The organism is Amycolatopsis sp. NPDC051716, from assembly GCF_040681595.1.
Classification (GTDB): Bacteria; Actinomycetota; Actinomycetes; order Mycobacteriales; family Pseudonocardiaceae; genus Amycolatopsis.
Map to the genome: position 1 here is coordinate 1 of NZ_JBFAZA010000018.1, position 55,639 is coordinate 55,639.

Here is a 55,639-nt window from a genome sequence, read left to right on the forward strand (position 1 = left end):
GGCGCAGCACCCCGCGACCCCGCTGCGTCGCTAATTAATCTTTGGGGACACTGGAGGTCCCGAATGAGTCATTCGCGACACTTGTCAGCGCACGCCGAGCAGGTGCTCCAGGGCGAGCTGGTTCAGCCGGGTGAAGTGGTAGCCGCGGGCCGCAGCCGCCTCCAGGTCGAACTCGTCGTTCAGGACGTCGTCGAACGTCTCGCCCGGGGCCAGCGTCGGCGTCGAAAGGTCCGGAACCCGCGACGCCGCCAGTGCCTCGGCGACCTCCGGGTCGGCCCGGAACGCCGCCGCCTTCTCCTTGAGGATCAGGTACGTCCGCATGTTCGCCGCCGCCGACACCCACACGTCTTCGGTGTCCTCGGTGCGCAGCGGCTTGTAGTCGAAGTGCCGCGGGCCGTCGTAGCCGGCGTTCTCCAGCAGGTCGACCAGGAAGAACGCGCTCTTCAGGTCGCCGTGGCCGAAGATCAGGTCCTGGTCGTACTTCGGGCCGTGCTGGCCGTTGAGGTCGATGTGGAACAGCTTGCCCTGCCACAGCGCCTGCGAGATGCCGTGCACGAAGTTCAGCCCGGCCATCTGCTCGTGCCCGACCTCGGGGTTCAGCCCGAACATCTCCGGCCGCGCGAGCTGCGAGATGAAGCCCAGCGCGTGCCCGATCGTCGGCAGCAGGATGTCGCCACGCGGCTCGTTCGGCTTCGGCTCCAGCGCGAACCGTAGCGAGTAACCCTTCTCGACGACGTAGTCGGCGAGCAGGTCCAGGCCCTCCTTGTAGCGGTCCAGCGCCGCGCGGACGTCCTTCGCGGCGTCGGACTCGGCGCCTTCGCGGCCGCCCCAGACGACGTAGGTCTGCGCGCCCAGCTCGGCCGCCAGGTCGAGGTTGCGGCGCACCTTCCGCAGCGCGTACCGGCGGACGTCGCGGTCGTTGCTGGTCAGGCCGCCGTCCTTGAACACCGGGTGGGTGAACAGGTTCGTCGTCGCCATCGGGACCTTGAGGCCGGTCTCGGCGAGCGCCTTGCGGAAGCGCTCGATCGCCTTGTCGCGGTCCGGTTCGGTGGCCAGCAGGTCGTCGTCGTGGAAGGTCACGCCGTAGGCGCCCAGCTCCGCCAGCCGGTGCACGCTCTCCACCGGGTCCAGCGGCGGCCGCGTGGCGACCCCGAACGGGTCGGCGGCGGGCCAGCCCACGGTCCAGAGGCCGAAGGTGAACTTGTCGGCCGGCTGGGGAGCGAAGTCGCTCATGACTGTCCCTTCATTTAGTTCACGTTGTAGACTAAATATGCGCCGCGGGGGTCCCCGGCGTCAAGGGGCCGGGTTACAGTGCTTCGCGGGAGGACACGATGACGCAGGCCGTGCGGCACGAGGAGATGCGCGCCCGCAACCTCGAGGTCGTGCTGGGCGCCGTCAGCCGCGGCGGCCCGCTCACCCGGGCCGCGCTCGCCGAGGTCACCGGCCTGACCAAGTCGACCGTGAGCAAGCTCGTCGGCGACCTGGTGGAGGCGGGCCTGCTCGCCGAGACCGGCCCCGCCCGGGCGGGCGAACGCGGCCGGCCGGGGGTGGACGTCGTGCTCAGCGGGGCGCGGATGGCGTCGCTGGGGCTGGAGATCAACGTCGACTACCTCGCGGTGCGCGTGCTCGACCTGACCGGCGAAGTCCGGTTCGCCGCCCGCCGCGAACGCGACAACCGCGGCTCGCGGCCGAAGAAGGTCCTGGGCGAGCTGCAGGACCTGGCCACCGACGCGCTCGCCGAGGCCCACCGGCTGGGGCTGGAGGCGGCGGGCGCGGTGCTGGCGGTGTCCGGCCCGGTGGGCGACGGCGTGCTGTTCAGCGCCCCCAACCTCGGCTGGCAGGACGTCCGCCCGGCCGAGCTGCTGCGGCTGCCGGTCCCGGTCGAGCTGGACAACGAAGCGAACCTCGCCGCGCTCGGCGAGCTCTGGTACGGCGACGGCGAGCGCGACTTCCTCTACGTGTCCGGCGAAATCGGCATCGGCGCCGGCCTGGTCGTGAACGGCGTGCTGTACTCCGGCGCGACGGGCCTGGCCGGCGAGCTGGGGCACGTGGTCGTGGCCCCGGAGGGGGCGCCGTGCCGCTGCGGGGGCAGCGGCTGCCTGGAGACCTACGCCGGGCAGGAAGCGTTGCTGGCGGCGGGGAACACCGCATCGGTGCCGGCCTTGCTGAGCGCCCTCGAGCGGGGTGACGAGACGGCGCTGGCGGCGTGCGCGGCGGCCGGGCGTGCCCTCGGCATCGCCCTGACGTCGGCGGTGAACTTGCTGGACCTGGACCGCATCGTGCTGGGCGGGGTGTTCACGCAGCTGTACCCGTGGTTGTCCGGGCCGGTGTCGGAGGTGCTGACCACCCGCCTCGGCGGCCTGCGCGGCGCGCCCCCGGTGTTGAGCGCTTCCCGCTTGGGTGGCGACGCGGCGACCCTCGGCGCGGCCGGCCGGGTCATCCACCGCGTCCTGGCCGACCCGGCGCCGTTCCTGACCCGGGCCCAGGAAGCGTGAAGGCCGCCTCGAGGGATGCTCCTCGAGGCGGCCTTCACGGACTGACGAACTAGCTCACCGAGTTGATCTGCACCAGCGAGGAGCCGACCGTGACACCGGTGTCGGTCTGCACGGTCAGCTGACCGCGCAGGGTCCGGCCCGCGGCCGGGGCGGCGGTGGCCGTCACCGTCGCCGGCACGGTCCACGAGCTGCCCGACGCGCGCAGGGCGTTGGCGTCGTTCACCGCGATCGAACCGAACGCCGGGTTGGTGAACACGTCGAGGTAGTCGTAGGCGGTGGTGCCGCCCGGGACCGCGTACCCGTCGACGAGCGCGACCCACACCCCGGGCGCCGGGTTGGGCACGGTCACCGACTCCTCGGAGTCACCGTCCGCGCTGACGCCCGCCTGCACGCAGGTTCCGGTCGTGCAGTTGTACAGCACCAGGTCGAGGTCCGTGCCCACGACGGCGGGGTTGCCGATCGTGGCGGTCAGCGACGTCGAACCCGGCGTCACCGCGATCTGGTACTGCTGCTGCGTGCCTTCGGTGATCGTCGGCCGCTGCGTCTTCGCGCTGCCCAGCGTGGCGCCGGTCAGCTTGCCGGTGAACGCGCCGAGCGTGTTCTGCACGGTGTACGTCCGCGCGATCGGCGTGCCCAGCGTGGCCGAAGCGATCGTGTCCGGGTTCGGCGAGATCGCCGTGCCCAGCACCGAAGCCGACAGCTTGTACGGCGCTTCGTCCACATCGGACGTCCGCCGCGCTTCGACGGTGATCTCCCAGACACCCGGCAGCGGGTTGGCGATGGTCCGGCTGGTCGGCGTGCCGCCGGCGCAGCCCGCACCCGCGTCGGGCAGGTAGCACGCGGTCGTCGCGGTGCTGGCCTCGGCCGGGACACCGGTCGGGTCGTACCGCAGGAACCGCACCTGGCCCTTGCCCGGAGCGCCGGCGCCGGCGTCCAGGTCCACCTTCAGCGCGCTGGCGCCCTGCGGCACCCGCACGAAGTAGCTGGTCGCCTGGTTGCGGGCGGCCTTGCCCGAGTTGTCCACCTGGAAACCCTTGCCGGCGACGAACTCCTGCGGCGCGAAGACCGTGTTGAGGGTCTGCACGTCGATGCCGATGGTCAGCGGGTTGTCCAGGTAGAGCAGGGCCGAGTGGACCCCGGCGCTCTTCGGGTTGACCTTGACCTCGAACTTCACCGGCGTGTTCAGCGGCAGCACCACGGTGCCACCGGAGTTGAACGTGCCGTCGTTGCCGACCCACCGCACGAAGTACGGCACCGGGTGCGCCGAGCCCGTGGTGCGGGTGATCGTGTAGGTGCGGGTGTACGCCTTGCCCGTGGTCACGCCCTCGCGGTCGTGGATGCCCACGCCCGTGTTCGGCGTGGCCAGCAGCCCGGACTGGACGGTGTGCACCTCGACCGACGTCGAAACCGCGTCCGGCTTCGGGTTGAGCGAAAGCGCGACGAACGCGGCGGGGACGTTGAACAGGCCCGCGCCCTGGGCGTACGCGCCGATGCCCGGCACGAACCGCGCGGTCGACTTGATCGCCGCGCGCAGCTGCGCCACCGGCGGCCGCTGGCCGTTGTGCGTCGCCTTGTACGCGCTCACCAGCAGTGCCGCCGCGCCGGTCGCCTGCGGCGCCGCCATCGACGTGCCCTGCAGCATCGCGTAACCGGCCGGCAGGGAGTACGTGCCGGCCACCGGGCTCGGGGCTTCCCACCGCGGGGTGGTGGAGATCGCCGCGCCCGGCGCGATGATGTCCGGCTTGAAACCGCCGTCTTCACGCGGGCCGCGCGAGGAGAACGGGTGCATCGACTCGGGGTTCTTGGTGACCGAGCCGTAGTTCGACAGCCAGGTCTCCTTGGTGATGTACGAGCCGACCGAGATCGCGTCCGTGGCCACCGACGGGTCGCCGACGGTGTTCGCCCCGGCGCCGCTGTTGCCCGCCGAGATGAAGATCTGGACGTTGTACTCGGCGATCGTGCGGTTGTAGAGCTCCGCGCGGGCGTTGTTGCCGTCGTTGAGCGCCGGCAGGCCACCGATCGAGATGTTGATGACGTCGGCGCCGTGGCTGGCCGCGTAGACGACGCCGTCGACCAGACCGGACGAGGTGCAGCCGGCACTGGTGAGGCAGACCTTGACGGCCAGGACCTTCGCGCCCGGGGCCGCGCCGTCCATCTTGCCGCCGAACAGGTCGTTGCCGGTGGCGATGCCCGCGACGTGCGAGCCGTGCTCCGCGCCGGCGATGCCGATGCCGACGTAGCCCGGCTTGTCGGTCTGGACCACGAAGGCCATCCGCTCGGCGATGTCGGTCGCCGGGTTGTCGGTGCCGAAGAAGCCGACGTCGTACTTCTTGTTGTAGTCGGTCATCGGCTTCTCGTCGGTGAAGTCGCCGTTGCCGTTGAGGTCGACCCGGACCTCCTTGGTCACCGGGTCGAGCAGCACGCCCCACGAGTCGGCGCGGTCGCCGTCGCGGTTGACGTCACCGCCGGTCTCGCTGTCCGCGGCGCCCAGGTCGCCCGCGGTCTCGCCGAAGACGCCGAACGTGTACGGGCCACCGGTCGCCGGGGCCGTCCAGGTCTTGCCGTTGGCGGTGAAGACGCCGGTGTAGGTCTGGGTCGACTGCTTGACCCAGGTGCCGTCGCCGGAGTTGGTGGCGTTGGCGTTGTACCAGTCGACGATCTTGCGTTCGCCGTGGCTGGTGGTGGCCAGCGCGGGGGAGTCGAGGTCGACGCCGGAGTCGAGCACCGCGACCGTGGTGTCCTTGCCGTCCCAGCCGGGCAGGACCTGGCCGAACTGCGCCGCGTAGGTGTCGCCGGTCGGCAGGTACGGGTTGACGCGCGGGGTGTTCTTGCCCGGGGCCGGCTGCGGCAGCGGGGTGGTCGCACCGTCGGGCTTCGGGTCGTCGCGGACGATGAGCCCGTCGACGTCGACGGCGTTGACCGACTTGAGCTTCGCGGCTTTTTCGGCCTTGGCGGTCGGGATGCTGACCTTGATGTAGTCGAGCTTCGTGTCGGTGGACTGGACGACGCCGCCGAGGGCCTTGAGCTCGTTCACGGCGGTGCCGGTCTGGCCCTTTTCCGCGGCGATCAGCAGCGTGACATCGGGCTTCCCGGACTTCTCGGCTTCGGCGACGAGCGCGCGATCGTGCTCGTCGAGGGTCTTGCCGTCGGCCGCGCCGTTGGTCGGCGGGGCCTGCTGGGCGGAGGCCACCGGGACCGCGACGCCGAGGACGGAGGCGCCGAGTGCGGTGGCGAGGATGGTGATCCCGGCCCGCCGTCTCCAGCGCGATCTGTGCTGTTCCACTGAAACGACCCTTCGTGAAGATGTGCGTCCGAGCAGTACACAGGGTGGGATCTACGTCAGCAATCAGACAGTTAGCCCATAGACCGCAATTGGTTGCGAGCCAAATGGCCTAATCGGCTGCCCGGTTGGGCGGTCACCGGAAGAGCCGAAAGGTGGCCAGATCTCGCCATTGCTACACGTGCGTATAGCAGGCTATATTCATATGTAGTCGACTACACGCACGTATAGGACGTCTGATGAGCACCGAAGACCTCACCGCACGGGCCCGGATCCGCGACGCCGCCATCAAGCTCTTCACCGAGCGCGGCATGGAAAAGACGTCGATCCTCGACATCGCCGAGGAAGCCGGGGTCTCCGGCGGCCTGATCCGCCATCACTTCGGCTCCAAGGACGGCCTGCGCGAGGCCTGCGACACGTACGTCTTCGACGAACTGGTGAAGTTCAAGGAGGAGGTGCTGGCGAAGGGCGCCGCGAACCCGGGATTCCTGCCTGCGTTCGACGCCCGGCAGCTGCTCTACCGCCGGTACCTGGGCCGCGCCATGGTCGACGGCTCCGAGGCCGCCGAGGTGCAGTTCACCGGGATCGTCGACGAAACCGAGCGTTACTTCCGCGAGCAAGGCATGGAGATGCCGGACCCGCGGGGCGTCGCCGCCGCGCTCGCCGCGATGACCGGCGGGCTGATGATCCTGCAGGACCACGTCGCCCGCGCGCTCGGCGAGGAGCCGGGCACGAACGAGGCGATGCTGCGGATGTCGGCGGCCGCCGGGCACCTGTTCCTGAACCCCCTCGCCACCACCGAAGTCCTCGAAAAGGCCCGCGAAGCGCTGGCCGCCTACCAACGGAAGGAATGACGATGGCCGCAGCGATCACCGCCGACGGCCTCACCAAGGCGTTCGGCCGGACACGGGCCCTCGACGGGCTCGACCTGACCGTCCACACCGGCGAGGTGCACGGGTTCCTCGGACCCAACGGCGCCGGCAAGACCACCACGATCCGCGTCCTGCTGGGGCTGATGCGCGCCGACGGTGGCCGCGCCACGCTGCTCGGCGGCGACCCCTGGACCGACGCCACCGAGCTGCACCGGCGGCTCGCGTACGTCCCGGGCGACGTCACCCTCTGGCCGAACCTCACCGGCGGCGAGGTCATCGACCTGCTCGGCCGGCTGCGCGGCGGCCTCGACACCGCCCGCCGCGCCGAGCTGATCGAGCGCTTCGACCTCGACCCGCGCAAGAAGGGCCGGACGTACTCGAAGGGCAACCGGCAGAAGGTCGCGCTCGTCGCCGCGCTGGCGTCCGATGTGGAGCTGCTGGTCCTCGACGAGCCGACGTCCGGGCTCGACCCGCTGATGGAGGAGGTGTTCCGGGAGGTCGTCGGGGAGGAGCGCGAGCGCGGCGACCGGACGGTGCTGCTGTCCTCGCACATCCTCTCCGAGGTCGAGGCGCTGTGCGACCGCGTCACGATCATCCGGGCCGGCCGCACGGTCGAGTCGGGCACCCTGGACGAGCTGCGGCACCTGGGCCGGATCACCATCGACGCCTCGCTCGCGCACGTGCCCGAGGATCTGGGGTCGCTGCCGGGCGTGCACGACCTGAGTTCGTACGGCTCGCACGTCCACCTGTCCGTGGACCAGACGTCGCTGGACGACGTGATGCGGCACCTCGCCGGGGCCGGGTTGCGGAGCCTGGTGAGCCGCCCGCCGACGCTCGAGGAGCTGTTCCTGCGGCACTACCGGCAGGACGAGCCGGTCGGAGCGGCGCGATGACGGGGACCTGGGCGTTGCTGCGGCTGGTGCTGCGCCGCGACCGGCTGCTCATGCCGCTCTGGATCCTCGGTCTCACGCTGGCGCCCGTCGGCTACCTGTCGTCGATCAAGGCGGCGTACCCGGATGCCGCGGCCCGGCAGCACTTCTACGAGATCAACGCTTCGAGCGCGACGTTCGTCGTGCGCAACGGCCCGTTGTACGGCTCGTCGGTGGGGAACCTCCTGGCCTGGCAGTGCGGGTTCGTCCCGGTCGTCGCCGGGCTGATCGCGCTGCTCACGGTGGTCCGCCACACCCGGACCGAGGAGGAGGCCGGCCGCCGCGAGCTCACCGGCGCCACCGTCGTCGGCCGGCATGCGGAGCTGCTCGCGGCGGTGCTCGCCGCCTGCGGTGCGTGCCTGGTGTTCGGTCTGCTGGCCGCGTTCGGCATCGCCGCGCAGGGCGAGCCTCTCGCCGGTGCCTTGGCGCTCGGTGCGGGCTTCGCCTTGGTCGGCTGGGTGTTCGCTGGAGCCGGCGCGATCGCCGCTCAGCTCACCTGGGGTGCGGGTGGCGCGCGGGGCATCGGCATCGGGGCGCTGGTGCTGGCGTTCCTGCTGCGCGCGGCCGGGGACAGCAGCGGTTCGGCGGGCTGGCTCGCGTGGTTGTCGCCGATCGGCTGGGCGCACCGGCTGCGGCCGTTCGCGGGCGAGCGGTGGTGGGTGCTCACGCTGGCTGTTGTCTTCACCGTCTTGCTCGTGGCGGCGGCGGTCGCCCTGTCGGCGCGCCGGGACCTCGGCGCGGCGCTGCTGCCGGCGCGGCCGGGCCGGGCGACGGCGAAGGCGTCGCTGCGCTCGCCGCTGGCGCTGGCCTGGCGGCTGCAACGGGGGACGCTGCTGGTCTGGACCGTGTGCCTCGGGCTCGTCGGGCTGCTGATGGGCGGGGTCGCGCGGAACGTCGCCGAAATGATGCGGGACAACCGGGCGGTCGCGGACGTGTTCTCCCGCCTGGGCGGCGGCGGCGCGGTGACGGACGCGTACCTGGCGGGGACGATGACGTTGTTCGGCCTGGCGGCGGCGGGTCACGCGGTCCAGGCGACGCTGAAGCTGCGCTCGGAGGAGGCGGCGGGCCGCGCGGAACCGGTGCTGGCGACGGCGGTCGGCCGGGCCGGCTGGGCCTTGGCCCACTTGACGTTCGCGTTCTTCGGGCCGGCGTTCGTGCTGGCGGTGACGGGCTGGGCAACGGGCGCGGCGTACGGCTCGGGCTTCGGGCTCGTCCCGGCGGCGCTGGCCCAGCTCCCGGCGGTGTGGGTCCTGGCGGGCCTGGCAGCGTTGCTGATCGGCGTCTTCCCGCGCTTCGCGGCGGGGGCTTGGGGCCTGCTGGCGGCGTTCCTGCTGCTGTCGCTGGTGGGGGCGGCGTTGCGGTGGAACGAGGTGGTGCTGGGGATTTCGCCGTTCCAGCACCTGCCACGCCTGCCGGGCGGACCGTTCTCGCCGACACCGGCGCTCTGGCTGGTTTTGATCGCGGCCGTGGCGGGAGCGGGCGGCCTGCTTGCGTTGCGGCGGCGGGACATGCCGGTGGGCTGACCACCCGACGAGACCGCGGCCGGGGGTCCAGGGGCTCGCCCCCTGGCGGGGGTCTGGGGGTTCGACCCCCAGGAGACACCGCGAGGCGAGGCCGGTGCGCGCTTTCCGCGCACCGGCCTCGCCCCGAGAATCGCGTGGCAACCGAGGGAGTCGAACCCTGCGCGGCTTGTGAAGGCGGCGCCCATGGACCGGCCCTGACCCTTCGGCGGGCGACGGCTGCCATCTGTTCCAACGGTAACTGATACCCGGATATTTCCCTTCTCAAGCCGTGCTTCACCCGGACGGGCGGGGCTGGCATGGTGGTCCGCATGGATGATCTCCTGCTGCGCCGCGTCCGGCCGGGCCTCGGCGGGGACCTCGCCGACGTCCGGGTCAACGACGGCCGGGTCGCCTCGATCACCGAACCGGGCTCCACGGGGTTCGCCGCGCGGGTGGTCGACGGCCATGGCGGGACGCTGCTGCCCGGGCTGGTCGACGCGCACGTCCACGTCGTGCAGTGGGCGACGTCCCGGCGCCGCATCCCGCTGGACGCGGCCCGCTCGGCGGGGGAGGCGATCGAGGTGCTGCTCGCGCACCTGCTGGCGACGCCGGCGCCGCAGACGGAACTCGTCGTGGGCGCGGGTTTCCGTGATGCGCTGTGGCCGGACAAGCCGCATAAGGACCTGCTCCAGCGGGCGTTGCCCGGGCGCGCGGTCGCGCTGTTCAGCGCGGATCTGCACACGGTGTGGCTGAGCCCGGCGGCGCTGAAGCTGATCGGCCGTGAGCACCCGACGGGCGTCCTGCTCGAGGGTGACTGCATGACCGCGACGGCCCAGCTCCCGACCGCGGCGATCGACGTCCAGGACCGGTGGGTGGCGGAAGCGGTGTCCGCGGCGGCCGCACGCGGCGTGACCGAGATCGCCGACTACGAATACGCGGACACGGTGGCGGACTGGACGCGCCGGGGCGCCCCGGCCGCCCGGATCTCGTGCGTGATCGCGAGGTACCTCCTGGACCGGACGATCGAGCGCGGCCACCGCACCGGCGACGTCCTGCCGGACTCCGGCGGGCGGCTGACGGTGGGGCCGTTCAAGCTCTTCGTGGACGGATCCCTCAACACCCGCACGGCCTACTGCCACGACCCGTACCCGGGCGTCGAGTCGCCGGGGTCGCTGGAACTGCCGCCCGGCGAGCTGGTTCCGTTGCTGCGGCGGGCGTTCGACCACGGGCTGGTCCCGGCGGTCCACGCGATCGGCGACCGGGCGAACACGATCGCACTGGACGCGTTCGAGGAGGTCGGCTGTCCCGGCCGCATCGAGCACGCCCAGTTGCTGTCCCCGGAGGACATCCCGCGGTTCGCCGCGCTGGGCGTGATCGCGGCGGTCCAGCCGGCGCACCAGCCGGACGACCGCGACGTCGCGGACCGCCACTGGCACGGCCGCACGGCGCGGGCGTTCCCGTACCGGTCGCTGCTGGAGTCGGGAGCCCGCCTGGAGTTCGGCTCGGACGCCCCGGTGGCACCGCTGGACCCGTGGGACGGCATCGCCTCTGCGGTGTCCCGCACGGACGACGACCGCCCACCGTGGCACCCGGAGCAGGCGATCCCGTTCGCCGAGGCACTGGCCGCGTCCTCGGGCGGCCGTCGCGGTGTGGCGGTGGGGGACATCGCGGACCTGATGGTGACGGCCACGGACCCGTCCGCGTTGTCCCCGGCCGACCTGCGGAATCTCCCGGTGACGGCCACGATCGTCGACGGGCACGTCACGCACCAGATCTGAGCGGATCACCGGCGCGTGGCCCGGCGTGATTTTCCCGAACCGACGCCGGGTGCCGCGGGGAAATCTCGGCCGATATTTCGGTCGCGTCAAGAAATCGATCCGATTCGGGGTGGAAATGGACCATTCTCGCTTTTCGGGATCACGCTTTGGGTCGGATATCGGCTCGAGTGAGTAAGGCGGTGGCGGTGTGATGAGGCACTTCAGAATGGGTTCGCACCTCGTGTCGGCCGAACCCACGACCCCGAGTTCCCCGCCGCCCAGCCCGTTGATTCCGGTTACGACGGGCGGCGCGATCGCCGTGGCGGCCGTTTTCGTGGTGCTGCTCCTCCTCGCGGCTTTCATTCCCATGGTCATGGACCTGCGCCGGGCCGCCAAGTGGCGCGACGACCTGACCGCCTGGCTCAAGAGCAGCAAAAGCCATTGCGCCGAGCTGCTGCCGATCCTGCGGTTTCTCTCTCGGCCTCGGGGTACCGCGAACACCGCCCGAACCACGATCGCCTACCTCGTGGTGGCGCTGGTCGCCGCCGCATTCGGCGTCACCGCGTTTTCGGGCGCGGCCGATGCCCCGGATCTGCGCAAGACGATCATCGCTTCGATTCTGACCGTGCTGAGCCTGGTCATCGGCTTCTATTTCGGAAGCCGCACCGCGCAAACCGCCATCGAAGCGCAAGCCGGGTTGGGCAACGGAACCTCCAATCCCGCGCCGGTCGTGCCCGTCATCACCGGCGTGACCCCCGCGACCGGCCCGAGCGGAAGCGCGGTGACCGTGACCGGAGGCGGGCTTTCCGGAGCGTCGATCCATTTCGGGACGCTTCCGGCGACGCCCATCGGGCCGCCGTCCGACTGGCAGGTCGTCGTGGCGGTGCCCACCCGGCCCGACGGGTATCCGGCGGAGGTCGACGTGGTGGCCCAGACCGCGGCCGGCTCCTCGGCGATCACGGACGCGACGAGCTTCACCTTCGGCTAGTGTCGCGCGTCCGAAGTTCAGTGACAGCGGCCCGGTCCCCGCTCTTCCCGGACGTCAAACAACTTGCGACGCGCGACACTAGGCGGCCTTCGGGGCTTGATTTGTCCACCGGACAACGGAAAAGATCCCACCGTGGGTGTGACAACGTTGTCAGGAGAACGCGGATGAGGCAGTTCACCCCGGGGACGGGGACCCGAGTCCTGGCCGCCCTGCTCGCGGGAGCCACGACGATGGCGCTCGCCACCCCCGCCGAAGCCGGGAGCAGCAGGTTCGCCGAAGACCCCACCACGCTCGTCGACACCTCGATCGGCAACAACGGCGACGGCACCACCTTCCCCGGCGCCACCACGCCGTTCGGGATGGTCCAGCTCAGCCCGGACACGCAGCTGAAGAAGTACGCGTCCTACGACTACGCGCAGGACACCACGCTCGGCTTCAGCCACACCCACCTCTCCGGTGTCGGCTGTCAGACCATGGGCAACTTCCGGTTCATGCCCACCACCGGCGCCGTCACCACGAGCGACCCCGCGCAGTACGGCGCGAAGTTCAGCCACGCCGACGAGACCCGGCAGCCCGGCTACTACGGGGTCAAGCTCGCCAACGGCATCGGCGCCGAACTCACCGCCACCCAGCGCACCGGCCAGCACCGTTACACCTTCCCGAGCGGCGCGACCGGCGAAAACGTCCTCATCGAGGTCGGCGAGAGCAACGGCTACACCTACGCCGGGTGACGTCCACGTGGTCGGCGACGACACGGTCGAGGGCTGGCTGCAGGGCGGCAACTTCTGCTGGGAGACACAGAAGGAGCGCTACAAGGTCTTCTTCAGCGCCAAGTTCGACCGCAAGTTCACCAGCTTCGGCACCTGGACCGACAACAAGCTGACACCGAACCAGCGCGACGCGAAGCTGGGAAGCCAGCGCACCGGCGCCTGGCTCACCTTCGGCACCGAGAAGAACCAGGTCGGCGCCTCGGTCGGCCTGTCCTACACCTCGATCGACGGCGCCCGGCTCAACCGCGGCGCCGAGCAGCCCAAGTCGTTCGGCAAGGCGCGAAAGCCGCCCACGACACGTGGGAAGACGAGCTGAACCGGATGCGCGTCGCCGGTGGGACGACCGCCGACCAGCGCACCTACTACAGCGCGCTGTACCGGTCGCTGCTGCACCCGTCCGTCGGGTCCGATGTGGACGGCTCGTACCGCGGCTTCGACGACGCCGTCCACCGCAGCCGGGACACGTACTACCAGATGTTCTCGCTGTGGGACACCTACCGCTCGCAGAACCAGCTGGTCGCGCTGCTGCACCCGGACAAGGCCGCGGACATGACCAAGTCCGTCCTCAAGATCTACCAGGACGGCGGCTGGGTCCCGCGCTGGGCGCTCGCCGGCGGCGAGACGAACGTGATGAGCGGCGACCCCGTCACGCCGTGGGTGGTCGACAATTACCGTCGCGGCCTCCTCGACGACCGGACCGCGCGTCAGCTCTTCGACGCGCTGTGGCGCAACGCCAGCGAAGTGCCCGCGGACCAGTCGATCTTCCGGGGCCGCGACGGCAACCCCACCTACGTCGAGAACGGCTGGATCGGCTACCAGGACCTCCCGGGCTACACCTACGGCGACACCCGGCAGGCCGGCTCGGCGACCCTCGAGTACGCCCTCGGCGACTGCGCCCTGTCCACCATGGCTGCCGGATTGGGCTACGGCGACAAGGCCGTGACACTGCGGGCGCGCTGCGGCAACTTCGCGCACCTGTGGGACACGAGCGTCGAATCCCACGGCTTCACCGGCTTCCCCCGGACGAAGGCCGCGGACGGCACCGGCGTCGGCGACCCCGACCCGGCGAAGTCGACCGGCTTCCACGAGGGCACGCCGTGGCAGTACCAGTGGCTGGCCCAGCAGGACACCGCGAAGCTGTTCGGCCTGATGGGCGGCCCGGCGCAGGCGCAGCAGCGGCTCGACACCTTCTTCGACATGCCGCTGCTGCTCACCGATCCGGCGAAGGCCGCCAAGGACTCCTGGGTCCACGGCGCGTACGACTACCACAACAACTTCGCCTTCAACCCGAACAACGAGCCCGACCTGCACGCGCCCTGGATGTACAGCTGGACGGGCGCGCCGTGGAAGACCTCGGCCGTGCTGCGCGCGGCTCGGACGCTGTTCACGGACACGCCGTACGGCATGCCGGGCAACGACGACCTCGGCACCATCTCGTCGTGGCTCGTCTTCGGCATGACCGGCGTCTTCGAGGCGCAACCGGGCTCCGGGACGTACCTGCTCAGCACGCCGATGTTCGAGAAGGTCGAGATCCACCCGGCCGGCGGCCGCAAGATCGAGATCGAGGCACCCGGCGCGAGCGCGGCGAAGCTGCAGTACACAAAGGACGTCCGGATCGGACACCGCGATTACGCCCGAAGCTGGATCTCGCACGAGAACCTGCTCCGGGCGGGCAAGATCCGCTTCTCCCTGAGCGACACCCCCACCGCCTGGGGCACGAGCTCGGTCCCGCCCGCGATCTAACCTCATGAGTCCCCTCGGCGTGTTGGTGTCAACGGAACGAGACAGTTTCAATGGACATCATGTTGAGGTGGCAGCAGGCGGAGGGAAAGCGCCACGCGCTCGACGGACCGTTCCCTCCGCGTCCGGAGGAACAGTTCGTGGCTTTGTGCGGGGAAGAAGTGACCGTCGCGGTGAAGGATGTTCCGCAGCTCGGGGGCAACTGGTTCGACCCGACGTGCGCCGAATGCGAGTCGGCGTGGCTGGCGCGGTGCTGATCGACGCCGATCGGGACCACCGGCTGCTGGAGCGCATCCGCGACCTGCACGCCTCGCTCGCCCCGGATCTGGCGTGGCTGGCCAGGACCGTCGGGGAGGAGGCGCCGCGCCCCGACATCCTCCGCGACCTGGGGGAGCGCCTCGCCGACCTCGGCGAGGACCTGATCACCCGCGCCGACGAGCTCGACGCCGAGGTCCGGGCCGGCCTCCCGGACCACGGCTGGCTCCCCGAAGCGGGCGCACGGCGGCGCGCGCTGGCCGTCGCCCACCAGGTCGGCCCGCACCCCCTCCGGTGCGGGCCGATCTTCCTGGCCGTCTGCGGCGCGGCTTGCTTCCCCTTCTACGGGACAGACCCGACCGAGCGGACAACACGCCACGAACGGTGCGAAAAGTGCCTCCACGTGCGCTGACCGGCCGTTTCTGCTGAGCTGGGGACATGACCGACCAGAAACCGACGGCGACCGAGCGATTCTTCCGCATCGCCATCGCGATCAAGGGCCTCGACGGCGCGTTGCAGGTAGTCGGGGCACTGATCCTGGCGTTCATCCCCGCCTCGACGGTCAGCGGGTTCACCCACGCGGTGATCACCCGCGACTTGCTGGGCGACCCCTCGGGCACGCTGGCGCGCCACTTGGAATCGGCGACGGAGAACTTCCTCCACGGCGACACCAAAACATTCGCCGTCGCGTACTTGCTCGCCCACGGCCTGATCAAGCTCGGCCTGGTGTGGGCCCTGGCCCGCAAGATCGTCCGAGCCTACCCGATCGCGGCCGCCATCTTGGCCGCATTCGTCGTCTACGAGATCTTCCGAGCGGTCCACACCCACTCGATTGCCCTACCGTTCTTCGCCGCCCTCGACATAGTGATCATCGTGCTCGTACTGCGGGAGTACCGCCAGCTCAAGCGCGGTTGAAAGGCACGGCAAGGCAGGCAACGGCGGCAGACCCGGGAAGTCACCGGGCTTCACGCGGCAACGGGAAACCGAACAGTCGTGCTGTCGACCTCCAAGGGTTCGACATAGAGGGCGGTGGCATTATCCGAGCCACCACGCGCCAGCGCGGCTTCGACGAGTTCCGCAGCGCCCCGACCCGGCTGCGCCAGCACAGCACGAATCCCACTCCCGGTGAGCGGCTTGTGCACCCCATCACTGGTCAGCAGCAAACCCGCGCCGGCCGTCTCCGCCGTCCCGATCTCATGCGCCTCGGCAGTGCGCACGCTGGTAGTGACGACGTGCTCCATCCGCGGCGTCACCGGCTGGTGCCGGGCCCGGAAGAACTCGGCGAGCGTGTGGTCGGTGGTCAGCCGGCTCAGCGTGGTGCCGTCCCAGGAGTACGCTCTGGCGTCACCCACCCAGGCGATGCGGTACCCGCCGTGCGCGGCCGGCATGGCGACGACGAGCACGGCGTCCCCGAGCGTCTGCTCGCGCACCGCGCGCTGTGCGGCGAGCACGGCCTCGACCGGTCCTTTGTGGACCGGTGTGCGCGCGGCGGCCGCGGCGGCGGTGCGGGCGGCGCGCGCGGCGGCGGGATCGTCCCCGACGCCGTCGGCGAGGGCGAACGCGATGCCGGGCCCGCCGGCCGCGGCGTACGCCCCGACGGCGTCGGCGTTGAGTGAGCGCGGCCCCTGCGCACTCGCGGTGTGCCAGCGTGGGTAACCCGGACGGGTGGTGATCATCGCGGCCTCCTCATCCCCTCTGTCTCCATGATCCGCGCCGAACCTAAGGGGCGGCTGAGACTTTCCGGGTACCTTGGAGAGGGGGTGGGGGATGGAGTTCCGGATTCTCGGGCCGCTGGCGGTCTCGCGCGCCGACGGCCGCCCGGCCGTGCTCGGCGGGTGCAAGCCGCGGACGCTGCTGGCGGCGTTGCTGCTGGCCCGCGGGCGTGTGGTGCCCGACGAACGGCTGATTTCGCTGCTGTGGCAAGGCGAACGGCCGTCGACGGTCGACGCGCAGGTGTGCACGTACGTCTCCCGCCTGCGCAAGGCCCTCGGGCGCCCGGCGCGGCTGGTCCGCACCGGCGGCGGCTACCTGCTGACGCCGGGCGGGACCGTCGACGCCGAGGAGTTCGAGCGGCTGGCGTCGTCGGGTCACGACGAGCTGCGCGCGAACCGCCCGGCCCGCGCGGCGGGGCTGTTCCGCGCCGCACTGGAGCTGTGGCGCGGTCCGGTGCTCGCCGGCGTCGCCGAACCGCTCCGAGCGGGTGAGGCGGCGCGGTTCGACGAGCTGCGCCTGACGGCACTGGAGGGCCGTCTCGAGGCCGAAATCGCGGCGGGCGAGCACCGGCGCGCGGTGCCCGACGCGACGGCGTTCGTCCTCGAGCACCCGATGCGGGAGCGGGCGCGGGCCCTGCTCATGGCCGCGCTCTGCGCGAGCGGCCGGCCGGCGGACGCGGTGGCGGTGTACCACCGCGGCCGCCACCTCCTCGACGAGCGGCTCGGGATCGCGCCGGGGCCGACGCTGCGGGCGGCGTACCAGCAGGTGCTGGACGTTCAGCCCGGGTAGGGCGACGACTGGAAGTCACGATCGAGTTCGGCGGGCGAGCGCGGCAGCCAGTACCGGGCGAGCGCGCGGACCTGTTCGCGCGGCAGGGCGGGGTTGACGTGCCGGTGGTCGGGTTTGGCGATGGACTGCAGCGCCCAGCCGAAGCCGATCATCGGGTGGATCCGCGCCCACCGGTGCCGGTCGATGCCGAGGACCATCTGCGCGCGCAGGACGGAGTGCCAGAAGTGGTAGCCGCCCGGCGGGTTCCCGTTCATGGTGTGCACCTCCGACTCTTCCGGCGCGCGCCGCGGGTCGAAGAGGATGCCCTGCCCGAAGGCGGCGAAGGCCTTGACCAGGCCGGCTTCGTCACGGCGGTAGAAGTGGTCGAAGTTGTCGAGCTGCAGCGTCGAGAGAGTTTTCAGCGGCCCTTCGACCGGCTTGGCGAACTCGGCGTAGTTCTTCGGGTACGCCGGTTCCCGGCTCAGCTCCCGCCACTTCTCGTACAGGCCTTCCGGAGCGTTCTGCTGGATGAAGGGGAAGAGCACCGCGTAGGCGTCCTGGACTTCCTGGGACGGGTGGTACAGCGAGATTTCGTCGAGCTGGTACCAGAGTTCGTTGGCCCGGCGGTCCCCGAGCATCCCGGGCACGGGCGGCAGCCCGGTGTCCGCGGCGGCGGTCCCGACGGTGCTCCCGGCCAGCGCCACCCCGGCAACGGTGGCGGCCCCGATTTTGAGCAGGCTACGGCGATCCATGGTGTACCCCCTGGTCTGGCGGCCCCCTGCCGCCGTTCGCTGCCAAGGTACGGAAGATTTCTATACTTTCTCTGTAAGATCGTTTTGTGGACGACTACCGCGCGCTGGAGAACTTGGTCTTTTCGTACGCGTCGCTGGTCGACGCGGGGGACTTCGCCGGGGTGGGCGAGTTGTTCGCGGAGGGAGCGTTCGCGGGCAGCGGCGGCGCGCTGCGAGGCGCGGCGGCGGTCGAGCGGATGCTGCGCGAGACGGTGATCGTTTACGAAGACGGCACACCGCGCACCAAGCACGTGACGACGAACGTGGCCCTCGAGGTATCGGGCGCGACGGCGTCGGGTCGCGCTTGCTTCACGGTGCTGCAGGCGGTTCCCGGGTTGCCGTTGCAGACGATCGCGGTGGGCCGGTACGAGGACAGTTTCACGTTGGCCGACGGCGGCTGGCGGTTCACGGAACGCCGGGCGACGGTGGACCTCGTCGGTGACGTCAGCCACCACCTGCGGTCGTAGCCTGTTCCGTGACGAACGCTCTGTCGCCGCGGCGATCGGTGAAGTGGCCCGGGCTTCCGAAGAAGCCCGGGCACCCGGTGTCAGCTCTGCAGGTCGTACACCGTCTGGCCGTCAACCGTGGTGGCCGTGAAGTTCGCCGTCACCCACTCCGTGATCTCCGACGACCCGCCGCCCGGCCCACCTCCCCGGCCACCTTCGATGTAGTACTTGACCTCGCCCGCGGCCACGTAAGCCTTGAACTCCGCCAGTGTCGGCGCCGGGTCCGAACCGCTCCAGCCACCGATGCCGATCACGGCCTTGCCGCTGGCCAGCTCCAGCGACGCCGCACTCTGCGACCCCGTCGTTGCCGCGGCCCACTTCGTCGTGGTCTGGGCCAGCAAGGAGCCGACCGCGCTCGACGATGAATCAGGACCGCCACCGAAGCCGCCCATCGCGCTCGAAGTCGGACCCGACGTGGGGATCGACCCCGAGTGCGCCACCGACGCCGTCTCGACGCCGTAAGCCGCGGACGACACACCGATCGTCAGGACCACCGCCGTCGCCACGACGGCGACCACCCGGCGCGAGGCCGGCACGCCCATCACCAGCACCGTGCCCACCAGCACCCCGAGCGCCGCGACGATCCAGCGCAGCGCCGGGAACCACTCCGGCGTCCGGTCCAGCAGGATGAACGACCACACCGCCGTCGCCACGACCATCCCGGCCAGCGTGGCCCGCGGCGCCAGGTGCGCGCGGCCCTGCCACAGCGCGCGGCCCGAAATCGCGACCAGCGCCGCGATCGCCGGCGCCAGTGCGACCGCGTAGTACGGGTGCACGGTGCCGCTCATGAAGCTGAACACCAGCGCCGTCACGACCAGCCAGCCGCCCCACAGCACCAGCGCCGCCCGGGTCGCGTCCGTCCGCGGCGCGCGGCGCGTGAACCACAACCCGGCGACCAGCCCGATCAGCGCGGCCGGCAGCAGCCACGAAACCTCCGTGCCGAAGCTGGCGCCGAACATCCGGAACAGGCCCGACGCGCCGCCGAACCCGGTGTTGCCGCCCATGCCGCCGCCGATGCCGCCGTTGCCCTCGCCGCCGAAGATGCGGCCCAACCCGTTGTAGCCCAGCGCGAGTTCGAGCAGACTGTCCCCTTCGGACCCGCCGATGTACGGCCGCGACGACGCCGGCCACAGGTCCACCAGCGCGATGAACCAGCCCGCCGAAACGACCAGCGCCACGACCGCACCACCGAGGTGCAGCAGCCGCTTGCCCAGCGACGCCGGCGCCGCGAGCAGGTACACCAGGCCGAACGCCGGCAGCACCAGGAACGCCTGCATCATCTTGGCCAGGAAGCCGAACCCGATCGCGGCTCCGGCCAGCGCGAGCCACCGCGGGTTCGCCGTTTCCGTGGCCCGCACGACGAAGTAGGCACCCGCCACCATCAGCAGAACCAGCAGCGCGTCCGGGTTGTTGAAACGGAACATCAGCGCCGCGACCGGCGTGACCGCCAGCATCGCTCCCGCCAGCAGCCCGGCGACCGGGCCCGACGTCCGCTTCACCGTCAGGTAAAGGATCCCGACGGAGGCGACACCCATGAGCGCTTGCGGGGCCAGCACGGTGAAACTGGAGAAGCCGAAGATCCGGGCGAAGGCCGTGCCGACCCACAGGGCCGCGGGCGGCTTGTCGACGGTCAGCACGTTCCCCGAGTCCAGCGAGCCGAACAGCCACGCCTTCCAGCTCTGCGTCCCGGACTGGACGGCGGCGGCGTAGAAGGAGTTGCCGTAGCCGGACGCGGTCAGGTTCCAGAAGTACAGCACCGTGGTGGCGGCCAGCAGCCCGAACGCGGCCGGGCGGACCCAGCGCGGTGGTGCGTGCGCGGCGGGCTCCTTGCGGTGCTCGGCGACCCGGGCGGGCAGGACGGTGGTCATCAGTACTCCTTCTGAGAGGTGGCCTGGCGGCGCGGGTTGAACACCCAGCCGCGCAGCAGCAGGAACCGGAGCACCGTGGCGGCGAGGTTCGCCAGCACCAGCACAATGAGCTCCAGGACGAGGCCGGGGGTGGTGGATCCGTTGAGCAGGGCCAGTGCCCCGCTGGTGAGCGCGAGCCCGAGGCCGAAGACGAGCAGCCCTTCGAACTGGTGGCGTCCGGCGCCGGCGCGGCCGCGGATGCCGAACGTCAGCCGCCGGTTCAGCGCGGTGTTCCCGACCGCCGTCACCAGCAGCGCGGCGAAGTTCGCCGGCTGCGCCCCGGCGACCGTGCGCAGCAGCAGGAACAGCACGAGGTAGGCGAGCGTGCTGCTGACGCCGATCGCGGCGAACCGCACCAGCTGCGTCACCAGCCGCGGCGGCACGCCCGGAGCGTCGACGCCGATCGGCTGCCGGCCGAGCTGCTCGCGCAGCCTGCTGACCGGGATGTCCCCGGTGAAGGTGGCCCGGGTGACCCGGGCGATGCCCTTGAGGTCCTCGGTGGCGGTTTTGAGGAGGTTGACCGACGAATCGGGGTCGTCGACCCAGTCGACCGGCACCTCGTGGATGCGCAGCCCGGCGCGCTGGGCCAGGACCAGCAGCTCGGTGTCGAAGAACCAGCCGGTGTCCACGACGTGCGGCAGCAGTTCACGGGCGACGTCGGCGCGGATGGCCTTGAAGCCGCACTGCGCGTCGCTGAACTTCGCGGCGAGCGTCGAGCGGAGAATCAGGTTGTAGCACCGGGAAATGAACTCGCGCTTCGGCCCCCGCACCACCCGCGCCCCCCGGGCGAGCCTGCTGCCGATGGCGAGATCGGAGTGCCCGGACAGCAATGGTGCGACGAGCGGCCCGAGCGCGGCGAGATCGGTGGAGAGATCGACGTCCATGTAGGCGAGCACGGCGGCGTCGGAGGCTCGCCACACGGCGTTGAGCGCGCGGCCGCGGCCCTTCTCGTCGAGGTGGTGGACGGCGACCTCGGGGAACTCCCGGGCGAGCCGTTCGGCCACCTGCAGCGTCGCATCGGTGCTCGCGTTGTCGGCGACGGTGATCCGGTACGGGTAGGAGACGTGCTCGGCCAGGTGCGCGTGCAGCCGGCGGATGCACGGTTCGAGGTCGGCCTCTTCGTTGTAGACCGGGATGACGACGTCGAGAACGGGCTGCGGGCCGGCCAGATCGACCGGGACGCTCCCGGGCCGCGATGCGGGGGCGGTGGCTGTCATGCCCCTACGATCGCGGCCGCCGCTTTGGTGATCGTGTGTTCTCTCTGTGCGGTTCCTGTGTGGTGCCAGGTTCGCGGGCCGGGCACCGCACCGGACTCAGCTGTGCGCCCGCAGCGGCACCACTTCGCCGGCCCGGCCGGGCTCGCGCCGGAACGCCGTGGTGCAGATCGTCAGCGTCACGAACGCCCCGTACTTCGGATGCCGGTCGACGTAGACCTCGGCGGCGAAGCAGGCGTTCGCCAGGACGTCCCGCCGGGAGTGGATCTGCTCGAACCCGATGCCCGCCGGGCAGAACAGCGAGACCACGATGTCGCCGTCCACCGGGCGGGTCCACAGGATCGCCGGCCGGCGGCCGTCCACCGTGCAGATCCGGGCGCCCGCGAAGGCCGAGCGGAGCCGGTGCTGCACCACGATCGCGCGCAGCCGGCCACGCACGTGACGGCGGGCGGCGCGCCAGTAGAAGACCCAGTTGAACGCCGCCACCAACGCGACGACGGACCAGACGGGCCCGAGCCAGCGGACCAGGTTGACCAGGGCGTAGGGCAGGAGTGTCACGGCGAGCAACTCGTAGCGCCAGTGGTAAAGCCACAGCACCGGGTTGGACCGCTTCACGGGGGCCAGGTGCCGAGCCAGTTCGGGGACGTGGTTGTCGTGGGTCATGACCGTGCTCCTTCGCAGCCGTCGGCGACCGGGACGGCGGTCGTGGGCGCCCGGCGGACGACTCCGGTGCCGGTGCAGGCCGGGCAAGCCGCGCCGTCGGTCGAGCTGAGCCCGTGGCCGCCGCAGGAAATACAGGCGTGCACGGTGTCCCAGCGAGGATCGCGGTAGGTGCGGGTGCCTCTGGCCCCGCGGCGAACCTCCCAGCCACGCGCTTCGGCGCGGGCGTCTTCCTCGGTGGCGAACAGCCAAGTGCCGAGGCGGTAGAGCAGCCGGTCGAACCAACTGCGTTGGCCGGACGTAGGTAGGTTGTGGTCTTGCATCGTGGCACCCCCGGAGTGAACGCACGGACTCGGAAGGCCGACCCGGTAGGGTCGCCCACGGGCGGCTCGGGGAGGCCGCCGGGCACTTTGCGTGGTGCCCCAGCTGCGCGCGGTCGCGACCGATACGGCGGAAGGGTGGCCCTCTAGCTGGGGATGCAACCCGTTCGGGCGAGTCAGGCGATGTCCGCACCAACGAACAGTCAGCGATGAGATAAGGTGCGCTCTGTGTCCACATATTGTCACCTCCCTACCTCTGCCTACCTGAGTAGGTAAGGCTGGTGCCGAGTGCTTACCTACATTCTATGTCGACCGCCCCGCGGCCGATAGGTACTGATGTGGTAACGGTGACGGCCGAGCAGGTGGGTGCCGAGCTGCGGCGGCTGCGCAAAGCGGCCGGCCAGACCCAGGCGGACGTGGCCCGCATCGTCGGCGTGAGCCGGGCCAACCTGACCCAGTGGGAGACCGGCCGCTACCTCCCGTCGGTGGAGAACGCCAGGCTGCTCGACGATCACTTCCGGGCGGCGAATGCGCTGGTGGAGCTGGCCGAAGCGGCGCGCTCGCCGGGACAAGCCTCGGCTGGGGTCCTCACCACGGGGGGATCCTTGCTCGACGTCTTCCGGCGGGCCGGGGCCGCCCTCGCCCAGGAGCTGATCCGCGACGAGAACGGCCGTGCGGTCGGCTGGCGGCACAACCTCCAGAAGCGAGGCAAGCAGACGACGCTCGCCACCGCCTACGGGATCAGTGCGATGGTCGTGCTGGGCGAGCCCTACATCGACCTACATGCGGTGGTCCAAGACCTCTACGCCAAGCGGACCGAATACGGCTGGCAAGGCCGGTCCGAGGGCCGCCGCCCCGAGGTCACGGCGGCGGTCGTGGACGCGCTGTCCCAGACCAGCACCGTCCTGTCGGCGGAGGAAGGGCTCGAAAGCCTCGAGAGCTCGCTGGACGACTACAGCCGGACGCGGCCCTTCCTGCTCTCCGCCGCTCTACGCACTTCGGTCCGGCTCGCGCCGGACGCCCCGTTGACCCGCGGCCTGACGGACGACCTCCTCGCGGCCCGGCTCGACTTCGACGGCGTCCCGCTCTGGGGCGAGAAGAAGGAGCCCCGGCTGGTGGCGCCCGAACCGTCGACAGCGCACACGGCCCGGGCCGTCGTGGCGCTGCGGGCTCTCCTGCGCACCGGCGACGACCGCGCCGACGTCCGGGACGCCGTCGAGATCGGCACCAAGTGGCTCCTCGACCGGAACCACCCGGACGACGGAATCATGGAAGACCTGGCGCTGCCCCAGCCCGGTGGCCGGGACGCCGTCCGGGTGAACATCAAGCACTTCACTTCCGCGTGGGTCGTCCAGGCCCTGGCCGAGGCACCGCAGGTGCCGGCGGTCCGGCTGAGCCGCGCGCTCAGCTCCCTGTGGGAACGCTACGAAGCCGGTGTCGGCCTGTGGGCCTGGGGCAGTGGTGACCTCCCCATCTGGATGACCCTCGACGCCGTGACGGCGCTGCGCTCGGCTGCGCTGGTCTTCGCGGCACCTCCGTTCCTTCCTCCTGCGGCCGCAGAATAGAGACCCTCTCCCGATGAGCACGACACCGAGGGTCGTCGCCGACGACCACGTCTTCCCACGACAGCTCGCGAAAGCCTTGCGTGGCTGCGAGTCCCAGCCCGGGCTGACCGAGCTGGCGGCGGCAGCCGAGCACGTGCGCGCCGACCGTGGTGCGTTCGCCGCGTGGCTGCGCGACCTGGCCGCCGCCGACGCGGCGGTCGCCGAGATCGCGAAACGCTCGTACTGGCATCCCAACGGCTTCGCGAAGATCGTCCTCCACGCCGGTATAGAGCCGGAGTTCCGCGTCCGCCTGCACGTCTGGCCGCGCAGCGAAACACCGTCCCGCGGGGAATCCAACCCGCACAGCCACCGCTGGGAGTTCGCCTCGCACGTGCTGGTGGGGACCGGGATGCACATGGTCGAGTTCGCGGAGACGGCCGAGGGCGGCAAGCCCTTCCGGCGGTACCGCTACGGCACGGACCCCGCGAATCCATCCGCCCTGACCGCCGACGGTGAGGCGCGGCTCAAGCGCCGGGCGGTTCCGCACGTCCAGGGTGGTGACGTCTACACCTGCGACACGGAGATCGTGCACACGGTGCGGCCGATCGACGCCGGGCTCACCGCCACGGTCGTGATCCAGGGACCCCGGCGGACACCCACCACGGTCGTCTACTGCGAGCCCGGGGAAAGCGACGACCAGCCCAACTTCGATCTCACCGAAGCCGACTTCCACGAGCTCGTGACCGCTGTGCGGGCGAGCCTGGCCGGCGAGGTCGCGTCATGAGGTTCGGGGAGAGGGCGGACCAGGCCCGGAAACGGAGCCGGCCGGGCATTCTGACCGACCGGGCGATCCGGCGCGCCCTCGGTGCCGGCGAGCTGAGGGTGGATCCGTTCGATCCCGCGTTGGTGCGGCCGGCCGCGCTCAGCCTGCGGCTGGGCCACGAGGCGTTCAGCCTGGTGACCACCGGCCCGGTGGACGTCGCGGACCGTTCGACCCACCCCGAGCTCGTCCCGAAGGAGCCGGACGGACGCGGGCGGCTGACCGTCGAGCCGGGGGAGGTGGTGCTCGCCCCGACGCTGGAAAAGATCGGCCTGTCCGGGAACTTGGCCGGCCTCGTCGACGGCACCAGCGACTACGCGAGGCTCGGGATCAGCGTGGTGCTGTGCGGGCAAGTCAGTCCCGGCTTCGGCCACGAGACCGGCGCAGTGCTCACCCTGGAGATCGTCAACCACCTCCGGCACCCGGTGCTGTTGTATCCCGGAGTGCGCATCTGCAACTTGATGCTGTTCGCCTCCACCGGGAGCGAGCTGTCCTACGGCACCATGCCGCACAATTATTCGAGTGACCACGCGGTCGTCGCATCCCGATTGGCGGATCATGTCCGATACCACTGAGAAGTGCCTCGGCGACCTGGGCGAGCGCGGCATCCAGGAACACGTCCTGCGGCCGCGTTACGGCGGCACGGAAGGCTTCGGCGACGACAGCGCCCTTCTCGGGGCGGTGAACGCACCGAGCGAACTCGTGGCGACGACCGACAGTTGCCCGACGCCGTTGGTCAATCTCCTGCGCGAGCCCGACCTGTACCACGCGGGCTGGCTGCTGGCCACGATCAACCTGTCGGACCTCGCCGCGGCCGGGGCCGAGCCGCTGGGGCTCGTCGTCAACTACACGCTGCCGAAATCGACCACGGTCGGGGCCTTCGAGCGGCTGCTCGACGGCGTCGACGACTGCTGCGCCGCGCACGACACCAAGGTCGTCGGAGGCGACATCCGGGACGGTGCCGTGACGCAGCTGACGGCCACCGCGATCGGCCGGTGCGTTCCGGGCAGCAGGCTCCGGCGATCCGGCGCTGTCGCCGGGGACCGCCTGCTGCTGGTCGGATCCCCCGGCTACCTCTGGGCCGCGGCCCTGCTGGAGACGGGCCAGGCGACTCTCCCGGAGCCGGGCCGCTCGGACGTCTGGGAGCGCGCCTGCCGGCCGATGGCCCAGCTGAAGGCCGGGCGGCTGCTGGCTGCCTCCGGACTCGCGCGGGCGGCGATGGACGTTTCCGACGGCCTGTTCGCGACGGTCCGCACCCTCTGTGAAGCGAATGGCCTCGGTGCGTCCGTCGCCGAAGAGTGCACCCTCGACGAACGGCCGGCTTCGGTGGCCCGGCAGTGCGGGTTGACGCCGTTCGCCCTCGCCCAGACCTGGGGCGACTGGGGCCTCGTCGTCGCGGTCCGGGCCGAGGACGTCGAGGTGGCCACCAAGACCCTGCGCGAAGAAGGCGTCGCGACGCAGGAGATCGGGACACTCACGTCCGGCGGTGAGCTCACGAGGGGAACGACTCCCTGGCAGGGGATCGCCCAAGAGCGGTTCTCGGCCAGTTCCTGGCACGGCGGCGAACTGTCCACATTGATCACCGACGTGCTGGGCGTGCCCGCTTAGCTGTGCGCGCGCAGCGGAACCACGTTGCTCGGGACCTGTGCCCGGCTCGGTTCCCGCGGGCCGCCGGTCGGGCTGATGGTCAGCGTCACGAGGCTCGCGTACTTCGGGTGGCGGTCGACGTAGACGGCCGGGACGGAACACGCCGCGGCCAAGGCGGTGCGCCGGCGGTGCAACGGCTCGAACGCCTCGCGCCCGAACAGGGAAACGACGATGTCACCGCCGCGCGGCCGCGACCACAGGATCGCCGGACGCCGGCCACCGGGCAGCCGGAGCAGGGGGAACACCGCGCGCAGCCGGTGCTGGAGCCGGACGGCCTGGATCCGGTCCCGCACCCGGTCGCGCCGCACCACGGCCAGCCCGAGCGCGGTGGCGAGCACCGCCGATGTCCACAGTGGACCTGACCACAGTGCGAACGTCACCAAGGCGTAGGGAAGCAGTGTCACCGCCAGGATTTCCCAGCGCCAGTGGTAGAGCCGAACGGCGAACGATGCCTGCCTGCGGGTCATTTCCGTGCTCCTTCCGGTGATCCGGCGGCGGAGGATGCCGCCGAGGTGGCGCAAGAGACGTCCGGCGCCGACGCCCAGTACGAGGGTCGTGACGATCGCCAGGCCGGGTGTCATGTCGGGATCCGGGTTTTCGGGGCGGGCTCGGGCGGGAGGTCCCGGTCGCGGCCGAGCTGCCAGGTCCAGCGCCACCCGGCCCAGATCGCGACGACGGATCCCAGCAGGATCAGGACAAAGGCCTGTCCGACCAGTCCATCGAGCGGCGCGAGCCGCAACAGCACCAGCAGGGCCCACAACTGGGACGCGGTGAACGGGATCACGAGCCCGGCCGCGTAGACGCCCCGGCGCCAGCGGCTGCGGCCCGGTGCGGTGGTGTGAAGATCCATGAATGCCCTCCTCCTCAGGGATCCAGCAAACCTCCGGTTCGCGCGGGAGTCTGTGTCATCCGGCACAAAGCACGAGATTCACCGCGCCAGCCGCCGAAGTTCAGCCGGGCGGTGGATCGTCACCCGCCTCCGGCTGGTGGTGATGACGCCGCGACGCCGGAGTTCCCGGGTCGCACGCGCCCAAGATTCACGAGACAGCGCCACGGTCATCGCCAGTTCCGCTTGGGTCGCGGGCACGGTGATCTCGACCGATCCGTTGCGGTGCACACCCAGCTGCACGGCGAGCAGCACGAGCTGCGCCGCGACGCGGCGGATCGGAGATCCGCCGGTCACCTCCAGCCACTGACGGCCGGCGCCTCGCAGACGCGCGCTCAACACGAGGACGAGCGCCCAGGAAATCCGCGCATCCCGTTGGCACAGCGCCACGAACCGGCTGCCGGGAACCTCCAGGGCTTCGACGGCCACCAGCGCCTCCACGGTCGCCGACCGCGTCTGGTCATCGATCGCGGCCAGCTCGCCGACGATGTCACCGGCCCGGCGCACACCTACGAAGACTTCGCGCCCATCAGGGGTCACACTCGTGACCCGCACATGTCCGGACAGCAGCATCAGCACGCTTCTGGTCGGATCGCCTTCGAGGCAGAGCCGGTCGGCGGGGCGGAAGAACCGCCGGGTGGCCGCCGCATCCAGCGTCTCGCGGCCGTCTTTGCCCAGCAGGGCGCGGAACCCGTGGTTTTCCATGGCGTGCCACCTCCCCTCGTGGCTCGGCTATGCGGTCAGGCTTTGTCCTGGTGCTCTTGCCTCGGGCGTGTAGAGCCAGCCGCGCAGCCGTTCTTCGCCGAGCTTGAAATGGACGGCACGCGTAAAGGCGCTGCGATCGATTCCGGGGTAGCCGTGTCGCACGACCGACCGGTGGATCTCCTGGGAGACCGCCAATGCGAGCGGCTCGGTGGTCTCGCACAGGCGGCGCTTGAGCTCGGGAGAGTCGACGAGCCGGCAGGCGATGTCGACGTCCTCGCCGTAGGAGGTGCGGGCATCGCGGTGCACCTCACCGGCGTGCAGGGCGACGCGCAACCGGAAGGCGAGCTCGGGCCGGGATTCGGCGTGCTTGACGAGGAGCTCCGCGAGCCTCGGAACCACGGCGGTGAGCAGGAGCGTCTTGGGCAGCTGATCGTGCGGCCGGATCAGGCAGAGAGCCCCGTCTCCGCGGTCGACGAACTTGTCTCGGTGCTTCTGGCCGATCCTTCCGGCCGCGAGGGCTTCGTCAAGCAGCTCGTAGAGGGCCGTCCGAAGCTGAGTGCGCACCGAGTTCGTCGTCTGGGTCGACCCTTCGATGTCGACCGCCATGATGGCCCGGTGCCGGGGTATGTCAGCTGAGTTGTCCATGGCCCGCTCCCTGCCTTCAGATCAAAACTGAAGTTCAGTCAACTTGACTGTAGGGCTCTGTAATGCCCGTGGACAACCGGAGACATGCTGGTCGTTACCCGTTCGGTGCTTTGGGTATTCCGCTTTCGTGTAAGGTTCAGCGCCTACCGCGGCGGGTCGGCTTGTGGCGGCACGGGTAGGCAAGAGTAAACTTCTTGCTCTTACCTACCTCTACTGAACTACACTGAACTCCCCTGAAGGGTGGCCAATCATGTCCCCAGCGGAGCCGCGGCCTGCGCTTGCGCGCCGTCTGCGCGCGCTGAGGGAAGATGCGGGCCTCACCCAGGCTCAGCTCGCCCAAGCCCTCGGCCGGGCGAAGCCGCTCAGTACCGGGCTCATCTCGTCCTGGGAGAACACCCAAAGACCGGTCACCCCGCCGCTCCCGCGGTTGAACGCATACGCAACACTGTTCGCCAGCCCCTTGAACATGGACGGCGACACCGTCCTCCCCGTCGAGCAGTTGACGGACGAAGAGCAAGTACGCCGCAAGAACCTGCTGGCCGAGTTGCTCTGGCTGCGTGACGGACGAGAGACCGTCGAGTCCGCTACGGCTCGGACGGACTTCTGGCAGTTCGGGACGGACGAGAACATCACCATCGTCTGCGCCCAGCTCCCGGAGAGATACCGGCAGCATCTCACCTACGCGGACCCCGAGAACGCCGACTATGTCTTGCTGTACACGTACGCCGACCCAGACGCATTGATCGAGCTGTTCGGTCACATCCGGTCACGAAATCCTGATAGCGGTGTCAAGTTTCTGACTGCGGGAGAGCTGAAGGCCGACGACTACACGGCCCATCTGGTCCTGCTCGGCGGCGTGGACTGGAACACCGTGACGAAGGATGTGATCGAGCGCGTCGACCTACCGGTGGAGCAGGTCAGCCGCAACGCGGAACCGGAGAACAACGGTTTCCGTGTAGAACATAACGGCCAGGCCCGGCTGTTCGCGCCACGGCTTGACAAAGGTGGGCATCTGCTGGAAGACGTAGCGCACTTCTACCGAGGGGTGAGTCCGTTCAACCCGCGGCGCACCGTTACCGTGTGCAACGGCATGTACGGTCGCGGCACGCTTGGCGCAGTGCGGGCCCTCACTGACGCCCGGTTCCGTGATGAAAACTGGGCATACCTACAGGATCGCTTCGGCGACGCCGAAACCTTCAGTGTCATCAGCCGTGTGCCCGTCGTCGGCGGGCAAGGGCTCACCCCAGACTGGACTGTTGAGGAGAACAGGTTGCACGAGTGGCCCGAGGCGGGCGCATAATGCCGCGGCAGCACGTTACGCACCGCCATCTGCTGACTCGGGTAGACGCCCGGAGCACCCCGCCGGCGAAGCTGGATGCGATCATTGTGCCGAATGGCCGTCCACCAGCTTATCTAAGGCAAGCCATTGACGCGGCGACGCTCCTAGGTGCGCACCTGTTGTTATTGTGCAGCTTGCGAGCCGACGCCCCCAACGCTGCCCTCCTGGCAAGCCGTGCCGGCGCTCGGGTCACAGCGATTGACGTCCGGCGATTGCCCGCGTGGGGTATACCCGCGTTCCAGACTGATCGGTTGCTTCGCCACTCCCGGTACAAACGGAAGGTCGACACCAGCCTGAAGCGGAACCTGGGGCTGTCCATCGCGGCTCTCGCCGGGTGGAGGCGGATCCTCTTCCTCGATGACGACATCGATTTGCCCGACCTGGAAGATCTCAGTGTGGCGGCGGGGGCGCTCGCCGAACACGCGGTCGTCGGGCTTGAGAACGATGGTATGCCGGACAACTCCGTCGTCTGTCACGCACTCCGAGACATCGGTGTCGACCAGGCCACCTTCATCGGCGGTGGCGCGCTCGCCGTCGGTGAGGACGCGTACGATTCGTTCTTTCCCAACATCTACAACGAGGACTGGTTCTTCCTGCTGGACGGCATGGGGTTGCGACCATCGGCTGTTACCGGCCTGGCGACGCAAAAGCCCTATGATCCCTACCGCGACGCCGATCGCGCCCGTGGCGAAGAATTAGGGGACACTCTCGCTGAAGGCGTGTACGGCTTGCTGGACAGTGGTCTCGGTCTTGGGGATGCTGACGAGAAGTACTGGCGCGCTTTCCTGCCTGACCGGAGGCGGATCATTCGCCACACCCTTGAACGCGTGGAATCGTCGACGATCGAACCGGCGCAGAAGGGGCGCATGATCACCGCGTTGAAAGCGGCAATCGGGCGCAGCCACCTCATCGAGCCGGAGCTCTGTGTCGATTACCTGCGCGCCTGGCAGACGGACAACGTCAACTGGTGCAGCCACATCCGCGAGTCCCGCCAAGATGTCGTGGGATTAGAAGGTGCGCTTGCAAGCCTCGGCATCGACCGCGACCGCATCCATCGGGGTGTCAAGCCCCGGGTCAGCATCGGCGTGTAGCGCCGATCGAACGGATTCTTTGCTCCGGCATGGCCGGCGCGAGGTCCTTGACAAAGACGTGACACAGCTCGGCGTCCTCTTGGACCCGGCCATCCGGCGAAGTCGTCCGCGCATAGCAGACGACCTCGCCGTGGCCCCAGTCCGTATATCCCAGCCGACGGTACAGTCGCGCCGCTCGGATGTTGTCGGTCCGGACCGCCAGCGCGACGCGCTCGTACCCTTCTTCCGACAAGTAATGCTCGACTGTGGCGACCAGTGCGCTCCCGATGCCGCGGTTGCGCAGCTCGCTGTGTACCTCGAGATGGGTCAACAACGGTACGCCGAACAGGTGCCTGCGGATCGGCTCCTCTTCCGCCCGCTCCAGCCACAGGTAGACGTCTCCGGCCGGGCGGTCGCCCAGCCAGGCGACGAACAGTGCGCCCAGGCCGTTTCGCTGCCGGTGCAGCCGGTCGATGAAGAATCCGTGGTCGCCCAAGGCGCTCGCGAACGGAAACACATCATCTGCACGGGCCGGCCTGAAGTAGGGCTCGGTCACGGCAGGCACTCCTGTTCGCCGGGGCACCACCATTTTGCCGGACGCGACAGCTCTTTGACCAGGGAACTTTCGTCGCTACTCACACGGTCGCGGTGAGATCGTACGCCGCCACACCGTCCACAGTAGACGCCTGATACCGCGAAGCAACCCACTCGGCGATCTGCTGGGCCGCGTCGGAACCGCTGTTGCCCTGCATCGACATACCCTCACCGAGGAAGTAGTGGATCTGCCCACTCGCCACGTACTCCTGGAACTGCGCCAGCGTCGGATACGGATCCGTCCCGTTGAACCCGCCCACCGCCATCACCGGCGCACCACTGGCCAGCTGGTAGCCCGCTGCGGCGTTCGACAGCACCGTGGCGGCCGTCCAGGTGTACTTCGAGGCGTCCTGCCGGAGCAACGCCGTGAGCGAAGCGCCAGGCATCGTCGTCGAAAGCAGCGAACCGGGGCCGCCGCCACGACCGCCGCCGAAGCCGCCGGGGCCACCGAAGCCACGGCCGCCACCGAAGCCGGATGACGGTCCCGCCGACGGAATGGCACCACTATGCGTCACCGCCGCCGTCGCCAGCGTGTACGCCCCCGTGCCGGACAGCACCACCACCATCGAAAAGATCGCCACGAACGAAGCCGCCCAGCGGGTCAGGTGGGTGGCGAAGAACAGCGCCACCGCCGCCAGCAGGCCGCCCACCAGGATCGTCGGGGCCAGCCACGGCTGCCACGACGACCCCGAAAGCAGCAGGTACGTCGTCAGGGCCGTCAACGCCACCCCGCCACTCAGCAGCCCGGACGCCGCGGGGCGCGAGCGCAGGCGCCACAGCTGGACCGCCGCCGTTCCGACCAGCGCCGCCACCGCCGGGGCCAAAGCGACCGTGTAGTACGGGTGGATGATGCCGCCCATGTAGCTGAACACCAGCGCCGTCACCAGCAGCCAGCCGCCCCACAGCAACAGCGCTGCCCGGGACGGGTCGGTGCGTGGGGCGCGGCGGGTGAACCACAGCCCCGCTCCCAGCGCCAGCAGCGCCGCCGGCAGCAGCCAGGCGATGCCGCCCGCCATCTCGCTGCCGAACAGCCTCGTCAGGCCCGTCGAACCCCAGCCGCGGCCGGCGCCGCCGCCGACGCTGCCCACCTCGTTGCCCGTGATGCGGCCGAAACCGTTGTAGCCGAAGATCAATTCCCACAGCGAATTCGTCTGCGAGCCGCCGATGTACGGCCGCGAAGCCGCCGGCCACAACGCGACCACCGCCAGGTACCAGGCCGCCGCCACCAGCACCGAGACCAGCGCGCCGAGCAGGTGCAGCAGCCGCTTGCCCAGGGACACCGGGGCGGCGACCAGGTAAGCGATACCGAACGCGGGCAGCACCAGGAACGCCTGCAGCATCTTCGCCAGGAACCCGAAGCCGACCGCGGCACCGGCCAGCGCGAGCCAGCGCGGGCTCGCCTTCTCGCACGCGCGCACCACGCAGTACGCGCCCGCCACCAGGAGCAGCACCAGCAGCGCGTCCGGGTTGTTGAACCGGAACATCAGCGCCGCGACCGGGGTCAGGGCCAGCACCAGGCCCGCGACGAGCCCGGCCGCCGGGCCGGACGAGCGGCGGACGGTCGCGTACAGCAGCCAGACCGAGCCCACGCCCATCAGGGCCTGCGGCACCAGGATGCTCCACGCGTTCACGCCGAACAGCCGCGCCGACAGGCTCATCACCCAGAGCGCGGCCGGGGTCTTGTCGACGGTGATCGCGTTCGCCGCGTCGCTGGAGCCGAAGAACAGTGCCTTCCAGCTCTGCGAGCCCGCCTGCGCGGCCGCGGAGTAGAAGGCGTTGGCCCAGCCGGAGGCGCTCAGGCCCCACAGGTAGAGCACCGCGGTGCCGAGCAGGAGGGCGGCCAAAGTGGGCCGGTGCCACGAACGGCGACCGGGAGCTGAAGAGGTCACGACGGTTTCGCGTGACGCGAGAGCGGTCATGAGCTCAGCTTGCGGTGTCCAGCTGGGGCCGGGTTGTGCCGAGCCTGTGCACGCGCTGTGCGGGCACGGCCACGGGGAGCCGCACCGCGAACTCCGTCCGCCCGGGCCGGCTGTGCGCCTCGATCGAGCCGTGGTGGGCGACGACGACGGCGGAGGCGATCGCCATCCCGAGCCCGGTGCTGCCGGCGTGGCGGGAGCGCGACGAGTCACCGCGGGCGAACCGCTCGAAGACGTCCGGCAGCAGGTCCGGCGCGATGCCGGGGCCGTCGTCGGTCACCGTGAGCACCGCGCTGCCGTCAGCCGAGCGGGCCAGCGCCGTCACCACCGTGGTGCCCGGCGGGGTGTGCGTGCGGGCGTTGGCCAGCAGGTTCGCCAGCACCTGGTGCAGGCGCTGGACGTCGCCGAACACGAGCACCGGGTCCGGCGGCAGCTCGAGCAGCCACCGGTGCCCGGGCCCGGCGACCCGGGCGTCCCCGACCGCGTCGGCGACCAGCCTGGTGAGGTCGACGTCGCGCGCGTCCAGGGGACGGCCCGCGTCGAGCCGGGCGAGCAGCAGCAGGTCCTCGACCAGCGCCGTCATCCGGACGGACTCGGACTGGATCCGGTCCATCGAGTGCGCGACGTCCGGCGGCACCAGCGCGCTGCCGCGGGCGGCCAGCTCGGCGTACCCGCGGATCGCGGCCAGCGGCGTGCGCAGCTCGTGGCTGGCGTCCGCGACGAACTGCCGGGCCCGGAGTTCGCTGCCGTGCCGCGCTTCGAGGGCCTGGGCGACGTGGCCGAGCATCAGGTTCAGCGCCGAGCCGACCTGGCCGACCTCGGTCCGCGGGTCGGTGTCGCCCTCCGGGACGCGGATGGACAGCGCCACCTGGCCGCGGTCGAGCGGCAGCTCGCTGACGCGGCCCGCGGTCGCCGCGACGCGGTCGAGCGGGCGCAGCGTGCGGCGGACCGCGAACGCACCGAGGACGGCCGCCCCGAGCACGCCCGCGGCGGCCACGCCGAACAGGATCAGCCCGACGGTGAGCAGGGTGTCGTTGACCGGCTTCATCGGCAGGCCGGTCACCACGACATCGGACGTCCCGGGAACCCGCAGCGCCATCAGGCGGTACTCGCCGAGGTCGTCGAAGGACAGCGTGTGCGGCTCGCCGTCGGTGGGCACCGAGAGCATGAGGGTCTGCTGGTCCGCGCTCAGTTCGAGCCGGCCGCCGTGCTCGGAGATGCTGTCGTCGTGGACGAGCCGCCGGCCCGAGAAGGTGGCGCTCACCGTGCCGACGTTCTGCCCGAGCGGGTGCTGGCCCAGGCTCTCCGGCGGCGGACCGCCGTCCGGCGGCCGGACGTTGCTCGCGAAGACCAGCGAGCGGTTCGCCGCGGCCGAGAGCTGCTGGTCGATCTGGCGGGTGAGGAACACGTCGAGCGCGAACTCGCTGACCACCCCGATGATCAGGCACACCACGGTGAGCAGCACGACCACCGAGCCGGTCAGCTTCGCGCGCAGCGAAAGGCGCCCCCGGCGGGGGCGGGACGGGATGGTTCGCGCGGCCATGGAACCAGCGTCCGTCCGTGCCGTGTGTGCGGGTTGTGTGCTGCCTGTGAGGCGGCTGTGGGGTGACCGGCCCGTCGCCGATGTCCGGTTCCTCCGGTCACAGGAACGGCTGACGACAGGCACAGTGCGCACACAGCGAGGGGCTCCACCGTGGATCGCACCGAAGGACCACGTGAAGGAGCACCACCATGACCACACCACAGGCACCGTCCACTCCGGACCAGACGTGGGGCGCGACGCCGGCACCGGACCAGGCCCCCCAGCCGGGCTGGTCGCCGGGCAAGAAGATCGCGGCGGGCGCCGTCGCGGTGGTGATCGTGGCCGGCGGGGGAGCGGCGGTCTGGGCCGCTTCGTCGTCGGCGGCCACCGACACCCAGGCCGGACCGGGCGGTATGACGGGCGGCCCCGGCGGCATGCCGGGCGGCGGCGGTCTGGGCGCGGCGCTGCACGGTGAGTACGTGTCGTCCGACGGCAACGGCGGCTACGTCACGAAGATCATGCAGACGGGCGAGGTGACGGAGCTGAGCGCGACGTCCCTGACCGCGAAGAGCGACGACGGCTTTTCGAAGACGTACACGATCACGTCGGCCCAGGCGACCGGCCTGGCGACGGGCGACACGGTCACGGTGGTGGCCACGGAGTCCGGCAGCACGGCGACGGCGACCTCGGTGACGGACGGCGAGGCGGGCGGCCAAGGCCAGGCGCCGGGCGGCGGCCAGGGGACACCGCCCTCCGGCGCCCCGACCCGGACCGGCTGACCCCGCCGGCGGCTCCGGAGGTCAGCGGCGGTCGTAGTCGACCGCGACCTCCGGGGTGGTCGCGCGGGAGCGGCACGTCAGGATCCGGCTCGCCGCGACGTCGTCCTCGGTCAGCGCGTACCGGACGTCCATGTCCACCTGGCCGTGCAGCAGCGTCGCCCGGCAGGTGCCGCACGCGCCGCCGGTGCACGAGTACGGCACCTCGTACCCGGCCCGCAACGCCGCGTCCAGGACCGTCTCCCCGGCTTCGGCCGTGACGCACGTCGTCGTGCCGCCCAGCGTCAGCGCCACCTTCGCCGGCGTGCCCGCCGGGTCGCGCAGGGGCGCCGCGCCGCGGAAGAGTTCGAAGTGGACGTTCTCCTCCGGGACGTCCGCGTCGGCCAGGGTGCGGCGGGCCAGTTCCGTCAGGCCGCGCGGCCCGCACAGGAACCACTCGTCGACCTTCGCCGGGTGCAGCCGGTTCTGCAGCAGCGCGCGCAGCCGCGTCCCGTCGAGCCGCCCGCGCTGGTAGCGCTCGTGGGAGATGGCGAGCGCCTCGCCGACGGCGTCGAAGTGCCGCGGCCGGTGCACGTGCAGGTCCGGGTCGCGCTCGTCGGTTCGGTAGTGGACGACGTGCAGCCGGCCGCCGAACCCTTCGGCGAGCGCGCTCAGCTCCGCCGCGAACAACGTCGTCGCGCCCGAGGTGTTGACGTACAGCAGCGTCGCCCGGCTGTGCGGCTCCGCGGTGAGGGTGCTGACCAGGATGGACAGCACCGGCGTGATGCCGCTGCCCGCGGCCAGCGCGACGTAGTGCGCGGTCCGCGCCGGATCGGGGGTGAGCGTGAACGCGCCGGAGGGTGGCAGGACGTCGAGGAAGTCGCCCGCGGCCAGCCTCGTGGTCGCGAAGCCGGAGAACGCCCCGCCGGCCCGCCGCTTCACCGCGATGCGCAGCTCGCCCGAGTCCGCCGGCGCGCAGATCGAGTACGTCCGCCGCACGGCCTGGCCGTCGACCACCGCGCGGACCGCCACGTGCTGACCCGGCGCGAACCGGAACTCCGGCGCCAGCTGCGGCGGGACGTCGAAGGTGATCGCGACGGCGTCCGCGGTCAGCGGCCGGACCTCCCGGACCCGCAGCCGGTGGAACCGGCTGGGGCCGCGCGGGGGCGGCTCGGGGCACGGCTCGTGGTCGCCGAAGTCGTCGGCCAGCCGCCGCCACGCGCGGTACTCCGCCGGTGTCAGCTCCCGGCCCCACGCCGTGATGATCGGGACGTCGCGGGCCAGGTACGCGTCCCGGTTGTCCCGCCACGCCCGCAGGTAGCGGTAGAACGGCACGGCGGGGTGGAGGTGGTGCACCAGGTGGTAGTTCTGGAACAGCATCATCGGCGTCACCAGCCACTCCAGCCCCACCCGCACCCGCGTGGTGCCGAACTTGTCGCGCGGCTTCGCCTCGGGGAGGCCGTGGTGGGGCAGCCAGTCGAACCACCACGCCAGCAGGGCCAGCCCGATCCGCTGCGGCAGCAGGTACCCCAGCAGCAGTTCCCGGCCGTGCCCGCAGGCGATCAGCACCGCGGCCGCGACGAACGCCAGCGACAGCAGCACGACCGTCTCCGCCCGCTCCGGCGCCGGGCGGGTGCGCACGCGGGCGGTGTAGAAGCGCGCGTACCAGAGGTCGATGGTGAGCCAGCGGAACGGCAGCGACCACCAGGCTCCCTGCGACGTCCACGCGTCGGGATCCGTATGCGAGTCCGCGTTCGTGTTGCGGTGGTGTTCACTGTGGATGAACCGGAGCAGCGGGAACGAGGCGTACGCCGCGACGAACGGCATCGCCAGCCGGCCGAGCACCTCGTTGACCCATGTCAGCTTCCCTGCGGCGTGGTGGGCGGATTCGTGCACCACGGTGAACATCGTGAAGGTGACGATCGCGTGCAGGGGCACGGTGTACACCGGCGGCGCGATTCCGGCCAGCAGCAGCCAGGTCGAGGTGACCCACAGCGCGGCACCGCCGGCGAACAACAAGAGCGTCGGCACCGACAGTCGGGGCAGCGGGATGCGGGGCGAGGGCACCGAGCGCGGGGCCGGCGCGGCGTCCACCGGCCCCGACGGGGAGGATCCGGACGTCCGGGAGCCGCGCGGCGGGGTATCGACGACGGGCATCGAGCGGTCTCCTCGGTCGAGAAGCTCCTGGCGAGGCGGGAGTCACCGTAGACAACCCGCCGGGGTTTGTAAACGTTGCGCCACGCTTCGAAAAAAGGTCCCGGCCAGCCGAACGCAAGCGGTGGGTAAGCTGAGCATGTGAAGGCTGTCACCCATCCCGCCCCGGCGCGCACCCGGGACCGGCTGCTGGACGCGGCGGCCGCCCTCATCGCCGGCGAGGGCTGGGCCGCGGTGACGATGGGCAAGCTGGCCGCGGACGTCGGCGTCAGCAGGCAGACCGTCTACAACGAACTCGGCTCGAAGGCCGAACTGGCCGAAGCGTTGCTGCTGCGCGAAACCGAGCGCTTCGCCGAGCGGGTGGGCGAGGTCGTCGCCGCCCACCCGGGCCGTCCCGTCGACGGCGTCACCGCCGCGTTCCGCCAGACCCTCGAAGCCGCCCGGGTCAACCCGCTGCTGCTGATCGCGCTGGGCTGCCCGAAGGGCGGCCGGGACGACTTCCTCCCGCTGCTGACCACCCGCCCCGAGGGCGTGCTCGAGCGCTCGGTCGACACCGTGGCGGTCCTGTTCGCCCGGTGCTACCCGGAGGCCGGGCTGACCCTGTCGGAGTGGACGGTCGCGGTCGAGGCCATCGTCCGGCTGCTGCTCTCCCACCTCGTGCAGCCGAGCGGGTCGGTGGCGCACGCGACCGGCCAGATGCGCTGGGTGATCGGCCGGATGCTGGGCGCCTGACGCCGCAGGTGGCCCCCGGCCCGGTGGCGGAGGCCACTGGCCTAGACTCGGACGTCCCGGCCTGACAGGTGAGGCGGGGCCATTTCCGCAGGATTGTCCACCACAATCGTTACCGCTCGAGGAGAAGACCTTGAAGAGCACCGTCGAGCAGCTGAGCCCGACGCGAGTCAAGATCAATGTCGAGGTGCCGTTCGACGAGTTGAAGCCGAACTTCGACCGCGCCTACCGCAAGATCGCCCAGCAGGTGCGCATCCCGGGCTTCCGGCCCGGCAAGGCGCCCGCTCGCGTCCTGGAAAGCCGGATCGGGCGTGGCCCGGTGCTCGACGAGGTCGTCAACGAGGCCATCCCGGCCAAGTACATCGAGGCCGTCCGCGCCAACGAGGTCCGCACGCTCGGCAACCCCGAGTTCGACGTGACCAAGCTCGAGGACCGCGACGTGCTCGAGTTCACCGCCGAGGTCGACGTGCGCCCGGAGATCGAGCTGCCCGACATGGACGGCTTCGCGATCACCGTCGACGACGTCGAGCTGACCGACGCGGAGGTCGACGAGCAGCTCGACGAGCTGCGCGCCCGCTTCGGCACGCTGACCGGCGTCGAGCGCCCGGCCGAGACCGGCGACTTCGTCTCGATCGACCTGGCCGCCACCGTCGACGGCGAGGCCGTCGAGGAGGCGAGCACCAGCGGGCTGTCCTACGAGATCGGCTCCGGCCAGCTCGTCGACGGCATCGACGAGGCCATCGTGGGCGCGAACGCCGGCGAGACCAAGACGTTCACCACCCAGCTCGTCGCCGGTGAGCACGCCGGCAAGGACGCCGAGGTGACCGTGACGGTCCAGTCGGTCAAGCAGCGCGAGCTGCCCGAGGCCGACGACGAATTCGCCCAGATGGCGAGCGAGTTCGACACGATCGACGAGCTCAAGAACGACCTGCGCGAGCGGCTCGGCCGCGTCAAGAAGATGCAGCAGGGCGTCCAGGCCCGCGACAAGGTGCTCGACGAGCTCCTGGAGCGCACCGAGGTGCCGATCCCGGAGAAGGTGCTCGACGCCGAGATCGAGAACCGCAAGCACGACGCGATCCACCCGTTCGACCACGACGAGGCCCAGTTCGCGCAGGCCCTCGAGGCCGAGGGCCGCACGCTCGAGGAGTTCGACGCGGAGACCCGCACCGAGTCGGAGAAGGCCGTCCGCACGCAGCTGCTGCTCGACACCATCGCCGACAAGGAAGAGGTGTCGGTCAACGACGGCGAGCTCACCGAGCGGATCATCTACCAGGCCCAGCGCTTCGGGATCAGCCCGGACGAGTACGTCCAGCGCGCCCAGCAGTCGGGCCAGCTGACCGCGATCTACGCCGACGTCCGCCGCGGCAAGGCCCTCGCCTCGGTCGTCCGGAAGACGACCGTGACCGACGGCTCCGGCGCCGAGGTGGACCTCTCGGAGCTGTTCGGCAGCGACGAGCCGCCCGCCGACGTGGCCACCGAGGAGACGCCGGTCACCGACGAAACGGCCAAGACTCCGGCGGAGTGAAGCTGTGAGCGAACTTGGGCGGTGTCAGGCATTCTGCACCGCCCAAGTTCGTTAGGGTCGGATACAAGATCTCAAGCATCTGAAACGACAGCGGCGGCCGTCAGCACCGGGTCGCCGCCGGCGAAAAGGCAGGCAGACGTGACGCAGCACACGCCCGAGGCGCGGACCGGTACCGCAGGGCTCACCCTCACCGACTCGGTGTTCGAGCGGTTGCTCCAGGAGCGCATCGTCGTCCTCGGTTCCGAGGTCAACGACGAGATCGCCAACCGGATCACCGCGCAGCTGTTGCTGCTCGACGCGGACGACGCCGAGTCCGACATCCGCTTCTACATCAACTCGCCGGGTGGCTCGGTCACCGCCGGGTTCGCCATCTACGACACCATGCAGCTGATCCGCCCGGACGTGGCGACCTACGCGATGGGCATGGCGGCCTCGATGGGGCAGTTCCTGCTCTCCTCGGGCACGCCGGGCAAGCGCTACGCGCTCCCGCACGCCCGCATCCTGATGCACCAGCCCTCGGCCGGCGTCGGCGGCACGGCGTCGGACATCGCCATCCAGGCGGATCTGTTCAACAAGTGGAAGCGCGAACTGGCGCAGATCACCGCGGACCAGACCGGCCAGACGGTCGAGCAGATCATCAAGGACGGCGACCGCGACCGCTGGTTCACCGCGCAGGAGGCGAAGGACTACGGCTTCGTGGACCACGTCCTCACCGCCGACATCGCCCGTCCGGGCTCCCGCTGAGCCCGCAGCACCAAGGAGACTTTCGATGAGCAACTTCAGGCTCCCGGGTGATGACTTCCGGGCTCCGAACATCCCCCAGTCGCGGTACATCCTGCCGTCCTACGTCGAGCGCACCAGCTACGGCGTCAAGGAGTCGAACCCGTACAACAAGCTGTACGAAGAGCGGGTCATCTTCCTCGGCGTGCAGGTGGACGACGCGTCGGCCAACGACGTGATGGCCCAGCTGCTGCACCTCGAGCACGAGGACCCGGACCGCGACATCCTGGTCTACATCAACTCGCCGGGTGGCTCGTTCACCTCGCTGATGGCGATCTACGACACCATGCAGTTCGTCCGCCCGGACATCCAGACGTACTGCCTCGGCCAGGCCGCTTCGGCCGCCGCGGTGCTGCTGGCGGCCGGCACGCCGGGCAAGCGCTACGCGCTGCCGAACTCGCGCGTGCTGATCCACCAGCCGGCCACCGAGGGCACCTACGGCCAGGTCTCCGACCTGGAGATCCAGGCCAACGAGATCCAGCGGGTGCGGCGCCAGATGGAGGTCATCCTGGCCAAGCACACGAACAAGGACCCGGACCAGATCCGGACCGACATCGAGCGCGACAAGATCCTGACGGCCGAGGAGGCCAAGACGTACGGCATCATCGACGAGGTGCTGCCGTACCGCAAGGCCTCGGCTCTGTAGCCGGATCCGCCAGGCCGGTGTGTGTCGAGAAGACGACATACACCGGCATCCTGGTTTAGGGTCGTCCTCTGACGTGCTCCCCGGGTTCATGGGTGTTCCCGCCCGCGGCATCGGACGGGTACCGTCAGTGGCAATGCGTGAGGCTCCGCTCGGTCACCCCTGACCGGGGGTCGCACCGTCGCAACACACGTCAGGCGCGGAAACCCGCGCCGGAGGGGACGAGGTCAACGGCCATGGCACGGATCGGTGACGGCGGAGACCTGCTGAAGTGTTCTTTCTGCGGGAAGAGCCAGAAGCAGGTGAAGAAGCTCATTGCCGGCCCCGGGGTCTACATCTGCGATGAGTGCATCGACCTCTGCAATGAGATCATCGAGGAGGAGCTGGCCGAGGCCGGCGACGTCAAGCTCGACGAGCTGCCCAAGCCCGCCGACATCCACGAGTTCCTCGAGCAGTACATCATCGGTCAGGAAGACGCCAAGCGGACGCTGGCGGTGGCGGTCTACAACCACTACAAGCGGATCCAGGCGGACGACAAGGCCGGCCCGAAGGACTCCAAGGAGGAGTCGGTCGAGCTCGCCAAGTCGAACATCCTGATGCTCGGTCCCACCGGGTGCGGCAAGACCTACCTGGCGCAGACGCTCGCGAAGCTGCTCAACGTGCCGTTCGCCATCGCGGACGCCACGGCGCTGACCGAAGCGGGCTACGTCGGCGAGGACGTCGAAAACATCCTGCTCAAGCTCATCCAGGCGGCGGACTACGACGTCAAGCGGGCCGAGACCGGGATCATCTACATCGACGAGGTCGACAAGATCGCCCGCAAGAGCGAGAACCCGTCGATCACCCGGGACGTCTCCGGCGAGGGTGTCCAGCAGGCGCTGCTGAAGATCCTCGAGGGCACCACCGCTTCGGTCCCGCCGCAGGGCGGCCGCAAGCACCCGCACCAGGAGTTCATCCAGATCGACACGACGAACGTGCTGTTCATCGTGGCCGGCGCGTTCGCCGGACTGGAGAAGATCATCAACGAGCGGGTCGGCAAGCGTGGCCTCGGCTTCGGTGCGGAGATCCGCACCAAGTCCGAGATCGAGGAGAGCGACGTCTTCTCGGACACCATGCCCGAGGACCTGATCAAGTTCGGGCTGATCCCGGAGTTCATCGGCCGGCTCCCGGTCGTGGCGACGGTGAACCACCTGGACAAGGACTCGCTGGTCAACATCCTCACCCAGCCCCGCAACGCCCTGGTGAAGCAGTACAAGAAGCTCTTCGAGATGGACAACGTCGAGCTCGAGTTCACCAAGACCGCGCTCGAGGCCATCGCCGACCAGGCGGTCCTGCGCGGGACCGGTGCTCGCGGGCTGCGGGCGATCATGGAAGAAGTGCTCCAGCCGGTGATGTACGACATCCCGAGCCGCGACGACGTGGCGAAGGTCGTCATCACCGAGCAGACCGTCCGGGAGAACGTGAACCCGACGATCGTCGCCCGGCAGCCGACGCGGCGCGCGCGCAGCGAGCGCGGCGAGAAGTCGGCCTGACGCCGGGCGTCTCCGGGCCGCCCGGCCCGGAGACCCGACAGGAAAGCTGAATGACTGCTGACTCCTTCCCGGGTTCCGGGGCCGCTCCCGCCGGCGGCGTGCAAGCGCCGGCGCCGCCGGCCCCGGAACCCGCCAGGACCACCCCGGCCGGTCCGGTCCTGGGGTTTCGTGAGCTGAGCGAGCGCGTGATCGCGTCCGTCGCCGAGCGGTGCCCGTGGCTGCACCGGGTGCTGATGGGCATGCTGGCCGTGTTCACCGGTACGTGCGTCGTCGCCGTCGTGTCCCGGCTCTCGCCGTTGCCGCTGATCCCGGTGCCGTTGTTCGTCGTAGCGGCGTACGGGCTGCGGCAGGCCCGCGGGGTGACCGAGCGGCGTCGGCTGTTCAACTGGGTCCTGCTGTTCGCACTGGCGACCATCGTCGGCTTCTGGCTGATCGCCGTCGTCGGCCGCTGGGTGGAGTGAATTCCCGACGTCCGTAGGGTTTGAAGAGCTCGCCGGTCGGGTATGAAACTGCTGTGGTAGATGCCCTCAGACCGTTCCGGCATCCCGCACTCTTCTATCGCGGCGACACCGAGTATCTGGACGGTGTCATCCCGTTCCTCCTCGAAGGTCTCGACCGGGGTGAGCCCGCGGCCGTCGCCGTCCCCGGCCGCAATCTGCTGCTGATCGAGAAGGCCCTGGAAGACCGGGCCGGCGACGTCCGCCTGATCGACATGCAGCGGGCGGGCCGCAACCCCGGTGCCATCCTGCCGTCGGTGCTGCACGCGTTCGCCGGCGAGCACGCCGGCCCGGTGCGCATCGTGGGCGAGCCGATCTGGGCCGCCCGCACGGACTCGGAGTACCCGGCGTGCGTGGTGCACGAAGCCCTCATCAACAACGCCTTCGCCGGGCGTGACCTGGCGGTGCTCTGCCCGTACGACGTCGGGGAGCTGCCGCCGGCGGTCCTGGCCGACGCCGAGCGGACCCACCCGGAGCTGTGGGGCCTGGCCGGGCCGTTCACCAGCCCGCGCTTCGACCCCGACGGCGTCCGCGCGGACTTCACACGGCCGCTCGAGCCACCACGGGGTGCGGTCGAGCGCCGGTTCGACATCGGGCAGCTGGCGTCGCTACGCGGCTTCTCGGAGATCTGGGCGGCCCGGCACGGCCTGCGCCGCCCCCGCCGCGACGACTTCGCGCTGGCGATCGCCGAGCTGACGACGAACAGCGTGCTCTACGGCGGCGGCACCGGCGTGCTGCGGCTGTGGGCGGAGGCGTCGCAGGTGGTCGGCGAGGTCAGCGACGACGGCACGATCGCCGAGCCACTGGCCGGCCGCATCCCACCCGCGGCGACCACCCTGGGCGGCCGCGGCCTGCTGCTGGTCAACCGCCTGGCCGACCTGGTCCGCACGTACTGGGTCCCGGGCCGCACGACCACCCGCATCCACTTCACCCGCTGACCCCGTACCCGGAGGGTCGGCCTGCGTATCTGGAAGGTCGGCCTGCGTCCCTGGAGGGTCGGCCGGCGAACCGACCCTCCGGGTACGCGAACCGACCGGCTGGGTACGCGACCCGACCCTCCGGGTACGGGTCAGTCGGCGCGGGGGACGTGCTTGCCGAGGAAGCTGATCAGGCTGGGCACCACCGTGCGGTTGAACGGGTCGCCGTGCTTGCCGTGGGCGGTGTGCGCGACCGCCGGGTGGGCCGCGTCGATGTAGCGGCGGACGCCGGTGATGAACGAGTCCTCCGTGCCGCACCAGATGCCGTTGGCCACGCTCTTGGTCTCGTCGATGTGCCGCAGCGGGTCGAGGGCCGTCCAGTCCTGGATGCCGGTGAAGATGTGCCGTTTCGCCATCTCCGGCCACGACGTGATCAGCGCCGGGGCCAGCGTCGCGACGGCGGCGGGCGGCTGGCGCCGCTCGATCCGGCGGCGCGTGTACACCAGCGCGCCGAACCCGCCCATCGACATGCCCGTGCAGGCGAACGGCTGCCCGGCCGGGCCGGCGAAGCCGCGGGCCCGCAGCCACTGCGGGACCTCCTCCAGCAGCATGGCCATCGGGTCGTCGCCGGGGTGGACCTGGTGCCAGTAGTTGTCGCCGCCGTCGACGGCCACGAAGCCGAACGCCGGGACCGCCTTGCGGGCGACGTCGCTGGCGAGCTGCTTGAGCGTGCCGGTGGGTACCGCGCTGCGGGCGTTGCCGTGCAGGCCGTGCAGCGCGAGCGACATCGGCAGCCCCTTCGGCGGGGTCTTCGACGGCAGGATGAACACCAGGTCGACCATCCGGCCGCGCGCGGCGGAGTAGACGCGCTCGACGCGCGTGCTGCCCAGCTGGGTCGTCGGGTTCGACGACGTCACGCCGACCGTCCGCTGCAGGGCCTGGCTGAACGGCAGCTTGCCGGTCGCGGTGCCGACGGCCAGCCCGGTCACGGCCAGCCCGGACGCGCCCGCGATCAGCACCGACCGGCGGCTGAGCCACCGCCGGGCCCCCTGGACCGCCTCGACGACCGCCCCGCCCGGTTCCGCGTCCCCGTTTTGCTCGTTCACCCTGTCTCCATCCCCCTGCCCCCTCATCAAGGACGCCGCGCACCCGCTCCGCGTTCCCCGGCGTCCCCGTTCACCGGGTTATTCGTTCTCACCCTGCCCGGCGTTTCCGGTCCTCGCCCGCCAAGCCGCCCGCGCGGCCTCGGCCGAGCGCCCGGCCTCCTCCACAGTGTCCCCGAGACCCACCGCCATGGTGATCCCGAGGGGGATCAAAATGTGGTCTATGCCCTGTTCACCGGGGCCGAAGTGCCCCGACGCCTCCAGTGTGACGAATCCGTGCAGCGCACTCCAGAGCTGGGCGGCGGCCTGGTACTCGTCCGCCGGCCGGAACCGGCCGGCCGCGATGGCCCGCTCGGTCGCCCGGACGATGTGCGCGAAGGCCTCCAGTCCCTCCTGAGCGGCTTCGCGGCCGGCGGCGGTGGTGAGGTCGGACAGCGTCGCCCGCTTGCCGCCGGGTGAGGTCTGGCCGAACGTCACCGCGAACAGCTGGGGCTGCTCGGCGACCGCCTGGCGGTAGGTGCGGGCCAGGCTGAAGATGTCCGCCACCGGGTCGCCGGTCTCCCCGACCCCGGCCAGCCACCCCGAAAGGCGCAGGTAGCCGGCCTGCGCGACCGCGTCGACCAGCGCGGCCATGCCACCGAAGTGCGTGTAGACCGCCATCGTCGAGACGCCGACCTCCGCCGCCAGCTTGCGGGCCTGGAGGGCGTCGGGGCCGTTCTCGTCGAGCAACCGGATGGCGGCCTCGACGAGCCGAGTTTTGATTTCGGTCGCGCGCGGTTTGGGGCTCATGCTTGCCAGTATCTCATAACCCTGTTATACCTGGTTCTATAACCGAGTTATGGAAGGCGTGAGGGTCCCATGGGCAACAAGTTCCTCGAAGGCAACTTCGCTCCGGTCAGCCAGGAGCACACGATCACCGGGCTCGACGTCACCGGGCGGATCCCGGAGTTCCTCGACGGCCGGTACCTGCGCAACGGCCCGAACCCGCTCTCCGAGGTCGATCCGGCGGCCTACCACTGGTTCATGGGCGACGGCATGGTCCACGGCGTGCGCCTGCGCGACGGGAAGGCCGAGTGGTACCGCAACCGGTGGGTCCGCAACCCCGCCGTCACGGCGGCGCTGAACGGCGAAGACACGAGCCGGTTCTGCGGGCTGGGCGCGCTCGGCGCGAACACCAACGTCATCGGCCACGCGGGCAAGACCCTCGCCCTGGTCGAGGCGGGCGCGCCGATCTACGAGCTGACCGACGAGCTCGACACCGCCGGCCGCTGCGACTTCGACGGCACGCTCCCCGGCGGCTACACCGCCCACCCCAAGCGCGACCCGTGCACCGGCGAGCTGCACGCCGTCTCGTACTTCTTCGGCATGGGGAACAAGGTCCAGTACTCGGTGATCGACGCGGCCGGCCGCGCCCGCCGCACGGTCGACGTCGAGGTCACCGGGTCGCCGATGATGCACGACTTCTCGCTGACCGAGAAGCACGTCGTCTTCTACGACCTGCCGGTGACGTTCAACGCCGAGATGGCGGTCGCCGCCAGTGTGCCGGCCGCGCTGCGCACGCCGGCGAAGCTGGTGGTCTCGGCCATGGTCGGCAAGGTCCGCGTGCCGGACCCGGTCACCGCGATGATGGCCGGCAAGCTCGGCGCGAACGGCGGCCTTCCCTACCGCTGGAACCCGAAGTACCCGGCGCGGATCGGCGTGATGCCGCGCGAAGGCGGCAACGGGGACGTCCGCTGGTTCGACGTCGAGCCGTGCTACGTCTTCCACCCGCTCAACGCCTACGACGACGGCGACAGCATCGTGCTCGACGTCGTCCGCCACCCCAAGATGTTCGACCGCGGGCTGAACGGCCCCGACGAGGGCGGCCCGACGCTGGACCGCTGGACCGTGGACCTGACCACGGGCAAGGTGCTGGAGGAGCGCCTGGACGACCGCGGCCAGGAGTTCCCGCGCGTGGACGAGCGCCTGATCGGCCGCCGCCACCGCTACGGCTACGCGATGGCGGCCGACGGCGGCGCGGACCCCGCCGGCTCGCTGTACAAGCACGACTTCCACACCGGCGCGCGGGCCGAGCGCGCGTTCGGTGCCGGCCGCCAGCCGGGCGAGTTCGTGTTCGTGCCCCGCCACGACGACGCGGCGGAGGACGACGGCGTCCTGATGGGCTTCGTGTTCGACCCGGCGACGCAGCGCAGCGACCTGACGATCCTGGACGCCGGCACGCTGGAGACGGTGGCCGCGATCCACCTGCCGGACCGCGTGCCCAACGGCTTCCACGGCAACTGGGTCGCCTCGGTCTAGGTCAGGATCCGGTGGTCGCCGGTGTAGAGGTTCATCGAGTCGCCGCGGAGGAAGCCGATCAGGGTGATGCCGTTCTCCTCGGCCAGCTCCACCGCCAGTGACGACGGTGCCGAGACCGCGGCCAGCAGGCCGATGCCCGCCATCGCGGCCTTCTGGACCAGCTCGAACGACGCGCGCCCGGACACCAGCAGGCCGAGGCCGGGCGCCGGGATCCGGCCGTCGAGGACCGCCCAGCCCAGCACCTTGTCCACCGCGTTGTGCCGGCCGACGTCCTCGCGGACGACGGCGAGTTCGCCGTCCGGGGTGAACAGGGCCGCCGCGTGCAGGCCGCCGGTGCTGGCGAACACCTTCTGGCGGGCGCGCAGCGCGTCCGGCAGGCCGGACAACGTCTCGCTCTTCACCGCGAACGCCGCCTCGGCGGGGGCGAAGCGGGTGCGGAGCTTGACCGCGTCGAGCGCGGCCTTGCCGCAGACGCCGCACGACGAGGTGGTGTAGAAGTTGCGCTCGACGCCGGTGTCGGGTGGCGGGACACCGTCGGCCAGCGCGATGTCCAGCACGTTGTAGGTGTTGCGGCCCTGGTCGTCGACGCCGTCGCAGTAGCGGGCGACCGCGATGTCCTCGCGGCCGCCGATCACCCCCTCGGACAGCAGGAAGCCGTGGGCCAGCTCGACGTCGTGGCCGGGGGTGCGCATGGTGACCGCCAGCGCCCGCCCGCCGACCCGCAGCTCCAGAGGCTCTTCGGCCGCCAGCGCGTCGAGGCGGCGCCGGTCCCCGGTCGCGGAGATCCGCCGCACCGGCCTGCGCACGGTCACCCTGCCCATCAGCACACCCTTCGCTGCCCGAAAGTTCGACACTCGTATGGTGCAACACCGGGTATTTAGTAATACATTCCCACCATCATCCCCAGAATACGGAGGGAACCGATGGCTCTCGGCTTCCTGGACCGATCCCGGATCGTGGCACCCCCCAGCTGGACGCGCTGGCTGGTGCCGCCGGCGGCCCTGTCGGTACACCTGTCGATCGGGCAGGCCTACGCGTGGAGCGTGTTCAAGACCCCGCTCGAGAAGACGCTGCACCTCAACGGCACGCAGAGCTCGCTGCCGTTCCAGCTCGGCATCGTCATGCTGGGGCTCTCCGCCGCGTTCGGCGGCACGCTCGTCGAAAAGAACGGCCCGCGCTGGGCGATGTTCGTGTCGATGTGCTGCTTCGCCAGCGGATTCCTCATTTCCGCGCTCGGCGTGGCGACCGGGCAGTTCTGGCTGGTCGTCCTCGGCTACGGCGGTGTCGGCGGCATCGGGCTCGGCATCGGCTACATCTCCCCGGTGTCGACGCTGATCAAGTGGTTCCCGGACCGGCCGGGCATGGCCACCGGCATCGCGATCATGGGCTTCGGCGGCGGTGCGCTGATCGCCTCGCCGTGGTCGTCGTCGATGCTGGGCACCGCGCCGACGACGAGCACCATCGCGACGGCGTTCCTGATCCACGGCCTCGTCTACGCGGCGTTCATGTCGATGGGCTGGCTGCTCGTGCGGGTGCCGGCCGACGACTGGAAGCCGGCGGGCTGGGAGCCGAAGACCGACCACGGCAAGGCGATGATCAGCACGGCGAACGTCTCGGCCGCCAACGCGATCAAGACGCCGCAGTTCTGGTGCCTGTGGGTCGTCCTGTGCTTCAACGTCACGGCGGGAATCGGCATCCTGGAGAAGGCGTCGCCGATGATCCAGGACTTCTTCAAGGGCACCTCGACGCCGGTGGGCGTGGCCGCGGCGGCCGGGTTCGTCGCGCTGCTGTCGCTGTGCAACATGCTCGGCCGGTTCGTCTGGTCGTCCACTTCGGACCTGGTCGGCCGCAAGAACATCTACCGCACCTACCTTGGCTTCGGTGCGGTGCTGTACCTGGTGATCGCGCTGACGCAGAACTCGTCGAAGCTCGTGTTCATCCTGTGCGCCATGGTGATCCTGTCGTTCTACGGCGGCGGGTTCGCGACCGTTCCGGCGTACCTGAAGGACCTCTTCGGCACCTACCAGGTGGGCGCGATCCACGGCCGCCTGCTCACCGCGTGGTCGGTGGCCGGTGTGCTCGGCCCGCTGATCGTCAACCGCATCGCCGACGGCGAGAAGGCGGCGCACAAGTCCGGCCCGGACCTGTACACGACGTCGTTCTACATCATGATCGGCCTGCTCGTGGTCGGCTTCGTGGCCAACGAGCTGGTGCGCCCGGTCAAGGAGAAGTACCACGAGCCGGTCCGCGAGGCCGTGAGGAGTGACGCGTGATGACCGAACCGACGACGAAGCCCAACCGGGTGCCGCTGATCGTGCTGGCCTGGGCGTGGGTGGTGATCCCCTTCGGGTACGGGGTGTACCAGCTGTTCCTGAAGCTGGTCCAGCTGTTCGGATGAGCAGGGGAGTACTGGTCACCGGCGCGTCCCGCGGCATCGGGCGCGCCGTGGCCAGGGCGTTCGCGGCCCGCGGCGACCGGCTCGCCGTCCACTATGGACATCGAGTCGCGGACGCCGAAGAGACCTTGAAAGCGCTCCCCGGTGAAGGGCACGTGCTGGTCGGCGGCGACCTCGCCGACCCGGAGGCCGCGCGGCGCATCGCCGACGCCGCCGAAGCCGGGCTCGGCGGGGTCGACGTGCTGGTCAACAACGCCGCCGTCGCGACGTCGGCCGAGACCGCGCACCCGGTCGCCGGAGTGTCCTATGCGGACTGGCAGCGGATCTGGCGGCGCACCGTCGACGTCAACCTCGTCGGCGCCGCGAACCTCAGCTACTGCGTCGCCCGGCACCTCATCGGGCGCGGCGCGCCCGGCCGGATCGTCAACATCGGGTCGCGTGGAGCTTTCAAGGGCGAGCCGGACCACCCCGCGTACGGCGCCAGCAAGGCCGCGCTGCACGCGTTCGGCCAGTCGCTCGCCGTCTCCCTCGCACCCCACGGCATCTCCGTGACGTCGGTGGCGCCCGGCTTCACCGCCACCGAGCGCGTCGCCGATCGGATCGACGACGCCCTGCGCGCGCAGAGCCCGTTCGGGCGGGTCGGCACGCCCGAGGAGGTCGCCGCGGCCGTCGTCTACCTGGCCTCGGCCGAAGCAACTTGGGCGTCCGGCGCGATCCTCGACCTCAACGGAGCCTCGCACCTGCGGATGTGACCCGGGTCTCACTCGTGCAGCGGTTCCCGGTGCCCAGGCGTCCAGGGGGCGTGCATCCACTGGGGAAGATCGTCGTCGCCGGGCTGGCCCTCGTCGTGCTGGGCGGTACCGCGTACGGCTACACGAACCTCCGCGCCCTCGACGAGGTGACGCGCGACAGCGTGATCGACGCGGACGGCGAGACGAAGCCGGGGGAACAGCCCGCCGACGGCTCGCTCGACATCCTCCTGGTCGGCCGGGACGCGCGCGAGGACAACCAGGGCAAGCCGCTGGCGCCGGAGGTGCTGCGCGAGCTGCGGGCCGGCGCCAACGGCGACGACCTCACCGACACCCTGATCGTGCTGCGGATCCCGAACGGCACCAAAGAGGTGAAAGCGTTTTCCATCCCCCGGGACAGCTACGTCTCGATGGCGGGCGGCAAGGGCAAGATCAACGCCGCGTTCGGGCGGGCCAAAGCGGCCGAAGCGGGGCGGCTCCGCCGGGCGGGCGAGACCGACAAGGCGAAGATCAACCAGGGCGCGCTCACCGCCGGGCGGCGGGCGACGCGCCAGGCGGTCGAGGACCTCACCGGGGTGAAGATCGACCACTTCGCCGAGGTCAATCTGCTCAGCTTCTACGAGATCAGCAAGGCCATCGGCGGTGTCGAGGTCTGTCTGAAGGAAGCCACCAAGGACAAGAACTCGGGCGCGGACTTCCAGGCCGGGCCGCAGCGCGTCGCGGGCGCGGACGCGCTCGCCTTCGTCCGGCAGCGCGACGGCCTCCCGGGCACCGACCTCGCCCGCGTCCGGCGCCAGCAGGTGTTCCTCGCCGGGCTGGCCAGGCAGGTGCTCTCGGCGGGCACGCTGGCCGATCCGGGGAAGCTGTCGGACCTGATCGACGCGGTGAAGCGCTCGGTGGTGCTGGACGACTCGTGGAACCTCCTCGACTTCGTCGGGCAGATGCGCGGGGTCAGCGGCGGCGGGATCCAGTTCGCGACGATCCCGGTCGGCAACGTCGACTACCGCTACGACCCGGCGAATCCCAAGGCGACGGCGGTGCAGGTCGACCCCGCGGCGGTGAAGGCCTTCGCGGCGAACCTGATCGGCGGCGCGGCCCCGGCGGCGTCCGGCCCGCCTTCCACGCCGGCTGCCCCGGCCGCCTCGGTCACCGTCGACGTCTCCAACGCCGGCCCGAAGGCGGGGCTCGCGACCCGCGTGGCGGGGGTCCTGCACGACAAGGGGTTCACCTCGCGCGCGGCCGGCAACTCGGAGTCCCGGCGGACGTCGCTGGTCCGCTTCGGTCCCGCCCTGGCCGAGCGCGGCGCGGAGGTGGCGAAGCTGCTGGGCGGGCTGACGACGCAGCAGTCCGCGTCGGTGCCGGCCGGGCACATCGAGGTGGTGCTCGGGTCGGTCTACTCCGGGCCCGGCGTGTCCGCCGGCGGCGGCGCTCCCGCGGGCGCCGCGGACGAGCCGATCACGTCGAACGGCGTCGTTTGCGTCTTCTGACCGGCGGGTGAATTGATCGACGGCGGAGTTCCGGATTTTCCGTCGAATCCCGGAAATGCGCGGGGAATTCCCGCGAGGATCGTCCCGACCGGACCACGGTGGACCACCCGGGTCAGTGGTCTTGACGCTGCCGCCCTGGTGAGGCAGGGTGCGTTGACCGTCGGCGCGGGCAGGACCGCGTGGGCGGTCGAAAGTTCACCCGATCGGTGGGCGATCTTGGAAAATCGATTTCAGGGAATACGGAAAGTCCGGGATTTATGCGCAGCAGTGTCGCCCGGGGTGGGTGGATCTTGCCCGTCCTCGCTTCAGCCGTTCTTTGTGCCGGGTGCCAGTCGGCGTCCGCTTCGGTGCACTACCCGGGTGCGATAGACGCCTGCCGGCTGCCCGGGCCGAACGCGGAGCAGCAGCTCGCGCCCGGAACCGTCGAGATCCCGGTCGACTCGGTGAAGCTCGCCGAGTCCAAGGTCATCCCCGCCGACCACGCCAGCGAGGGCAACGAGGTCACCACCTGCCGCCGGCTGTTCGCGCGCGACCTCGGCGGCGGCAAGCCCAACCTGCAGGACTACCGGCTCGTGACGATCGCGGTGGTGCGGTTCACGCAGTCCGATCCGGACGAGGCCGCCACCAAGGCGAGCCAGCTGATGACCGACGCGCTCGGCGACCACTCGGGTGTCCGGCTCGCCACCGGCGTCGGCGACGAGTCCGGCTTCTCCGAGCAGTGGGCCGCCGTCCGGACCGGGAACGTCGTGCTGGGCCTGGCCATCGCCGACGGCGGGACCGAGGCCGCGCTGATCCCGCCCGCGACGCTGGACAACGTGCAGGCCGTGGTCACGGACATGACCGGCACGCTGCAGCGGAACTATCAGGGCTGAGGTTCGGCCCGGACCGGTTCGAGCCGCACGACGATCGCCTTCGACACCGGCGTGTTCGACTTGTCGGCCACCGAGTCCAGCGGCACCAGCGCGTTCGCCTCCGGGAAGTAGGCCGCCGCGCAGCCGCGGGCGGTCGGGTACGCGACCACCCGGAACGCCGGCGCGCGACGATCCGGGTCGTCGCGCCACTCGGAGACCAGGTCGACCATCGCCCCGTCGGCCAGGCCGAGCGCCGCGAGGTCGTCCGGGTTCACCAGCACGACGCGGCGGGCGTTCTCGATCCCGCGGTAGCGGTCCGAGAGCCCGTAGATCGTGGTGTTGTACTGGTCGTGGCTGCGCATCGTCTGCAGCAGCAGCCGGCCCTCGGGGACCTGCGGGTACTCCAGTTCCGACACCGTGAAGTTGCCCTTGCCGTTCGCGGTCCCGGTGAACTCGCGGGAGTCGCGCGGAGCGTGCGGCAGCACGAAGCCGTCCGGCTCGCGGACGCGGGCGTTGTAGTCGTGGCAGCCCGGCACGACCCGGGAGATCCGGTCGCGGATCAGGTCGTAGTCGGTCTCGAAGCTGCGCCACGGCACGGCGTGACCCGGCCCGAAGAGCTTCTCCGCCAGCCGGCAGACGATGGCGATCTCCGAGAGCAGGTGCTCGCTCGCCGGCTTCAGGCGCCCGCGCGAGGTGTGCACCTGCGACATCGAATCCTCGACGGTGACGAACTGCTCGCCGCCGGCCTGGACGTCGCGCTCGGTGCGGCCGAGCGTCGGCAGGACCAGTGCGGTGCGGCCGTGCACGACGTGCGAGCGGTTGAGCTTCGTCGACACGTGCACGGTCAGCGAGCAGGAGCGCAGTGCCTTCTCGGTCAGCTCCGAGTCCGGCGTCGCCGACGCGAAGTTGCCGCCGACGGCGAAGAACACCTTGCCGCGGCCGTCGCGCATCGCGCGGATCGCGTCGACGGTGTCGAAGCCGTGCTTGCGCGGGACCTCGATGCCGAATTCGCCCGCCAGGGCGTCCAGGAAGGACTGCGGCATCTTTTCCCAGATGCCCATCGTCCGGTCGCCCTGGACGTTCGAGTGCCCGCGCACCGGGCACAGGCCCGCGCCCGGCTTGCCGATCATCCCGCGCATCAGGGCGAGGTTCGCGATCTCGGAGATCGTCGGCACGGCGTGCTTGTGCTGCGTGAGGCCCATCGCCCAGCAGTAGATGGTGCGCTCGGAGGAGGCGATCATCCGCGCGACGCGCTCGATCTGCGCGCGCGGGAGGCCGGTCGCGCGCTCGACCTCCGGCCAGTCGACCTCCTGGAGGTGCTTCGCGTAGGCGTCGAAGCCCTCGGTGACGCGGTCGACGAACTCGCGGTCGACGATCGCGCCGGGCGCCTCGGCGTCCCAGGCCAGCAGCAGGTGCCCGACGGCCTGGAACAGCGCCAGGTCGCCGCCGAGGCGGACCTGGGCGAACTCGTCGGCCAGCGGGGTGCCCTTGCCGACGACGCCGCGCACGTTCTGCGGGTTCTTGAACCGCATCAGCCCGGCCTCGGGCAGCGGGTTGACGGCGATGATCTTCGCGCCACGGCTCTTGGCCTCTTCGAGCGCCGAGAGCATCCGCGGGTGGTTGGTGCCCGGGTTCTGCCCGACGACGACGATGAGGTCGGCCCGGTGGATGTCGGCGAGGCTGACCGAGCCCTTGCCGATGCCGGTGGTCGCCGCCAGGGCCGCGCCGGAGGACTCGTGGCACATGTTGGAGCAGTCCGGCAGGTTGTTGGTGCCGAAGGAGCGCACCAGCAGCTGGTAGAGGAACGCGGCCTCGTTGCTGGTGCGGCCGGAGGTGTAGAAGATCGCTTCGTCCGGCTCGGTCAGCGCCTTGAGCTCGCCCGCGACCAGCTCGAACGCGTCGTCCCAGGAGATCGGTTCGTAGTGCGTCGCGCCTTCGCGCAGCACGAACGGCTCGGTGATCCGGCCCTGCTGGCCCAGCCAGTAGTCGGTCTTGGTTTCGAGGTCCGCGATCGGGTGGGCGGCGAAGAAGTCCCGGCCCACCCGCCGTTTCGTGGCCTCCTCGGCGAC

54 protein-coding genes (1 of these 54 cut by a window edge) are annotated in these 55,639 nt (G+C 70.6%); 34 read left to right on the forward strand and 20 right to left on the reverse strand.

Going from position 1 to position 55,639, the window contains the following annotated elements; all coding sequences use genetic code 11:
* Nucleotides 1–84: 84 nt before the first annotated feature.
* Entirely contained in the window at nt 85–1,233 is a 1,149-nt protein-coding gene (gene xylA, locus AB0M30_RS24510; RefSeq protein ID WP_364587603.1) for a xylose isomerase, read from the reverse strand.
* 98 nt (nt 1,234–1,331) lie between these two features.
* Here xylA and AB0M30_RS24515 point away from each other — a divergent pair, with 98 nt between their 5' ends.
* The gene (locus tag AB0M30_RS24515; protein WP_364587606.1) at nt 1,332–2,495 is read left to right on the forward strand and encodes an ROK family transcriptional regulator; all 1,164 of its coding nucleotides are present in this window, start codon (nt 1,332–1,334) and stop codon (nt 2,493–2,495) included.
* A gap of 49 nt (nt 2,496–2,544) precedes the next feature.
* On the opposite strand, the gene AB0M30_RS24520 is transcribed toward AB0M30_RS24515, so the two are convergent.
* Entirely contained in the window at nt 2,545–5,778 is a 3,234-nt protein-coding gene (locus AB0M30_RS24520; RefSeq protein ID WP_364587609.1) for a S8 family serine peptidase, read from the reverse strand.
* Between the two features lie 236 nt (nt 5,779–6,014).
* Between AB0M30_RS24520 and AB0M30_RS24525 the strand changes: the two genes are divergently transcribed.
* The 11 genes from AB0M30_RS24525 (at nt 6,015) to AB0M30_RS24575 (ending at nt 15,503) form a co-directional block, all read left to right on the forward strand.
* Nucleotides 6,015–6,629, forward strand: coding sequence for a TetR/AcrR family transcriptional regulator (locus tag AB0M30_RS24525; RefSeq protein ID WP_364587612.1), 615 nt, complete (start codon nt 6,015–6,017; stop codon nt 6,627–6,629).
* Between the two features lie 2 nt (nt 6,630–6,631).
* Nucleotides 6,632–7,540 carry an ABC transporter ATP-binding protein gene (locus AB0M30_RS24530; protein WP_364587615.1) on the forward strand — a complete coding sequence of 303 codons (909 nt, stop codon included), beginning with the start codon at nt 6,632–6,634 and terminating at the stop codon, nt 7,538–7,540.
* On the forward strand, nt 7,537–9,099 hold the full coding sequence (locus tag AB0M30_RS24535; protein ID WP_364587618.1) for an ABC transporter permease: 1,563 nt from the start codon (nt 7,537–7,539) through the stop codon (nt 9,097–9,099). The genes AB0M30_RS24530 and AB0M30_RS24535 overlap by 4 nt, the downstream gene beginning before the upstream one ends.
* A 308-nt stretch (nt 9,100–9,407) precedes the next feature.
* Nucleotides 9,408–10,856: an amidohydrolase family protein gene (locus AB0M30_RS24540; RefSeq protein ID WP_364587621.1), complete on the forward strand. Its 1,449-nt coding sequence runs from the start codon at nt 9,408–9,410 to the stop codon at nt 10,854–10,856.
* A gap of 205 nt (nt 10,857–11,061) precedes the next feature.
* Nucleotides 11,062–11,823: an IPT/TIG domain-containing protein gene (locus AB0M30_RS24545; RefSeq protein WP_364587624.1), complete on the forward strand. Its 762-nt coding sequence runs from the start codon at nt 11,062–11,064 to the stop codon at nt 11,821–11,823.
* A 164-nt stretch (nt 11,824–11,987) separates the two neighbouring features.
* Complete coding sequence (locus AB0M30_RS24550; protein ID WP_364587627.1) at nt 11,988–12,554, forward strand: hypothetical protein; 567 nt, start codon at nt 11,988–11,990, stop codon at nt 12,552–12,554.
* A gap of 7 nt (nt 12,555–12,561) precedes the next feature.
* A complete protein-coding gene (locus AB0M30_RS24555; RefSeq protein ID WP_364587630.1) occupies nt 12,562–12,909 on the forward strand; it encodes a hypothetical protein in 348 nt (115 codons plus the stop codon).
* A 5-nt stretch (nt 12,910–12,914) separates the two neighbouring features.
* Nucleotides 12,915–14,336, forward strand: a complete 1,422-nt coding sequence (locus AB0M30_RS24560) for a glycoside hydrolase family 92 protein (RefSeq protein ID WP_364587632.1) — start codon at nt 12,915–12,917, stop codon at nt 14,334–14,336.
* A gap of 59 nt (nt 14,337–14,395) precedes the next feature.
* Nucleotides 14,396–14,590: a zinc finger protein gene (locus AB0M30_RS24565; protein ID WP_364587635.1), complete on the forward strand. Its 195-nt coding sequence runs from the start codon at nt 14,396–14,398 to the stop codon at nt 14,588–14,590.
* Entirely contained in the window at nt 14,560–15,000 is a 441-nt protein-coding gene (locus AB0M30_RS24570; RefSeq protein WP_364587638.1) for a hypothetical protein, read from the forward strand. The genes AB0M30_RS24565 and AB0M30_RS24570 overlap by 31 nt, the downstream gene beginning before the upstream one ends.
* A gap of 26 nt (nt 15,001–15,026) precedes the next feature.
* A complete protein-coding gene (locus AB0M30_RS24575; RefSeq protein ID WP_360178913.1) occupies nt 15,027–15,503 on the forward strand; it encodes a DUF2127 domain-containing protein in 477 nt (158 codons plus the stop codon).
* A gap of 50 nt (nt 15,504–15,553) precedes the next feature.
* On the opposite strand, the gene AB0M30_RS24580 is transcribed toward AB0M30_RS24575, so the two are convergent.
* Nucleotides 15,554–16,264, reverse strand: a complete 711-nt coding sequence (locus AB0M30_RS24580) for a serine/threonine protein phosphatase (protein WP_364587641.1) — start codon at nt 16,262–16,264, stop codon at nt 15,554–15,556.
* Nucleotides 16,265–16,355: 91 nt separating this feature from the next.
* On the opposite strand from AB0M30_RS24580, the gene AB0M30_RS24585 reads away from it, so the two are divergent.
* Nucleotides 16,356–17,090, forward strand: a complete 735-nt coding sequence (locus AB0M30_RS24585) for an AfsR/SARP family transcriptional regulator (RefSeq protein ID WP_364587643.1) — start codon at nt 16,356–16,358, stop codon at nt 17,088–17,090.
* On the opposite strand, the gene AB0M30_RS24590 is transcribed toward AB0M30_RS24585, so the two are convergent.
* Complete coding sequence (locus AB0M30_RS24590) at nt 17,078–17,821, reverse strand: twin-arginine translocation signal domain-containing protein (RefSeq protein WP_364587645.1); 744 nt, start codon at nt 17,819–17,821, stop codon at nt 17,078–17,080. The genes AB0M30_RS24585 and AB0M30_RS24590 overlap by 13 nt on opposite strands.
* 86 nt (nt 17,822–17,907) lie before the next feature.
* Here AB0M30_RS24590 and AB0M30_RS24595 point away from each other — a divergent pair, with 86 nt between their 5' ends.
* Nucleotides 17,908–18,327, forward strand: a complete 420-nt coding sequence (locus tag AB0M30_RS24595) for a nuclear transport factor 2 family protein (RefSeq protein WP_364587648.1) — start codon at nt 17,908–17,910, stop codon at nt 18,325–18,327.
* A gap of 80 nt (nt 18,328–18,407) precedes the next feature.
* On the opposite strand, the gene AB0M30_RS24600 is transcribed toward AB0M30_RS24595, so the two are convergent.
* From AB0M30_RS24600 to AB0M30_RS24615, 4 genes are all read right to left on the reverse strand, one after another.
* Nucleotides 18,408–20,234, reverse strand: coding sequence for a glycosyltransferase family 39 protein (locus AB0M30_RS24600; RefSeq protein WP_364587651.1), 1,827 nt, complete (start codon nt 20,232–20,234; stop codon nt 18,408–18,410).
* Nucleotides 20,234–21,490, reverse strand: coding sequence for a bifunctional glycosyltransferase family 2/GtrA family protein (locus tag AB0M30_RS24605; protein ID WP_364587653.1), 1,257 nt, complete (start codon nt 21,488–21,490; stop codon nt 20,234–20,236). Before AB0M30_RS24605 ends, AB0M30_RS24600 begins: the two co-directional genes overlap by 1 nt.
* A 96-nt stretch (nt 21,491–21,586) precedes the next feature.
* Nucleotides 21,587–22,150, reverse strand: coding sequence for a hypothetical protein (locus AB0M30_RS24610; protein WP_364587656.1), 564 nt, complete (start codon nt 22,148–22,150; stop codon nt 21,587–21,589).
* A complete protein-coding gene (locus AB0M30_RS24615) occupies nt 22,147–22,470 on the reverse strand; it encodes a hypothetical protein (RefSeq protein WP_364587659.1) in 324 nt (107 codons plus the stop codon). The genes AB0M30_RS24610 and AB0M30_RS24615 overlap by 4 nt, the downstream gene beginning before the upstream one ends.
* A gap of 344 nt (nt 22,471–22,814) precedes the next feature.
* Here AB0M30_RS24615 and AB0M30_RS24620 point away from each other — a divergent pair, with 344 nt between their 5' ends.
* Genes AB0M30_RS24620 through AB0M30_RS24635 form a run of 4 tightly spaced genes read left to right on the forward strand, consistent with a single transcriptional unit; the run spans nt 22,815 to nt 26,439 of the window.
* A complete protein-coding gene (locus tag AB0M30_RS24620; RefSeq protein ID WP_364587662.1) occupies nt 22,815–24,032 on the forward strand; it encodes a helix-turn-helix domain-containing protein in 1,218 nt (405 codons plus the stop codon).
* A 13-nt stretch (nt 24,033–24,045) separates the two neighbouring features.
* Nucleotides 24,046–24,795, forward strand: a complete 750-nt coding sequence (locus AB0M30_RS24625) for a hypothetical protein (RefSeq protein WP_364587665.1) — start codon at nt 24,046–24,048, stop codon at nt 24,793–24,795.
* On the forward strand, nt 24,792–25,406 hold the full coding sequence (gene dcd, locus AB0M30_RS24630) for a dCTP deaminase (protein WP_364587667.1): 615 nt from the start codon (nt 24,792–24,794) through the stop codon (nt 25,404–25,406). Before AB0M30_RS24625 ends, dcd begins: the two co-directional genes overlap by 4 nt.
* Complete coding sequence (locus tag AB0M30_RS24635; protein ID WP_364587670.1) at nt 25,390–26,439, forward strand: thiamine-phosphate kinase; 1,050 nt, start codon at nt 25,390–25,392, stop codon at nt 26,437–26,439. Before dcd ends, AB0M30_RS24635 begins: the two co-directional genes overlap by 17 nt.
* Here AB0M30_RS24635 and AB0M30_RS24640 read toward each other — a convergent pair.
* The 4 genes from AB0M30_RS24640 to AB0M30_RS24655 all read right to left on the reverse strand — a co-directional run bounded on the left by AB0M30_RS24640 (nt 26,436) and on the right by AB0M30_RS24655 (nt 28,675).
* On the reverse strand, nt 26,436–27,059 hold the full coding sequence (locus AB0M30_RS24640; RefSeq protein WP_364587673.1) for a hypothetical protein: 624 nt from the start codon (nt 27,057–27,059) through the stop codon (nt 26,436–26,438). The genes AB0M30_RS24635 and AB0M30_RS24640 overlap by 4 nt on opposite strands.
* On the reverse strand, nt 27,056–27,328 hold the full coding sequence (locus tag AB0M30_RS24645; protein WP_364587676.1) for a hypothetical protein: 273 nt from the start codon (nt 27,326–27,328) through the stop codon (nt 27,056–27,058). Before AB0M30_RS24645 ends, AB0M30_RS24640 begins: the two co-directional genes overlap by 4 nt.
* A gap of 78 nt (nt 27,329–27,406) precedes the next feature.
* Nucleotides 27,407–28,069 carry a Crp/Fnr family transcriptional regulator gene (locus tag AB0M30_RS24650; protein WP_364587678.1) on the reverse strand — a complete coding sequence of 221 codons (663 nt, stop codon included), beginning with the start codon at nt 28,067–28,069 and terminating at the stop codon, nt 27,407–27,409.
* 27 nt (nt 28,070–28,096) lie between these two features.
* Nucleotides 28,097–28,675: a hypothetical protein gene (locus AB0M30_RS24655; protein ID WP_364587680.1), complete on the reverse strand. Its 579-nt coding sequence runs from the start codon at nt 28,673–28,675 to the stop codon at nt 28,097–28,099.
* A gap of 289 nt (nt 28,676–28,964) precedes the next feature.
* Between AB0M30_RS24655 and AB0M30_RS24660 the strand changes: the two genes are divergently transcribed.
* Both AB0M30_RS24660 and AB0M30_RS24665 read left to right on the forward strand, forming a co-directional pair.
* On the forward strand, nt 28,965–30,014 hold the full coding sequence (locus AB0M30_RS24660) for a helix-turn-helix transcriptional regulator (protein ID WP_364587682.1): 1,050 nt from the start codon (nt 28,965–28,967) through the stop codon (nt 30,012–30,014).
* 290 nt (nt 30,015–30,304) lie between these two features.
* Nucleotides 30,305–31,144, forward strand: a complete 840-nt coding sequence (locus tag AB0M30_RS24665; RefSeq protein WP_364587684.1) for a hypothetical protein — start codon at nt 30,305–30,307, stop codon at nt 31,142–31,144.
* Here the strand turns inward: AB0M30_RS24665 and AB0M30_RS24670 are convergent.
* From AB0M30_RS24670 to AB0M30_RS24680, 3 genes are all read right to left on the reverse strand, one after another.
* Nucleotides 31,128–31,679: a GNAT family N-acetyltransferase gene (locus tag AB0M30_RS24670; protein ID WP_364587687.1), complete on the reverse strand. Its 552-nt coding sequence runs from the start codon at nt 31,677–31,679 to the stop codon at nt 31,128–31,130. The two genes, AB0M30_RS24665 and AB0M30_RS24670, sit on opposite strands and share 17 nt — an antisense overlap.
* A 79-nt stretch (nt 31,680–31,758) precedes the next feature.
* On the reverse strand, nt 31,759–33,636 hold the full coding sequence (locus AB0M30_RS24675) for a glycosyltransferase family 39 protein (protein ID WP_364587689.1): 1,878 nt from the start codon (nt 33,634–33,636) through the stop codon (nt 31,759–31,761).
* Between the two features lie 4 nt (nt 33,637–33,640).
* A complete protein-coding gene (locus AB0M30_RS24680; protein WP_364587692.1) occupies nt 33,641–35,176 on the reverse strand; it encodes an ATP-binding protein in 1,536 nt (511 codons plus the stop codon).
* A 188-nt stretch (nt 35,177–35,364) separates the two neighbouring features.
* Here AB0M30_RS24680 and AB0M30_RS24685 point away from each other — a divergent pair, with 188 nt between their 5' ends.
* On the forward strand, nt 35,365–35,934 hold the full coding sequence (locus AB0M30_RS24685) for a hypothetical protein (protein WP_364587695.1): 570 nt from the start codon (nt 35,365–35,367) through the stop codon (nt 35,932–35,934).
* Between the two features lie 21 nt (nt 35,935–35,955).
* On the opposite strand, the gene AB0M30_RS24690 is transcribed toward AB0M30_RS24685, so the two are convergent.
* Nucleotides 35,956–38,067, reverse strand: coding sequence for a fatty acid desaturase (locus AB0M30_RS24690; RefSeq protein ID WP_364587698.1), 2,112 nt, complete (start codon nt 38,065–38,067; stop codon nt 35,956–35,958).
* Nucleotides 38,068–38,205: 138 nt separating this feature from the next.
* On the opposite strand from AB0M30_RS24690, the gene AB0M30_RS24695 reads away from it, so the two are divergent.
* From AB0M30_RS24695 to AB0M30_RS24725, 7 genes are all read left to right on the forward strand, one after another.
* Nucleotides 38,206–38,796, forward strand: a complete 591-nt coding sequence (locus AB0M30_RS24695) for a TetR family transcriptional regulator (RefSeq protein ID WP_364587702.1) — start codon at nt 38,206–38,208, stop codon at nt 38,794–38,796.
* A 130-nt stretch (nt 38,797–38,926) separates the two neighbouring features.
* Complete coding sequence (gene tig / locus AB0M30_RS24700) at nt 38,927–40,318, forward strand: trigger factor (RefSeq protein ID WP_364587705.1); 1,392 nt, start codon at nt 38,927–38,929, stop codon at nt 40,316–40,318.
* A gap of 138 nt (nt 40,319–40,456) precedes the next feature.
* Nucleotides 40,457–41,062, forward strand: a complete 606-nt coding sequence (locus AB0M30_RS24705) for an ATP-dependent Clp protease proteolytic subunit (protein WP_013228512.1) — start codon at nt 40,457–40,459, stop codon at nt 41,060–41,062.
* Nucleotides 41,063–41,087: 25 nt separating this feature from the next.
* Nucleotides 41,088–41,744, forward strand: a complete 657-nt coding sequence (locus tag AB0M30_RS24710) for an ATP-dependent Clp protease proteolytic subunit (protein WP_364587708.1) — start codon at nt 41,088–41,090, stop codon at nt 41,742–41,744.
* Between the two features lie 233 nt (nt 41,745–41,977).
* On the forward strand, nt 41,978–43,273 hold the full coding sequence (gene clpX, locus AB0M30_RS24715) for an ATP-dependent Clp protease ATP-binding subunit ClpX (protein WP_004562779.1): 1,296 nt from the start codon (nt 41,978–41,980) through the stop codon (nt 43,271–43,273).
* A gap of 50 nt (nt 43,274–43,323) precedes the next feature.
* Complete coding sequence (locus AB0M30_RS24720; protein WP_364587711.1) at nt 43,324–43,734, forward strand: hypothetical protein; 411 nt, start codon at nt 43,324–43,326, stop codon at nt 43,732–43,734.
* Between the two features lie 53 nt (nt 43,735–43,787).
* Nucleotides 43,788–44,708, forward strand: a complete 921-nt coding sequence (locus AB0M30_RS24725) for an anti-sigma factor RsbA family regulatory protein (protein WP_364587714.1) — start codon at nt 43,788–43,790, stop codon at nt 44,706–44,708.
* Between the two features lie 131 nt (nt 44,709–44,839).
* Here AB0M30_RS24725 and AB0M30_RS24730 read toward each other — a convergent pair whose 3' ends face one another.
* Together AB0M30_RS24730 and AB0M30_RS24735 are read right to left on the reverse strand one after the other, a co-directional pair.
* Nucleotides 44,840–45,793: an alpha/beta hydrolase-fold protein gene (locus AB0M30_RS24730; RefSeq protein ID WP_364587717.1), complete on the reverse strand. Its 954-nt coding sequence runs from the start codon at nt 45,791–45,793 to the stop codon at nt 44,840–44,842.
* A 78-nt stretch (nt 45,794–45,871) separates the two neighbouring features.
* Entirely contained in the window at nt 45,872–46,579 is a 708-nt protein-coding gene (locus tag AB0M30_RS24735) for a TetR/AcrR family transcriptional regulator (protein WP_364587720.1), read from the reverse strand.
* Nucleotides 46,580–46,648: 69 nt separating this feature from the next.
* On the opposite strand from AB0M30_RS24735, the gene AB0M30_RS24740 reads away from it, so the two are divergent.
* The gene (locus tag AB0M30_RS24740) at nt 46,649–48,088 is read left to right on the forward strand and encodes a carotenoid oxygenase family protein (protein WP_364587723.1); all 1,440 of its coding nucleotides are present in this window, start codon (nt 46,649–46,651) and stop codon (nt 48,086–48,088) included.
* Here AB0M30_RS24740 and fdhD read toward each other — a convergent pair.
* A complete protein-coding gene (gene fdhD / locus AB0M30_RS24745; RefSeq protein ID WP_364587725.1) occupies nt 48,085–48,909 on the reverse strand; it encodes a formate dehydrogenase accessory sulfurtransferase FdhD in 825 nt (274 codons plus the stop codon). The genes AB0M30_RS24740 and fdhD overlap by 4 nt on opposite strands.
* Nucleotides 48,910–49,011: 102 nt before the next feature.
* Here fdhD and AB0M30_RS24750 point away from each other — a divergent pair, with 102 nt between their 5' ends.
* The 5 genes from AB0M30_RS24750 (at nt 49,012) to AB0M30_RS24770 (ending at nt 53,591) form a co-directional block, all read left to right on the forward strand.
* Complete coding sequence (locus tag AB0M30_RS24750; RefSeq protein WP_364587728.1) at nt 49,012–50,361, forward strand: OFA family MFS transporter; 1,350 nt, start codon at nt 49,012–49,014, stop codon at nt 50,359–50,361.
* The gene (locus AB0M30_RS24755; RefSeq protein WP_364588075.1) at nt 50,358–50,486 is read left to right on the forward strand and encodes a hypothetical protein; all 129 of its coding nucleotides are present in this window, start codon (nt 50,358–50,360) and stop codon (nt 50,484–50,486) included. Before AB0M30_RS24750 ends, AB0M30_RS24755 begins: the two co-directional genes overlap by 4 nt.
* Nucleotides 50,483–51,235 (forward strand): SDR family oxidoreductase, encoded by a 753-nt coding sequence (locus tag AB0M30_RS24760; RefSeq protein ID WP_364587731.1) that lies wholly within the window; start codon nt 50,483–50,485, stop codon nt 51,233–51,235. The genes AB0M30_RS24755 and AB0M30_RS24760 overlap by 4 nt, the downstream gene beginning before the upstream one ends.
* A 50-nt stretch (nt 51,236–51,285) precedes the next feature.
* Nucleotides 51,286–52,719, forward strand: coding sequence for an LCP family protein (locus AB0M30_RS24765; protein WP_364587734.1), 1,434 nt, complete (start codon nt 51,286–51,288; stop codon nt 52,717–52,719).
* 347 nt (nt 52,720–53,066) lie between these two features.
* Entirely contained in the window at nt 53,067–53,591 is a 525-nt protein-coding gene (locus AB0M30_RS24770; RefSeq protein WP_364587737.1) for a hypothetical protein, read from the forward strand.
* Here AB0M30_RS24770 and AB0M30_RS24775 read toward each other — a convergent pair.
* On the reverse strand, nt 53,582–55,639 hold the 3' portion of the coding sequence (locus AB0M30_RS24775) for an FdhF/YdeP family oxidoreductase (RefSeq protein WP_364587740.1). 267 nt of this gene lie beyond the right edge of the window; only the last 2,058 of its 2,325 coding nucleotides appear in the window; the start codon falls outside the window, past its right edge — the gene reads right to left on this strand; it ends in the stop codon at nt 53,582–53,584. The genes AB0M30_RS24770 and AB0M30_RS24775 overlap by 10 nt on opposite strands.

Excerpts from the sequence above, each read along its gene's own strand:
- xylA (WP_364587603.1), bottom strand. The coding sequence starts at position 1,233 with ATGAGCGACTTCGCTCCCCAGCCGGCCGACAAGTTCACCTTCGGCCTC.
- AB0M30_RS24515 (WP_364587606.1), top strand. The coding sequence starts at position 1,332 with ATGACGCAGGCCGTGCGGCACGAGGAGATGCGCGCCCGCAACCTCGAG.
- AB0M30_RS24525 (WP_364587612.1), top strand. The coding sequence starts at position 6,015 with ATGAGCACCGAAGACCTCACCGCACGGGCCCGGATCCGCGACGCCGCC.
- AB0M30_RS24530 (WP_364587615.1), top strand. The coding sequence starts at position 6,632 with ATGGCCGCAGCGATCACCGCCGACGGCCTCACCAAGGCGTTCGGCCGG.
- AB0M30_RS24535 (WP_364587618.1), top strand. The coding sequence starts at position 7,537 with ATGACGGGGACCTGGGCGTTGCTGCGGCTGGTGCTGCGCCGCGACCGG.
- AB0M30_RS24540 (WP_364587621.1), top strand. The coding sequence starts at position 9,408 with ATGGATGATCTCCTGCTGCGCCGCGTCCGGCCGGGCCTCGGCGGGGAC.
- AB0M30_RS24545 (WP_364587624.1), top strand. The coding sequence starts at position 11,062 with ATGGGTTCGCACCTCGTGTCGGCCGAACCCACGACCCCGAGTTCCCCG.
- AB0M30_RS24550 (WP_364587627.1), top strand. The coding sequence starts at position 11,988 with ATGAGGCAGTTCACCCCGGGGACGGGGACCCGAGTCCTGGCCGCCCTG.
- AB0M30_RS24560 (WP_364587632.1), top strand. The coding sequence starts at position 12,915 with ATGCGCGTCGCCGGTGGGACGACCGCCGACCAGCGCACCTACTACAGC.
- AB0M30_RS24565 (WP_364587635.1), top strand. The coding sequence starts at position 14,396 with ATGTTGAGGTGGCAGCAGGCGGAGGGAAAGCGCCACGCGCTCGACGGA.
- AB0M30_RS24570 (WP_364587638.1), top strand. The coding sequence starts at position 14,560 with ATGCGAGTCGGCGTGGCTGGCGCGGTGCTGATCGACGCCGATCGGGAC.
- AB0M30_RS24575 (WP_360178913.1), top strand. The coding sequence starts at position 15,027 with ATGACCGACCAGAAACCGACGGCGACCGAGCGATTCTTCCGCATCGCC.
- AB0M30_RS24580 (WP_364587641.1), bottom strand. The coding sequence starts at position 16,264 with ATGATCACCACCCGTCCGGGTTACCCACGCTGGCACACCGCGAGTGCG.
- AB0M30_RS24585 (WP_364587643.1), top strand. The coding sequence starts at position 16,356 with ATGGAGTTCCGGATTCTCGGGCCGCTGGCGGTCTCGCGCGCCGACGGC.
- AB0M30_RS24590 (WP_364587645.1), bottom strand. The coding sequence starts at position 17,821 with ATGGATCGCCGTAGCCTGCTCAAAATCGGGGCCGCCACCGTTGCCGGG.
- AB0M30_RS24600 (WP_364587651.1), bottom strand. The coding sequence starts at position 20,234 with ATGACCACCGTCCTGCCCGCCCGGGTCGCCGAGCACCGCAAGGAGCCC.
- AB0M30_RS24605 (WP_364587653.1), bottom strand. The coding sequence starts at position 21,490 with ATGACAGCCACCGCCCCCGCATCGCGGCCCGGGAGCGTCCCGGTCGAT.
- AB0M30_RS24610 (WP_364587656.1), bottom strand. The coding sequence starts at position 22,150 with ATGACCCACGACAACCACGTCCCCGAACTGGCTCGGCACCTGGCCCCC.
- AB0M30_RS24615 (WP_364587659.1), bottom strand. The coding sequence starts at position 22,470 with ATGCAAGACCACAACCTACCTACGTCCGGCCAACGCAGTTGGTTCGAC.
- AB0M30_RS24625 (WP_364587665.1), top strand. The coding sequence starts at position 24,046 with ATGAGCACGACACCGAGGGTCGTCGCCGACGACCACGTCTTCCCACGA.
- dcd (WP_364587667.1), top strand. The coding sequence starts at position 24,792 with ATGAGGTTCGGGGAGAGGGCGGACCAGGCCCGGAAACGGAGCCGGCCG.
- AB0M30_RS24635 (WP_364587670.1), top strand. The coding sequence starts at position 25,390 with ATGTCCGATACCACTGAGAAGTGCCTCGGCGACCTGGGCGAGCGCGGC.
- AB0M30_RS24640 (WP_364587673.1), bottom strand. The coding sequence starts at position 27,059 with ATGACACCCGGCCTGGCGATCGTCACGACCCTCGTACTGGGCGTCGGC.
- AB0M30_RS24645 (WP_364587676.1), bottom strand. The coding sequence starts at position 27,328 with ATGGATCTTCACACCACCGCACCGGGCCGCAGCCGCTGGCGCCGGGGC.
- AB0M30_RS24650 (WP_364587678.1), bottom strand. The coding sequence starts at position 28,069 with ATGGAAAACCACGGGTTCCGCGCCCTGCTGGGCAAAGACGGCCGCGAG.
- AB0M30_RS24655 (WP_364587680.1), bottom strand. The coding sequence starts at position 28,675 with ATGGCGGTCGACATCGAAGGGTCGACCCAGACGACGAACTCGGTGCGC.
- AB0M30_RS24660 (WP_364587682.1), top strand. The coding sequence starts at position 28,965 with ATGTCCCCAGCGGAGCCGCGGCCTGCGCTTGCGCGCCGTCTGCGCGCG.
- AB0M30_RS24675 (WP_364587689.1), bottom strand. The coding sequence starts at position 33,636 with ATGACCGCTCTCGCGTCACGCGAAACCGTCGTGACCTCTTCAGCTCCC.
- AB0M30_RS24680 (WP_364587692.1), bottom strand. The coding sequence starts at position 35,176 with ATGGCCGCGCGAACCATCCCGTCCCGCCCCCGCCGGGGGCGCCTTTCG.
- AB0M30_RS24685 (WP_364587695.1), top strand. The coding sequence starts at position 35,365 with ATGACCACACCACAGGCACCGTCCACTCCGGACCAGACGTGGGGCGCG.
- AB0M30_RS24690 (WP_364587698.1), bottom strand. The coding sequence starts at position 38,067 with ATGCCCGTCGTCGATACCCCGCCGCGCGGCTCCCGGACGTCCGGATCC.
- AB0M30_RS24710 (WP_364587708.1), top strand. The coding sequence starts at position 41,088 with ATGAGCAACTTCAGGCTCCCGGGTGATGACTTCCGGGCTCCGAACATC.
- clpX (WP_004562779.1), top strand. The coding sequence starts at position 41,978 with ATGGCACGGATCGGTGACGGCGGAGACCTGCTGAAGTGTTCTTTCTGC.
- AB0M30_RS24720 (WP_364587711.1), top strand. The coding sequence starts at position 43,324 with ATGACTGCTGACTCCTTCCCGGGTTCCGGGGCCGCTCCCGCCGGCGGC.
- AB0M30_RS24735 (WP_364587720.1), bottom strand. The coding sequence starts at position 46,579 with ATGAGCCCCAAACCGCGCGCGACCGAAATCAAAACTCGGCTCGTCGAG.
- AB0M30_RS24740 (WP_364587723.1), top strand. The coding sequence starts at position 46,649 with ATGGGCAACAAGTTCCTCGAAGGCAACTTCGCTCCGGTCAGCCAGGAG.
- fdhD (WP_364587725.1), bottom strand. The coding sequence starts at position 48,909 with ATGGGCAGGGTGACCGTGCGCAGGCCGGTGCGGCGGATCTCCGCGACC.
- AB0M30_RS24750 (WP_364587728.1), top strand. The coding sequence starts at position 49,012 with ATGGCTCTCGGCTTCCTGGACCGATCCCGGATCGTGGCACCCCCCAGC.
- AB0M30_RS24760 (WP_364587731.1), top strand. The coding sequence starts at position 50,483 with ATGAGCAGGGGAGTACTGGTCACCGGCGCGTCCCGCGGCATCGGGCGC.